Annotated in this window: 53 protein-coding genes (2 of these 53 cut by a window edge); 31 read left to right on the forward strand and 22 right to left on the reverse strand. The window is 42.9% G+C overall.

What is annotated here, in order from left to right:
• The 5 genes from ftsH to DWW86_RS07510 form a co-directional block, all read left to right on the forward strand.
• Nucleotides 1-1843 carry the 3' portion of an ATP-dependent zinc metalloprotease FtsH gene (ftsH, locus tag DWW86_RS07490; protein ID WP_117942735.1) on the forward strand. Its footprint begins 50 nt before the window's first position, so the window shows 1843 of its 1893 coding nt (coding positions 51-1893); the start codon falls outside the window, past its left edge; the stop codon is at nucleotides 1841-1843.
• A complete protein-coding gene (locus DWW86_RS07495) occupies nucleotides 1827-2369 on the forward strand; it encodes an HdeD family acid-resistance protein (RefSeq protein ID WP_117942736.1) in 543 nt (180 codons plus the stop codon). Before ftsH ends, DWW86_RS07495 begins: the two co-directional genes overlap by 17 nt.
• Nucleotides 2370-2448: 79 nt before the next feature.
• A complete protein-coding gene (locus DWW86_RS07500) occupies nucleotides 2449-2718 on the forward strand; it encodes an ATP-binding protein (RefSeq protein WP_286187674.1) in 270 nt (89 codons plus the stop codon).
• A 174-nt stretch (nucleotides 2719-2892) separates the two neighbouring features.
• A complete protein-coding gene (locus DWW86_RS07505) occupies nucleotides 2893-3423 on the forward strand; it encodes a hypothetical protein (RefSeq protein ID WP_117942737.1) in 531 nt (176 codons plus the stop codon).
• Nucleotides 3374-5263 (forward strand): HD domain-containing phosphohydrolase, encoded by a 1890-nt coding sequence (locus tag DWW86_RS07510; protein WP_117942738.1) that lies wholly within the window; start codon nucleotides 3374-3376, stop codon nucleotides 5261-5263. The genes DWW86_RS07505 and DWW86_RS07510 overlap by 50 nt, the downstream gene beginning before the upstream one ends.
• 94 nt (nucleotides 5264-5357) lie before the next feature.
• Here the strand turns inward: DWW86_RS07510 and glgD are convergent, their stop codons facing one another.
• Together glgD and DWW86_RS07520 are read right to left on the reverse strand one after the other, a co-directional pair.
• Entirely contained in the window at nucleotides 5358-6473 is a 1116-nt protein-coding gene (glgD, locus tag DWW86_RS07515; RefSeq protein WP_117942739.1) for a glucose-1-phosphate adenylyltransferase subunit GlgD, read from the reverse strand.
• 1 nt (nucleotide 6474) lies between these two features.
• The gene (locus tag DWW86_RS07520) at nucleotides 6475-7614 is read right to left on the reverse strand and encodes a glucose-1-phosphate adenylyltransferase (RefSeq protein ID WP_015540659.1); all 1140 of its coding nucleotides are present in this window, start codon (nucleotides 7612-7614) and stop codon (nucleotides 6475-6477) included.
• 314 nt (nucleotides 7615-7928) lie between these two features.
• On the opposite strand from DWW86_RS07520, the gene DWW86_RS07525 reads away from it, so the two are divergent.
• Nucleotides 7929-9329 (forward strand): sugar transferase, encoded by a 1401-nt coding sequence (locus tag DWW86_RS07525; RefSeq protein ID WP_117942740.1) that lies wholly within the window; start codon nucleotides 7929-7931, stop codon nucleotides 9327-9329.
• Nucleotides 9330-9392: 63 nt separating this feature from the next.
• Here the strand turns inward: DWW86_RS07525 and DWW86_RS07530 are convergent, their stop codons facing one another.
• The 4 genes from DWW86_RS07530 to DWW86_RS07545 form a co-directional block, all read right to left on the reverse strand.
• Nucleotides 9393-10130, reverse strand: a complete 738-nt coding sequence (locus DWW86_RS07530) for an ABC transporter ATP-binding protein (protein ID WP_072522679.1) — start codon at nucleotides 10128-10130, stop codon at nucleotides 9393-9395.
• Nucleotide 10131: 1 nt separating this feature from the next.
• Complete coding sequence (locus tag DWW86_RS07535; RefSeq protein WP_072522680.1) at nucleotides 10132-10917, reverse strand: ABC transporter permease; 786 nt, start codon at nucleotides 10915-10917, stop codon at nucleotides 10132-10134.
• Between the two features lie 100 nt (nucleotides 10918-11017).
• Nucleotides 11018-12454 carry a hypothetical protein gene (locus DWW86_RS07540; RefSeq protein WP_117942741.1) on the reverse strand — a complete coding sequence of 479 codons (1437 nt, stop codon included), beginning with the start codon at nucleotides 12452-12454 and terminating at the stop codon, nucleotides 11018-11020.
• Complete coding sequence (locus tag DWW86_RS07545) at nucleotides 12451-13518, reverse strand: bifunctional glycosyltransferase family 2/GtrA family protein (protein ID WP_072522682.1); 1068 nt, start codon at nucleotides 13516-13518, stop codon at nucleotides 12451-12453. The genes DWW86_RS07540 and DWW86_RS07545 overlap by 4 nt, the downstream gene beginning before the upstream one ends.
• A gap of 335 nt (nucleotides 13519-13853) precedes the next feature.
• Here DWW86_RS07545 and rpmG point away from each other — a divergent pair, with 335 nt between their 5' ends.
• The 9 genes from rpmG to DWW86_RS07595 all read left to right on the forward strand — a co-directional run bounded on the left by rpmG (nucleotide 13854) and on the right by DWW86_RS07595 (nucleotide 19943).
• Nucleotides 13854-14003: a 50S ribosomal protein L33 gene (gene rpmG / locus DWW86_RS07550; RefSeq protein ID WP_044925727.1), complete on the forward strand. Its 150-nt coding sequence runs from the start codon at nucleotides 13854-13856 to the stop codon at nucleotides 14001-14003.
• 22 nt (nucleotides 14004-14025) lie between these two features.
• Nucleotides 14026-14235 carry a preprotein translocase subunit SecE gene (gene secE, locus DWW86_RS07555; RefSeq protein WP_072522683.1) on the forward strand — a complete coding sequence of 70 codons (210 nt, stop codon included), beginning with the start codon at nucleotides 14026-14028 and terminating at the stop codon, nucleotides 14233-14235.
• 16 nt (nucleotides 14236-14251) lie between these two features.
• Nucleotides 14252-14767 carry a transcription termination/antitermination protein NusG gene (gene nusG, locus DWW86_RS07560; protein ID WP_072522684.1) on the forward strand — a complete coding sequence of 172 codons (516 nt, stop codon included), beginning with the start codon at nucleotides 14252-14254 and terminating at the stop codon, nucleotides 14765-14767.
• A gap of 56 nt (nucleotides 14768-14823) precedes the next feature.
• Nucleotides 14824-15249, forward strand: a complete 426-nt coding sequence (gene rplK / locus DWW86_RS07565) for a 50S ribosomal protein L11 (protein ID WP_072522685.1) — start codon at nucleotides 14824-14826, stop codon at nucleotides 15247-15249.
• A 59-nt stretch (nucleotides 15250-15308) separates the two neighbouring features.
• Complete coding sequence (rplA, locus tag DWW86_RS07570; RefSeq protein WP_015540665.1) at nucleotides 15309-16001, forward strand: 50S ribosomal protein L1; 693 nt, start codon at nucleotides 15309-15311, stop codon at nucleotides 15999-16001.
• Between the two features lie 185 nt (nucleotides 16002-16186).
• A complete protein-coding gene (locus DWW86_RS07575; protein ID WP_117942742.1) occupies nucleotides 16187-17023 on the forward strand; it encodes a transglutaminase domain-containing protein in 837 nt (278 codons plus the stop codon).
• Between the two features lie 45 nt (nucleotides 17024-17068).
• Nucleotides 17069-18103, forward strand: a complete 1035-nt coding sequence (locus DWW86_RS07580; RefSeq protein ID WP_286187675.1) for a D-alanyl-D-alanine carboxypeptidase family protein — start codon at nucleotides 17069-17071, stop codon at nucleotides 18101-18103.
• Nucleotides 18100-18927 carry a transglutaminase domain-containing protein gene (locus DWW86_RS07585; RefSeq protein WP_117942743.1) on the forward strand — a complete coding sequence of 276 codons (828 nt, stop codon included), beginning with the start codon at nucleotides 18100-18102 and terminating at the stop codon, nucleotides 18925-18927. Before DWW86_RS07580 ends, DWW86_RS07585 begins: the two co-directional genes overlap by 4 nt.
• A gap of 179 nt (nucleotides 18928-19106) precedes the next feature.
• Complete coding sequence (locus tag DWW86_RS07595) at nucleotides 19107-19943, forward strand: transglutaminase-like domain-containing protein (RefSeq protein ID WP_117942744.1); 837 nt, start codon at nucleotides 19107-19109, stop codon at nucleotides 19941-19943.
• 56 nt (nucleotides 19944-19999) lie between these two features.
• On the opposite strand, the gene DWW86_RS07600 is transcribed toward DWW86_RS07595, so the two are convergent.
• The gene (locus tag DWW86_RS07600) at nucleotides 20000-20425 is read right to left on the reverse strand and encodes a helix-turn-helix domain-containing protein (RefSeq protein WP_072522688.1); all 426 of its coding nucleotides are present in this window, start codon (nucleotides 20423-20425) and stop codon (nucleotides 20000-20002) included.
• A gap of 197 nt (nucleotides 20426-20622) precedes the next feature.
• Here DWW86_RS07600 and DWW86_RS07605 point away from each other — a divergent pair, with 197 nt between their 5' ends.
• The 5 genes from DWW86_RS07605 to DWW86_RS07625 all read left to right on the forward strand — a co-directional run bounded on the left by DWW86_RS07605 (nucleotide 20623) and on the right by DWW86_RS07625 (nucleotide 28112).
• Nucleotides 20623-21327 (forward strand): serine/threonine protein kinase, encoded by a 705-nt coding sequence (locus tag DWW86_RS07605; protein WP_117942745.1) that lies wholly within the window; start codon nucleotides 20623-20625, stop codon nucleotides 21325-21327.
• 17 nt (nucleotides 21328-21344) lie between these two features.
• The gene (locus DWW86_RS07610; protein ID WP_117942746.1) at nucleotides 21345-22592 is read left to right on the forward strand and encodes a zinc ribbon domain-containing protein; all 1248 of its coding nucleotides are present in this window, start codon (nucleotides 21345-21347) and stop codon (nucleotides 22590-22592) included.
• A 219-nt stretch (nucleotides 22593-22811) separates the two neighbouring features.
• A complete protein-coding gene (locus tag DWW86_RS07615; RefSeq protein ID WP_181985323.1) occupies nucleotides 22812-25538 on the forward strand; it encodes an Ig-like domain-containing protein in 2727 nt (908 codons plus the stop codon).
• Nucleotides 25539-25590: 52 nt separating this feature from the next.
• The gene (locus tag DWW86_RS07620; RefSeq protein ID WP_072522692.1) at nucleotides 25591-25839 is read left to right on the forward strand and encodes a hypothetical protein; all 249 of its coding nucleotides are present in this window, start codon (nucleotides 25591-25593) and stop codon (nucleotides 25837-25839) included.
• A gap of 74 nt (nucleotides 25840-25913) precedes the next feature.
• A complete protein-coding gene (locus DWW86_RS07625) occupies nucleotides 25914-28112 on the forward strand; it encodes a hypothetical protein (RefSeq protein WP_117942748.1) in 2199 nt (732 codons plus the stop codon).
• Between the two features lie 225 nt (nucleotides 28113-28337).
• Here the strand turns inward: DWW86_RS07625 and DWW86_RS07630 are convergent, their stop codons facing one another.
• The 3 genes from DWW86_RS07630 to DWW86_RS07640 are packed head-to-tail and all read right to left on the reverse strand — an operon-like array spanning nucleotide 28338 to nucleotide 29899.
• Complete coding sequence (locus tag DWW86_RS07630) at nucleotides 28338-28880, reverse strand: NADH peroxidase (protein WP_117942749.1); 543 nt, start codon at nucleotides 28878-28880, stop codon at nucleotides 28338-28340.
• 45 nt (nucleotides 28881-28925) lie between these two features.
• The gene (locus DWW86_RS07635) at nucleotides 28926-29321 is read right to left on the reverse strand and encodes a Fur family transcriptional regulator (protein WP_117942750.1); all 396 of its coding nucleotides are present in this window, start codon (nucleotides 29319-29321) and stop codon (nucleotides 28926-28928) included.
• Between the two features lie 35 nt (nucleotides 29322-29356).
• A complete protein-coding gene (locus DWW86_RS07640; protein WP_015540678.1) occupies nucleotides 29357-29899 on the reverse strand; it encodes an NADH peroxidase in 543 nt (180 codons plus the stop codon).
• 269 nt (nucleotides 29900-30168) lie between these two features.
• Here DWW86_RS07640 and DWW86_RS07645 point away from each other — a divergent pair, with 269 nt between their 5' ends.
• Nucleotides 30169-30861 (forward strand): response regulator transcription factor, encoded by a 693-nt coding sequence (locus DWW86_RS07645; RefSeq protein ID WP_117942751.1) that lies wholly within the window; start codon nucleotides 30169-30171, stop codon nucleotides 30859-30861.
• 88 nt (nucleotides 30862-30949) lie between these two features.
• Nucleotides 30950-33526 carry a sensor histidine kinase gene (locus DWW86_RS07650; protein ID WP_117942752.1) on the forward strand — a complete coding sequence of 859 codons (2577 nt, stop codon included), beginning with the start codon at nucleotides 30950-30952 and terminating at the stop codon, nucleotides 33524-33526.
• A 476-nt stretch (nucleotides 33527-34002) separates the two neighbouring features.
• Here DWW86_RS07650 and DWW86_RS07655 read toward each other — a convergent pair whose 3' ends face one another.
• Nucleotides 34003-34215 carry a FeoA family protein gene (locus tag DWW86_RS07655; protein ID WP_072522699.1) on the reverse strand — a complete coding sequence of 71 codons (213 nt, stop codon included), beginning with the start codon at nucleotides 34213-34215 and terminating at the stop codon, nucleotides 34003-34005.
• 276 nt (nucleotides 34216-34491) lie between these two features.
• Between DWW86_RS07655 and DWW86_RS07660 the strand changes: the two genes are divergently transcribed.
• The 7 genes from DWW86_RS07660 to DWW86_RS07690 all read left to right on the forward strand — a co-directional run bounded on the left by DWW86_RS07660 (nucleotide 34492) and on the right by DWW86_RS07690 (nucleotide 43452).
• The gene (locus DWW86_RS07660; protein WP_117942753.1) at nucleotides 34492-37344 is read left to right on the forward strand and encodes a hypothetical protein; all 2853 of its coding nucleotides are present in this window, start codon (nucleotides 34492-34494) and stop codon (nucleotides 37342-37344) included.
• Nucleotides 37345-37964: 620 nt separating this feature from the next.
• Complete coding sequence (gene metG / locus DWW86_RS07665; RefSeq protein WP_117942754.1) at nucleotides 37965-39923, forward strand: methionine--tRNA ligase; 1959 nt, start codon at nucleotides 37965-37967, stop codon at nucleotides 39921-39923.
• A gap of 222 nt (nucleotides 39924-40145) precedes the next feature.
• Nucleotides 40146-40634 carry a cyclic pyranopterin monophosphate synthase MoaC gene (moaC, locus tag DWW86_RS07670; protein ID WP_072522702.1) on the forward strand — a complete coding sequence of 163 codons (489 nt, stop codon included), beginning with the start codon at nucleotides 40146-40148 and terminating at the stop codon, nucleotides 40632-40634.
• Complete coding sequence (gene moaA, locus DWW86_RS07675; protein ID WP_117942755.1) at nucleotides 40631-41611, forward strand: GTP 3',8-cyclase MoaA; 981 nt, start codon at nucleotides 40631-40633, stop codon at nucleotides 41609-41611. The genes moaC and moaA overlap by 4 nt, the downstream gene beginning before the upstream one ends.
• 2 nt (nucleotides 41612-41613) lie before the next feature.
• On the forward strand, nucleotides 41614-42105 hold the full coding sequence (locus tag DWW86_RS07680) for a MogA/MoaB family molybdenum cofactor biosynthesis protein (RefSeq protein WP_072522704.1): 492 nt from the start codon (nucleotides 41614-41616) through the stop codon (nucleotides 42103-42105).
• Nucleotides 42106-42223: 118 nt separating this feature from the next.
• Complete coding sequence (locus tag DWW86_RS07685; protein ID WP_072522705.1) at nucleotides 42224-42664, forward strand: MOSC domain-containing protein; 441 nt, start codon at nucleotides 42224-42226, stop codon at nucleotides 42662-42664.
• Nucleotides 42665-42675: 11 nt separating this feature from the next.
• On the forward strand, nucleotides 42676-43452 hold the full coding sequence (locus DWW86_RS07690; RefSeq protein WP_334292793.1) for a TatD family hydrolase: 777 nt from the start codon (nucleotides 42676-42678) through the stop codon (nucleotides 43450-43452).
• A 311-nt stretch (nucleotides 43453-43763) separates the two neighbouring features.
• On the opposite strand, the gene DWW86_RS07695 is transcribed toward DWW86_RS07690, so the two are convergent.
• Nucleotides 43764-45278, reverse strand: coding sequence for a CapA family protein (locus DWW86_RS07695; protein ID WP_117942756.1), 1515 nt, complete (start codon nucleotides 45276-45278; stop codon nucleotides 43764-43766).
• Between the two features lie 216 nt (nucleotides 45279-45494).
• On the opposite strand from DWW86_RS07695, the gene DWW86_RS07700 reads away from it, so the two are divergent.
• Nucleotides 45495-45947 (forward strand): MarR family winged helix-turn-helix transcriptional regulator, encoded by a 453-nt coding sequence (locus DWW86_RS07700; protein WP_117942757.1) that lies wholly within the window; start codon nucleotides 45495-45497, stop codon nucleotides 45945-45947.
• Here the strand turns inward: DWW86_RS07700 and DWW86_RS07705 are convergent.
• Nucleotides 45944-47779: a DUF885 domain-containing protein gene (locus DWW86_RS07705; RefSeq protein WP_117942758.1), complete on the reverse strand. Its 1836-nt coding sequence runs from the start codon at nucleotides 47777-47779 to the stop codon at nucleotides 45944-45946. The genes DWW86_RS07700 and DWW86_RS07705 overlap by 4 nt on opposite strands.
• Nucleotides 47780-47880: 101 nt before the next feature.
• On the opposite strand from DWW86_RS07705, the gene trxB reads away from it, so the two are divergent.
• On the forward strand, nucleotides 47881-48801 hold the full coding sequence (gene trxB / locus DWW86_RS07710) for a thioredoxin-disulfide reductase (protein WP_117942853.1): 921 nt from the start codon (nucleotides 47881-47883) through the stop codon (nucleotides 48799-48801).
• Nucleotides 48802-49278: 477 nt separating this feature from the next.
• On the opposite strand, the gene DWW86_RS07715 is transcribed toward trxB, so the two are convergent.
• The 9 genes in view from DWW86_RS07715 to DWW86_RS07755 are tightly spaced (at most 58 nt apart) and all read right to left on the reverse strand, a layout consistent with a single transcriptional unit that may run on beyond the window.
• Nucleotides 49279-49902 carry a V-type ATP synthase subunit D gene (locus DWW86_RS07715; RefSeq protein ID WP_117942759.1) on the reverse strand — a complete coding sequence of 208 codons (624 nt, stop codon included), beginning with the start codon at nucleotides 49900-49902 and terminating at the stop codon, nucleotides 49279-49281.
• 14 nt (nucleotides 49903-49916) lie between these two features.
• Complete coding sequence (locus DWW86_RS07720) at nucleotides 49917-51299, reverse strand: V-type ATP synthase subunit B (protein ID WP_072522711.1); 1383 nt, start codon at nucleotides 51297-51299, stop codon at nucleotides 49917-49919.
• A gap of 17 nt (nucleotides 51300-51316) precedes the next feature.
• Nucleotides 51317-53086, reverse strand: a complete 1770-nt coding sequence (locus tag DWW86_RS07725) for a V-type ATP synthase subunit A (protein WP_117942760.1) — start codon at nucleotides 53084-53086, stop codon at nucleotides 51317-51319.
• On the reverse strand, nucleotides 53079-53666 hold the full coding sequence (locus tag DWW86_RS07730; protein WP_072522713.1) for a V-type ATP synthase subunit E: 588 nt from the start codon (nucleotides 53664-53666) through the stop codon (nucleotides 53079-53081). The genes DWW86_RS07725 and DWW86_RS07730 overlap by 8 nt, the downstream gene beginning before the upstream one ends.
• Before the next feature lie 18 nt (nucleotides 53667-53684).
• The gene (locus DWW86_RS07735) at nucleotides 53685-53993 is read right to left on the reverse strand and encodes a V-type ATP synthase subunit F (protein WP_117942761.1); all 309 of its coding nucleotides are present in this window, start codon (nucleotides 53991-53993) and stop codon (nucleotides 53685-53687) included.
• A 12-nt stretch (nucleotides 53994-54005) separates the two neighbouring features.
• Nucleotides 54006-54437 carry an ATP synthase subunit C gene (locus DWW86_RS07740; protein ID WP_015540703.1) on the reverse strand — a complete coding sequence of 144 codons (432 nt, stop codon included), beginning with the start codon at nucleotides 54435-54437 and terminating at the stop codon, nucleotides 54006-54008.
• Nucleotides 54438-54495: 58 nt separating this feature from the next.
• The gene (locus DWW86_RS07745; protein WP_117942762.1) at nucleotides 54496-56442 is read right to left on the reverse strand and encodes a V-type ATP synthase subunit I; all 1947 of its coding nucleotides are present in this window, start codon (nucleotides 56440-56442) and stop codon (nucleotides 54496-54498) included.
• 20 nt (nucleotides 56443-56462) lie between these two features.
• Nucleotides 56463-57506, reverse strand: a complete 1044-nt coding sequence (locus tag DWW86_RS07750; RefSeq protein ID WP_117942763.1) for a V0D/AC39 family V-type ATPase subunit — start codon at nucleotides 57504-57506, stop codon at nucleotides 56463-56465.
• Nucleotides 57507-57521: 15 nt separating this feature from the next.
• Nucleotides 57522-57671, reverse strand: the 3' end of a protein-coding gene (locus tag DWW86_RS07755) for a hypothetical protein (RefSeq protein WP_117942764.1). 162 nt of this gene lie beyond the right edge of the window; only the last 150 of its 312 coding nucleotides appear in the window; its start codon lies beyond the right edge, outside the window — the gene reads right to left on this strand; its stop codon occupies nucleotides 57522-57524.

Consider the following 57671-nt stretch of genomic DNA (forward strand, 5'->3'; position numbering starts at 1 on the left):
CGTGCTTCTTATCATTATTGTTTTTAATGTGCTTGTGACACCGATGCTTACAAAAACAATGGTCAAGGAAGTGGACTATGGAACGTTTATGTCAAAGATCGAGGACAAAAAGATCGATGACGTACAGATTGAGGATAACCAGATCCTTTTTACCGATAAGGATGATGCAAATACGGTTTACAAGACCGGTGTGATGGAAGATCCGACACTGACAGAGCGTCTTTACAAAGCCGGAGCAAAATTTTCAAAAGAAATTGACCAGCAGATGTCTCCGGTTGCAAGCTTTTTGCTGACAGGTGTTCTTCCGCTTGTGATCTTTATTGCACTCGGCCAGTATATGAGCCGCAAGATGATGAATCAGATGGGCGGCAAAAACTCGATGGCATTCGGAATGGGAAAAAGCAACGCAAAGGTTTATGTACAGTCAACAGAAGGAATCCGCTTCAGTGATGTGGCAGGTGAGGAAGAAGCAAAGGAAAACCTGCAGGAGATCGTGGATTATCTGCATAATCCGGAGAAATATACAAAAGTCGGTGCATCTATGCCGAAGGGTGTTTTGCTTGTAGGCCCTCCCGGAACAGGTAAGACCATGCTGGCAAAGGCGGTAGCCGGAGAATCCAATGTGCCGTTTTTCTCCATGTCCGGTTCTGAATTTGTGGAAATGTTTGTCGGCATGGGTGCATCGAAAGTTCGTGACCTCTTTAAACAGGCAAAAGAAAAAGCTCCGTGTATCGTGTTTATTGATGAGATCGATGCCATTGGTAAAAAGCGTGACGGACAGATGGCAGGCGGAAACGATGAGCGCGAACAGACTCTGAACCAGCTCCTTACGGAGATGGATGGTTTCGAGGGCAACAATGGAGTTATCATTCTGGCGGCAACCAACCGTCCGGAATCTCTTGACCCGGCATTGACCCGTCCGGGACGTTTCGACCGCCGTGTACCTGTAGAACTTCCGGATCTTGAAGGCCGTGAAGCAATTCTTAAGGTACATGCAAAGAAAGTACAGCTTTCTGATGATGTAGATTTCCATACGATTGCAAGAATGGCATCCGGTGCGTCTGGTGCGGAACTTGCAAATATCGTGAATGAGGCCGCGCTTCGTGCGGTACGCGACAACCGTGAAGTGGTGACGGAGGCAGATCTTGAGGAGAGCATAGAAGTCGTTATTGCAGGTTATCAGAAAAAAAATGCAATACTTTCTGCACAGGAGAAAAAAGTCGTCTCATACCATGAGATCGGACATGCTCTTGTGGCAGCCATGCAGACACATTCCGCACCGGTTCAGAAGATCACGATCATCCCGAGAACTTCCGGTGCACTTGGCTACACCATGCAGGTAGAGCAGGGCGATAAATATCTTCTCACGAAGAAAGAACTGGAAAATAAGATTGCGACTTTCACCGGTGGACGTGCCGCAGAAGAAGTTGTTTTTGGTGAAGTGACAACAGGTGCTTCCAACGATATCGAACAGGCAACCAAGATTGCACGTTCCATGATCACCCGTTATGGCATGAGCGATGATTTTGATATGGTGGCAATGGAAACAGTGACAAACCAGTATCTCGGAGGAGATGCATCCCTTGCATGCTCAGCGGATACACAGAAAGAAATTGACCGCCAGGTTGTGGAACTCGTTAAGAGAGAGCATGAAAAAGCAAAGAAAATCCTTCTGGATAACCGTCAGAAACTGGATGATCTTGCAAACTATCTTTATGAAAAAGAAACAATCACCGGTGACGAGTTTATGGCAATCCTGAACGGCAATAACGTACAGGCAGAAGCAAAACCTGAAACAGCAATTGAGGCAAAGGAGGCGGATAACAATGAAAAGACAGTCTGATATCGGATGGTTTGAACTGATTATGGGTCTGATTCTGATCATTCTCGGCATTGTGATCATGCGTCAGCCGGTTGGTGTTCTCACATGGATCGTAATCCTGTGTGGGGTGATAGCCGTTATAAGTGGAATCGGAGACATTGTCCTGTATGTGAAGATGGAACGATTTACAGGTTTCGGACCGGTCGTTTCTCTGGTGACCGGAATCCTTGGAATTATGGCAGGATTTATGCTGATCGCACATCCGGGAGCAGGCACATGGGCAATCGCAATGATTCTTCCAATCTGGATCATTGCACACTGTATTTCCAGACTTTCCCATCTTCAGTATATGAAGATGCACTTCGGAATGACTTATTATACAATCTCACTGATTTTGAACATTCTGGGACTGATCGTCGGAATTCTTCTGATCTTCCGTCCGATGATCACGATTTTCTCGATGGGTGTTCTGGTAGGCGCATTCCTGATCATAGAGGGAGCAGAATGTATTGTAGTAGCCTTTACCGGGGGACATTACTACAGATAAAAACAGAAATCATAACAAAAATTAAATACACAGAATCTTCACAGCTGCTTTAAAGTAAAATTAAAGTTCCACCTTTATAGTGTACTTAGCGGATCATTATGACGGTGCAATTCTGGATATTATGATGCCGAAGATGGATGGCATCACGGTACTGAAAAATATCCGTGCGCAGGGAAAACTGGATGTGCTGTTTGAGCGATTCTACCGCCTTGACAGTTCGAGAAACTCCGGTACAGGAGGTTCCGGTATCGGTTTGTCCGTAGCACAGGCAATCGTGCAGGCGCACAAAGGTAAGATTACCGCAGAAAACAAAACAGGAAACGGACTGACGATCACAGTTCTTTTATAATAGAATCTGACTATGTAATACAACCGCCAGATGAAGGAAAAAAGTATCTTTCATTTGGCGGTATTTTTGTTCAGTATGATTGAGATATAGTGCAAAATATTGTAAAACAGATAGAATAAGCGAATGTATACTGTGAAAAAAATCTTATATTTTATACGATCAAGGAGAATGATTTTGACAAAAGAAAGTTATGCAGATAATCGAAAAAAGCGGTTTCTGTTTTATGGCCTGATGATATTATGCGCATTTATTGTCGTAATACTGCAATTTTTCGGACCGGGAAAATACAGTGAGAGGACTTCCAAAAGTCAGATTCTTTATCAGGGTGATTTTGTATGGCAAAAGTCTGACGGCAGCAGCGAGGCAATTCAGGTTCCGGGAAAATATAAAGTGCCAGCCAGAGACACCATGACGATCGTAACGCAACTTCCGGATGATTATACAGAGAGTACACTGATGATCCGTTCATCGCTCCAGTCGATTGTTTTTTATGTGGGAGGAGAACTGCGTGCGGGGTATGATACTTCGCATACACGGCTTGTCGGTAAGAATTCAGCAAGCAGCTATGTGTTCTGTCCGACATCTGCGGCAGATGCAGGCAAGGAAGTTCGTATTGAACTGAGGACAAATACTGACAAATATTCCGGTGTGGTGAATGAAGTTTACTGCGCTTACAGTTGTGATCGTGTTTGTGACGATATTTGAGGACCACAAAAAAGGTTATTTCAAGGGAAGTGGGTATACACTGGTCGGGCTTGTATTTGCCATGCTCTGTGTATTGATTGAGTCACTTTCAACTTATTTTGTAGTTTCGATATCCGGAATATTTATCGGTATTGGAATGACTATACTGCTGATTCTGAATCTGATAAAAACAATTCATGATATTCAGGCAATGGAGCGTGGACGGCAGAAGATAGAAATGGATGAGCGCAGGAATCAGATGGAGGCAATTTCGCTTCAGATGATGCAGACGCTGTCCACGACGATCGAGGCAAAAGACGAATACACCAGAGGACATTCTCATCGTGTGGCAGAATATGCGGTGCTGATTGCTGAAGAACTGGGATGGGACAAAAAAGAAATCAGAAATCTCAGAAATGCAGCACATTTATATGATATCGGAAGAATTGGTATTCCAGATTCAATTTTGAACAAACCGACACGCCTTACGGAAGAGGAATATGCGGTAATTAAAGAACATACGATCATCGGTGCGGAAATACTGAAAAATATCACTCTGATCGATCATGTGAAGGAAGTGGCAAGAAGCCATCATGAAAGATATGACGGAAAGGGATATCCGGATGGTCTTAAAGGAGAAGAAATCCCGCTGTATGCCAGAATCATTGCGATAGCAGACAGCTACGATGCAATGAAATCAAGGAAAATTTACAGGAATCCGCTGGCAGATGAAATAATTTATAATGAAATATTACAGAGCCGCGGAAAGCAGTTTGATCCGGATATTGCGGATGTATTTTTGAAACTGCTGGATGAAAATCGTGTGGCAATCGATGAAGACGGTGATTCGGACACAGAATTTGAGTTTGAGAGATTTATAACCAGTGTTATGAGTACGATGAAAAGACAGGAAGAAAGCGAGGGATTCGATTTCCTGACCGGACTGCCGATGAGAAACCGCGGCGAAAAACTTGCGGCGCAGTTTATGCAGCAGGACAATGGCTATCTGGTATTTCTGGATATGGATAATCTCAAAAAGACCAATGATATTTACGGACACAAGGCAGGTGACCGGGCGCTGAAACTTTTCGGTTCACTGCTTATGGAGCATGCGCAGCATTCAGTAGTCTGCCGATTGGGTGGTGACGAGTTCCTGATGTTTGTGTCGGAGGTTTCGAAGGAAGAAATCATCGATATTGTGACAAGGATCCAGAAGAAATTCGAGCAGTGCAAAGAGGAAGATATGGAGATCCGTTTTGCAGATATTTCAGCCGGAATCTGTGAAGTAAACAAAGGTGATCCGTTTGAGGAATGTTACTCAAAAGCAGATAAGGCGCTGTATTATGTGAAGCAGAATGGAAAGGGAAGTTATTTCTTCTATCAGCAGATGGAAAATGAAGAGTCTGGCAGTGCCGGAACCGGAAAAGACCTGAAAATGATTGCGAAAGCATTGCATGACAGTGGAAAATATTCCGGTGTATTCAATCTCGATTATCGTGGTTTTGCCCGGGTATTCGAATATATGAATCATCTGAGTGCACGGTATAAATACGAATATCATCTTGTAATGGTAACAATGGAAACTCAGCCGGATTCTGCACCGCATATTGAAAGCATCGAAGAGGCATTGGAATGTATGGAACATGTAATCTGCAAAAAGATCCGGAGTGTGGATGTATGCACCCGTTACAGTTCCATGCAGTATCTGATCATTCTTTTTGAAACAGAAGAAAGTAAAATTAAAGATATTATGGAGCGCATTTTTACACAGTATCGTAAAGAGTACAAAGGAACATCACTGCTTCCGAAATATGAATATATTTCAATGATGAAAGAAGAGAAAAAAGAAACTCAGGTGTAGTATATAACAGAAAGATATCAAGAGGGCTGTTCACATAATCACTGTGGCAGCCCTCTTGAAGGTTAGGGAATATTTTTAATAAATGATTCGGTCATTAGAGAATGTCGTCTCTGCGGATATATCCCGGATGTCCTTCCTCTGCAATGATCTCATTGCCGTGAATGACTTTGGCCCATTTGTCCATTACCTGATTTTCAATATGAGCATTCTCGCCAACAACAGTATGAGATAATACAACACTGTTTTTAACGACAGCACCAGGTTTGATCTGGCAGCCACGGCCGATAACAGAGTTCTCTACCGTTCCCTCGATCACGCAGCCGTTGGAAATAACAGAATTTTTGACATCTGCACCCTCCAGATACTGTGTCGGGCAGGAGTCGTTGGTTTTGGTATAAATCGGCCAGTCCGGATTGAAGAGTCCTTCGGCAGTCTTGATATCAATCAGAGAGATATTTGCATTATAGTAACTGTTAAAGTCAGTAACAGATGCAAAATAGCCTCTGTGTGAAACACCACGAACATCCAGCTCACCAAGAGAAGCGGCTACGATCTGTGGAAGGGTGTACATGGATGAAATTTTCTTGCCCTTTTTGATCAGTTCGATGAAGAGTTCTTTCTTCATGATGTAAGTATCCATAAAGATGTTACGTTTCTGGGCGCTTCCACGGTTCTTTTCGATGGATTCGACACCCTTCTGTTTGTTTAGATTCAGAATATCGCAGTTAAGGAAAGCTTCTCTTGCGTTATCAACGGAATGATACAGAAGAGTGATATCAGCATCGGAATCAATATGTGCCTGAAGAAGTTCACTGTAGTTTGCTGCATATACCATATAGGATGGAGCAATGATTACATATGGTTCACGCATACGTTCGATGAATTCAATGTTTTCTGCGAAAGCGGAAATATCGGTATTATATACATCATTCTCAGAACTGTTCTGAGAGAACATCAGCTGGAGCTTGCCGCGCTTGGAGTTGATGTTGTAATGGCGCCCGGTACCCAGATGCTCTACCAGTGAACGTGGTTTGCGCTTTACGTATACCTGAATACGGTCAATACCGCTGTTGCTCATATTTGAAATAGGAAAGTCAATGACACGATATCTTCCAAGGAAAGAAAAAGCACCGATCGGACGATACTGCTGAAGTCCTTCTACTTTGATATGGGTTCCGGAAGATGTGACAATTCCAAATGCTCTTGCCATATTATTCTACCCCCTTTACACGTTTGGACACGAGTTCGATGTTTTCGCTGTCTGCACTGCCGACAACAGCTTCCGGACCGATCTTAATGTTATCGGCAACAAGAGCTCGCTGCACAACGGCACCTGCAGCCACTTCTACACCCGGCATAAGTACACTGTCAATGATCTTTGCGCCTTCGCCGACCTTACATCCGGTGAACAGTACAGAGTGCTTTACTTCACCTTCTACGACGCAGCCCTGAGTGATGAATGCTTTGTCGATTTTTGCGTTTGGTCCTATGTACTGCGGAAGAGTAGGCGTGTCTTCTGTGTAGATTCTCCATGAGGCATCATTCAGATTCAGTTCGTTTCTTGAATCAAGCAGATCCATGTTTGCTTCCCAGAGAGAATCGATGGTTCCGACATCTTTCCAGTAGCCTTTGAATTTGTAGGCAGCAAGTGTCTTGTTGTCATTCAGAAGCTGTGGAATGATATCCTTACCGAAATCGTGGTGAGAATCAGGATCTTTCATATCTGCAAGGAGCATCTTACGGAGAAGCTTCCAGTTAAAGATATAAATACCCATAGAAGCAAGGTTGCTCTTTGGATGTTCAGGTTTTTCTTCGAATTCAACGATGCGTCCAGCCCCGTCCGTATTCATGATACCGAAGCGGCTGGCTTCCTTCATCGGTACTTCAATGACTGCAATGGTAGCATCTGCATTCATTTCTTTGTGGTAATCCAGCATTTTATCATAATCCATTTTATAAATATGGTCACCGGAGAGAACTAACAGATATTCCGGTGAATATTTGTCGATAAAATCGATATTCTGGGAGATCGCATCAGCAGTACCTCTGTACACATCCAGATCGGCATCTGCTTTTTCACGTGGTGGAAGAACGAAAACTCCGCTTTCTCTTGCGTCAAGTCCCCAACGTCCGCCAGCTGCTACGTAACTGTTCAAAAGAACGGATTCGTACTGAGTAAGTACACCGACAATGTCCACACCGCTGTTAGCGCAGTTACTCAATGGGAAATCAACGATGCGGTATTTTCCGCCATATGAAACGGCAGGTTTGGCAACTCTGTTGGTCAGTTCATGAAGACGGCTGCCACGTCCGCCGGCCAGAATCATCGCTAACATGTTGTTTTGTTTCATAGTGAACCCTCACTTTCCTTTTATATTGCTTATAAAGCTATTATACATTTTTAACAAAAACATTTCTACCTTTTTGAACAAAAAAGTGTGATTTGTTGATAGAAAAAAAAAGCGATTGTTAAGTCTGTATTAAATAAAAGAAAAAAGTACGAGAAAAACAGGAAAAAGTGACAAAAAAACGAAAAGTTTCGAGAAAAGATTAGAATATACTGGAAAACAGGGGCATTTGGCTGGACGGAACAGAAGTTTTAGGATATAATAATAAGGTTAATAAGGAAATCGAAAATAACAATTTGACATATGAGAGGATTACAGTGAATAAACGGGAAGATTTTAAAAGGTTTATAGTATTTTGTCTTGCAAGTATTGTTGTTATTGCACAGACGGCTGTATTTGCTTATATCTGGTATGATTACTACAGAGAGTTAATCTTTGAACCATTCTGGCGGAAAGGAAACTGGGTCCTGATCGCAATTTATGCATTGATCAATGTCTTGTTTTCAAGACTTTATGGTGGATTAAAGGTTGGCTATCTGAAGCGTATAGATGTGTTCTATTCTATGACGCTGGCAACGCTCTGTACAAATATTGTGACTTATTTCCAGATTACACTGATCAACAGATGGTTCCTTCGGCCATGGCCGATGGTGGAGATGACGATTGTACAGTTTGTGATCATTCTTCTGTGGATCTGGGGTTCACGATATATATATTCCAAATTGTACCGGGCAAGGAAACTTCTGGTGATTTACGGAGACCGGGATCCGGGTGATCTGATACAGAAGATGAATTCCAGAAGAGACAAATACGATATCAGTGGAAAGATTCATATCAGTGTCGGCGAAAGAGAAATTTACCGTCGGATGAAAGAATATGACGGAGTGATCATATGGGATCTTCCATCGGGAATCCGAAACCAGTATCTGAAACACTGCTTTGCACATTCTATACGATGCTACTTGAGTCCGAAGATCTCGGATGTTATCCTGATGGGAAGTGAAAGAATCCATCTGTTTGATACACCATTGCTGGTAGCCAAAAATATGGGGCTGTCGGTAGAACAGAGAATCATGAAACGCCTGTTGGATATTGTTGTTTCGGGATTGGGAATTATCGTTGCATCACCACTGATGCTGATTATTGCGGCGTGTGTAAAATTGTATGACGGAGGTCCGGTATTCTATTTGCAGGAAAGGCTTACAGAAGGCGGAAAGCCATTTAAAATCTGCAAGTTCCGAAGCATGTGTGTGGATTCAGAGAAAAATGGAGCACGTCTTGCATCAAAGCATGACAGCAGGATCACTCCGGTAGGAAAAGTACTTCGTAATCTCCATCTGGATGAGTTGCCGCAGCTTTTTAATGTATTTAAAGGCGAGATGTCCCTGGTCGGACCGAGACCGGAGAGACAGACGCTGGTACATGAATACTGCAGAGAGATTCCGGAATTTTATTATCGACTGAAAGTAAAGGCGGGTCTTACCGGATACGCACAGGTATACGGCAAGTACAATACAACACCATATGATAAACTGAAGCTGGATTTGTTTTATATCGAAAATTATTCGTTCTTCTTAGATCTGAAACTGCTTCTTATGACAGTGAAGATCTTCTTCCAGAAAGAAGTATCGGAAGGTGTAAATGACAATCAGACAAATGCACTGAAAGATTCAGCAGAAAGTATAGATGTGACAGAAGATAAGTCAACAGAAAAATAAAATAAAAAAGCCCTGCATCGTATTGATGCGGGGCTTTTGACATACATAAATAAATTTGAAAAATCAGTTCTTTTCCATGAAATCTACATACTCTTCAAGAACAGGTTTCGGTTCGCCGATTCTCCGGATCAGACCATCGTGCATCCACATTACGGTATCGCAGAGCTCTTCGAGAGTCTCCAGGCTGTGTGATACAATAATAACTGTACGGTCTTTGTTGGAAATCAGACTCTTCATTTTTGCATAACTTTTTTTCTTGAATTTCTGGTCGCCGACACTTAAGACTTCATCGATCAGCATAATATCAGTCTCCAGGATAGCGGTGATGGAGAATGCCAGTTTGGAGTACATACCACTGGAATAAGTACGTACAGGCATATCGATAAAATCACCGAGTTCTGCAAATTCAACAATTTCTGCTTCTTTTTCTTTTACCTGTTCTTCTGAGAAGCCAAGCAGCATACCGGAAAGAATGATATTTTCACGTCCGGTCATCTCACGCTGAAAGCCAACACCGATAGACAGAAGAGAAATACTGTGTCCATGAAGATCGATTGTACCGCTGTCCGGAGAAAAGATTCCGGCAAGGGCATTTAAGGTAGTGGATTTACCACATCCGTTTTTTCCAATGATTCCGAGGATTTCACCCTCGCGTACATAAAATGAAATGCCTTTTACTGCAACAAAACGATCAGCCTTCTGGCGGTTGAAATGCAGCAGATTTTTTTTGATAGAAGTTTTTTTGAGGTTCTGGTAGCTGATAACCAGGTCTGTAACTTCAATTGCATGTTTTTCTTCCATATTAAATCACCTTTACATAACTGTTTTCGTTCTTGTAAATTTTGCGGACACCCAGAGCACTGATAATAAGCCCGATGACAAACCACAGAAGCAAAAGCTTGCGGTGTGGAGTACTGCCATAGATTACACAGTCACGCGCAGATGTCAACAAGAATGCAATCGGGTTGCATCGACCGATGTAGTAATTGTATGGTGACGGAAGACGATCCATAATGTTCCAGAAAATACCGGTCAGATAGAACAGGAAACGCAATACAATGTTTAATACATTGGAAAGATCCTCTACAAATACACCATAGTGAAGAAGAAAACAACAGCATCCAAAAACCAAAACAACTAATGTCATTAAGATTGGAATAATGTAGATCACATTGTATGTCATTGGCACACGCCATACAATGAGCATGGCAACGATGATCAACAGTGAAATAAGCATTTTGAAGCCGTTTACACCCATCTTAACAAGGATGAGGATAAACTTTGGAATATAAACCTTTGATACAATTGGCTTATTGGCTTTGATTACCTTAACACTCTGAATAAGACTCTTGTTGAAAAAGTCCCAGAGGGTAATACCAATAAAGACGAAAATTGCAAAATACTGTTGTTTAGATTTGAATACGTATCCGAACATGAATACATAGATCAGCATGAAGCAAAGAGGATCAAGTATCCACCACAGCCAGTTCAGATAGGAATTGGCAATTTCGGATTTCAATTGGGCTTTAGAAGAATAAATGGCATATTTCCAGTACTTCTTCATGTCATCCCTGAACCGTTTAAACATAAAATCCGCTCCTATATTCTTTTAATCTTTTTGTAATTTATAGAACCCTCAACAGAGTGAGGGCTTATATCTTCCTTATAATACACTAGGAAATATGGATTTACAAGAGGAAAGTTGTATAAAAAAGTTCCGGGGAGATCATCCCCAGAACCCAAAGTGTCCATATAATATAATGAAGCAGAGCATAGCGGTCATTCGGCGGTGCACCGTCGCCGATAGAAAACCAGAGCGCAATGATCACGCAGAGGAGAAAACCCGGTGCAAGCAGACGGGAAATTCCTGCCGTATGTTTTTTCATGTTTTGAGGTTTGCGTCTGACGAAACGTACAATGCCTGTGAGTATGCTCATCAAAAACAGGAACATGAAAGTGTACAGGTAATAATTGTAATAAATTGTACTAAATGTCTGGCTGTTCTGGGATACACAGTGAAGATTCCAGTCATCAGAAGTATTTACCAGACCATAAATGCTGAGAAAAGCGCTGACAGGAGTAAAGAGCACACAGGTGATATCTTCCAGAATATCGAAGATTACTTTACCTGGCTGATTTTTAAATACAGTGGATGCCATTTCTTTATAGAGTTCTTCTGCCCTGTCTTCGCCGGCTTTTTCACGGAGAAGAGGCGCCATCTGGTACATGACATTGTTGTTATGTCGGTCAAATTCCCGGGCATCATCCTCTGTTATCAGAGATTTGATCTCATCAGAGAAATCGTTGTAATTTTGAGTCATATTGGGCCATACTACCCGGTCCAGAAGGACAAAACCGAATGTGGTCGGGATTCGATTATAAATTCCCGGGTGCTGGGTGGCTTTGTTGACAGCAGTAGCAGCACCGGTAGAAATAATTACTGTAGCAAGGACAAGAGGGATACCTCTGCGGAAAAAAGCTGAGTGACGATTTTTTACAAGCAGTACGATAAAGCTGATCACAAGAAACAGCGTACAGGTGTAAAGTCTGTCTGCTCGAATGGTATATTCTACCAGCATGGATAAAGTGACAAGCAGATAGCTTTTCCAGTCAGCCGCATCTACATTTAAAATATGAATCAGTGCACCGATCATAAGCATCAGCATAGAAGTTGCGATAGAATCAGTAAGAATAGAAAAATTCATAAAAGTGATCATTGGGATGCAGGTAATGTACAGGCCCGTGAATACACTTCCCAGATAAAACAGCTTACTGTTTTGTTTTTTAAAATTTGGAAATAAGAGACAGTCAATCTGTACAGACAGAAAAATCGCAGAAAGTATGCAGAGAAGCGTCTGTCCGATATAGGCAAGTGTCTGGTAGGCAAGCGGGAGATGATTTGCCATTTTTACAGCGATCCGGATGAGTAATGGATACAAAAGCGGACGATACTCATCGACCATGAGGGTCTGGCTGAGGTTAAAATATTCCGTGCTGTCTCCGAAGATCGGGATATTTGCCAGGTTTACCACCATCCATGCGAAGCCAAAACAGATTTGAATGGCCATCAGCAGACCCAGAAGGGTCAGAAACAGACGGCAAATGTTTGAGTTTTTCTTTTTCATAGAGTCTCCTTGTTTTTGAAAATATAATTTTTCTGAATTTTATAATTTACAAAGAAAAGACAGGTGTCGACGACTGCCTTAACCGGAACTTCATCCAATGGAAGCAGGTAACAGATGGCGGTTACCAGACCTGCGGAAACGGCACACTGGATGATGCAAAGCATCAGATAAGAGAAGCCGGATGATACGACAGAACGGTCGCTTTTAAAAACAATTTTTCGATTCATTGCGTAATTATAAGCCCCGGAAATAATTCTGGCAAAAGCTGTAGAGAGCGGAATCCGCACAGATAAAGCAGGGAAGAGCAGTTTGGTTCCGAGCGCAAACAGCAGAATATCCACAACAAAGGAACTTAAGGATACAAAAATATAGCGGAAAAAGGTACCGAGTAACAGGTTAAAGATCTGGATGGAATCTTTGACCGGGTTAAAATGTGTTCCTTTGTTTTCGTCATAATAAACAGTCTGTATTTTGATTTCTTCGAAACCGGATACTTTTCCAGTCTCGATCAGGACCGCAGTTTCATATTGGAAACGGTCTCCCGGTATGGAAAGACTGAGATCGATCAGGGGATTGGGAATCCCGCGCAGACCGGTCTGAGTGTCTGAAACGGAGAGCCCGATCAATACACGGAACCCGAGACTGGTCAGTTTGTTTCCGATGCGGCTTTTGGAAGGAACGTTGCTCTGATCGAAGTCGCGGACACCGAGAATCATCTTGTCTTCTCTTTTTGCAAGGCTTTTGCTTATTTTCAATACATCGTCGACAAGATGCTGCCCGTCGGAATCTGCAGTGATGACACCACAGTATTCATCGTAAGAATAATGATCTTTATAATAGGCAAGACCTGTGCGGAGTGCACGTCCTTTCCCGTAGTTCTCGGGATGGGTGAGAACTGTTACCTGCGGAAGAGAGCCTATTTTTTCAAAAATCTTTTTTTGATGGCTGCCATCATCAACAACCAGAATATCTTTGAAGCCGACCTGGATCAATTCATCAATATAGGACAGAAATATCTCAGGAGGATCCAGAGCCGGAATAAGAATTACACAGTTATTATTCATAATAAATCTCCACAATAGTAATAATTTTCTCTGATTGATTATATCGTAATTATCTGGCTGATTCAAGTATGACAGACAAACAATCATTACCTTATTATAATAGCTTGTATAGACGCAGAATAAGAAGGATATGCACAGAGAGTTGTCTGAACAGGAAAAGCATGGTTGCTGAACAGTAACAAAGCATGAAAATCTGCTGAATTTCTAAGGGAAAATGCTTGACTTATATAGAGGGTATGTGATAAACTAGACAAGCGACATGGAAGTTAGGTCTTTTTTTTATGCCCGAAAAGCAGAAAAGACCCACGCAAATGAAAACACTGGAGGTGGAAGTTGTGCGCGTTAAGATTACATTAGCATGTACGGAGTGCAAGCAGCGTAACTACAATATGACCAAGGAGAAGAAAAATCATCCTGAGCGTCTTGAAACAAAGAAATATTGTAAGTTCTGCCGTACCCATACTCTGCACAAGGAAACGAAGTAATCACGAAATGTGAGGTTAGACTATGCAAGAGAAAGAAAAATCTGCTGGCAAAGGTCAGAAGAGAAATTGGTTTCAGGGACTTCAATCGGAATTCAAAAAGATTGTCTGGGTTGATAATGCTACACTTGTTAAGCAGACCATAGCAGTTACGATCATTACGGTTGTACTTGCAGTGATCATCAGTGTATTTGACTCAGCTATTCTGGAAGGAATAAATCTTTTAGTGAAGTAAGGATAACGGTGATTGTATGTCAGAAGCAAAATGGTATGTTGTTCATACCTATTCAGGGTATGAAAACAAAGTAAAAGCCAACATTGAAAAAACAATCGAAAACAGACACCTGGAAGACCAGATTCTGGAAGTTCGTGTTCCGCTGCAGGAAGTAGTAGAGATGCGAAACGGAGCTGCCAAGCAGGTCCAGAAAAAGATGTTTCCGGGTTATGTGCTTCTCAACATGGTCATGAACGATGATACCTGGTATGTTGTCCGCAACACCAGAGGCGTAACCGGATTCGTAGGACCGGGATCTAAACCGGTACCGTTGACCGAAGAAGAAATGCTTCCATTGGGAATTAAGGCTGAGGACATTCAGGTAGATTTTGCAGAGGGCGACATGGTTGTCGTTACAGGCGGAGCTTGGAAAGACACCGCAGGCGTTATTACTGCGATCAGTACCCAGAAGCAGACGGTTACTATCAATGTTGAATTGTTTGGCCGCGAAACGCCGGTAGAAATAAGTTTCGCAGAAATTAAGAAGGCGTAACACATTCAAGTGGGAGGGAAGAACCCCCGCCAATACCACATAGGAGGTGCCGAAAAATGGCAAAAAAAGTAACAGGCTATATTAAATTACAGATTCCTGCTGGTAAAGCAACTCCAGCACCACCGGTTGGTCCGGCTCTTGGACAGCACGGTGTAAATATTGTACAGTTCACAAAAGAGTTTAATGCAAGAACAGCAGATCAGGGAGATCTTATTATCCCGGTTGTCATCACTGTTTATGCAGACAGAAGTTTCAGCTTCATAACCAAAACTCCGCCGGCAGCAGTTCTTCTTAAGAAGGCCGCTAACATCAAATCAGGTTCCGGCGTACCGAACAAAACAAAGGTTGCAAAAGTAACAAAAGCTCAGATTCAGGAAATCGCTGAACTGAAAATGAAAGACCTGAATGCAGCATCCCTTGAAGCAGCTATGAGCATGATCGCTGGTACTGCAAGAAGCATGGGAATCGAAGTCGTAGACTGAGAAAAAATCAAATGAAGTGGGAGGGAAGTTCCCGCAATTACCACAGGAGGTTATAGGAAATGAAACGAGGAAAGAAATACGTGGAAGCTGCAAAAGCAGTAGACCGCGCAACATTATATGATACCGCTGAGGCTATCAGCCTTGTAAAGAAATCCGCAGTTGCTAAATTTGACGAAACTATCGAAGTTCACATCCGTACAGGCTGCGATGGACGTCACGCAGATCAGCAGATCCGTGGTGCAGTAGTTCTGCCTCATGGAACTGGTAAAAAGGTTCGCGTTCTTGTATTTGCAAAAGATGCAAAAGCAGAAGAAGCAAAAGCAGCTGGCGCTGACTATGTAGGAGCTGAAGACCTCATTCCGAGAATCCAGAATGAAGGATGGCTTGATTTCGACGTTGTTGTTGCTACACCGGATATGATGGGTGTTGTTGGACGTCTTGGTCGTGTACTTGGACCAAAAGGTCTCATGCCAAACCCGAAAGCTGGTACTGTAACTATGGACGTTACAAAAGCGGTTAACGATATCAAAGCAGGTAAGATTGAATACCGTCTTGATAAAACCAATATCATTCATGTTCCGATCGGTAAAGCTTCCTTTACTGAGGAACAGTTAAGCGACAACTTCCAGACGCTGATTGAGGCTATCGTTAAAGCAAGACCGAGTACTCTGAAAGGACAGTACTTAAGAAGTGTTGTTCTGACTCCTACTATGGGACCTGGAGTAAAGGTTAATCCGGCTAAGTTAGCCTAAATAAATGTAGAAAAGACATCCTTTTAAGGGTGTCTTTTTTGTCGTCCACGCAAAAGAAATCATATGTTTAAAAATTAATATAAAATATACTACAGGATTAAGTTTTTATGTGTTAGAATAGGACCAGAAACTTAAGGCAGAAGTCTGGCTGAATCAAATGGAAGAGCTGAATGGAGGTCCATAAAATGAAAGGGAAAGTAAAGGGGAGACTGAACAGGATATTTATTATACTGATGTGTGCAATGCTCGCGGTATGTCCTGTAATGACTGAAACAGTAAGTGCAGCTAATACCTCAAAATCTAACACCACAGCTAAAAAAAGACTGTCAGGATGGGTTACGGTACAGCGTGGACAGGTCAGATACTATAGAGCCGGAACGTATTATAAAGGCTGTAAGAGAATAGGAAATTATTATTACTATTTTGATTCCAGGGGAATTTTACTCAAAAAAGATACTACCGTTCGTGGAGTCACATATTATATAGAAAGTAATGGACGTGTTCTGGGGCGCAAAAAAGGATCTCAATATTATGCTCCAAATGGTAAAAGGCTCAACAGAAATCAGGCAACCGAACTCCGGGCATATCAGAACGCACGAAAAATTGTAAATAAGATTACAAACAGCAAAATGAGCCAGTCACAAAAATTAAAAAAATGTTTTATGTGGATGGTGCGGAACGGATATGGAGAGCGAGGATGGCTTGGCTATGGTGGAGACTGCTGGTATGCAGCGAATGCAAATGAAATTTTTGAGCGCAGAAGAGGCAATTGTGTTCCGTACGCGTGTGCACTGGCCTACATGGCGAAGGTTATAGGTTACAGGAATGTTTATGTGTGTTCAAGAGGAACGAAAGCGGAAAACCTGCATACATGGACAGAAATAAATGGAATTGTATATGATTCCTATTTTGCAAAAAGACGAAACGTAAATAAATATTACGGTATAAGATATAATAAATTTGATTATCAATGTGCCCTCAGACAAAAACTTCCGGAAAAATATTCCTGGTCATCGAACTAAAATAAAGAAAACGTCTGATATATTTTGCGAAAAAGAAGGAACATCATGACGGATAGAAAAAGAAGGCGGACTTCCGACAGAGGTAACAGACGGCGGTCTGCGAAGGTGAAGTCACGAAAACAGAGAAAACAAAATAAAGGCAGAATGATTTTCTGTATTGCGATGGAAATGATCGTGGTACTTATACTTGTATTGGTCGTCGGATGGAATTATGGTATGGGGACGCAGCTGGTTGAATGGATTGAGCAGATGCGTAAGCCGGTTGTTAAAGAACTCGATATCAGTGGTATCAACAGTCCGTATGCGGTACTGATGCAGGTTCGCGGAGGCAGGGTGATCGGAGAAATCAACGGAGATCAGCAGATGTATCCGGCATCCATGACAAAGATCATGACAACAATTGTTGCAATCGAAAACCTCAAAGATCTGGATCCGGAGATTACACTGACAAATGAGATGTTTGAGGGGCTGTATGAGCAGGATGCAACACAGGCCGGATTTCAGCCGGGCGAGACTGTCCGTGCAATAGATCTGCTTTATGGAGTGATGCTTCCTTCCGGTGCAGAATGTTGTATTGCACTTGCAGATACAATTTCAGGATCTGAAGCAGATTTTGTGGCATTAATGAATGAAAAAGCTGCCAAACTTGGTATGAGTGGAACGAATTTCTGCGATACGACCGGACTCCATGATGCAAATCATTACAGTACAGCGAAAGATATTGCAGTACTTTTAAAATATGCACTGAGAAATGATACATTCCGGAAAATCATAGAAAGTCCGTATCATTCCACACCGGCAACCAATATTCATCCGGATGGAATTACATTCTACAGCACAATGTTCAAGAACCTGTCTGATACAGTTGTGACAGATGGACAGATTATGGGCGGCAAAACAGGATATACCGGAGAAGCGGGGCACTGTCTTGCAAGCTTTGCTGAAATTGACGGTACAGAATATATTCTGGTTACGGGTGGAGCCTCCGGAACAGGAATTCCACATATCAACGATGCGCTTACAGTATATAACAGGCTTGGTGCAGCAACACAGGCATTAAATGAGGGGGAAATAAAATGAAAAGAAAATTAGCAGTCTTACTGGCCTGCGCAATGTTTATAATGGCAGCAGCGCCAGCAGAAAGTGCTTTGGCAGCTTCCGGGACAACTTCCACTGTGAAGCAGCAAGTCCGGACAACAGTGAATAAAACAGTAAAAACGCCTCAAAGAGGATGGTATACTTTAAAAAACGGACAGAAAAGATATTTTCGCAATGGTAAGTGTCTTAAAGGATTGCAAAAAATAGCAAATCGCAGGTACTTTTTTGATATCAAAACAGGTGTAATGAAAACGAATAATGTGACATACAGAAGAGTACTTTATTACATAAATGAAAAGGGAATTGTAGAGGGCTGGAAAAGAGGAAGAAATTATTATAACTCTAATGGAAGACGCTTAAGCGGTGACAGGGAACAGCAATTTACGGCATATCAGAATGCAAGAAAAGTTGTATCGAGAATTACCAACAAAAAAATGACGCAGGAGCAGAAACTGAGAGCATGTTTTCGCTGGGTAATGCCATTTCCGCGCGCCGACTGGAGACTCTTTGCACAGGGCGGGAAATCCTGGTATGCAACGTTTGCCAATGATATTTTTGAAAGAAAATCAGGAAACTGTTTATCAAGTGCAGGTGCTTTTGCTTACCTTGCGAAGGCCTGTGGAGTCAGAAATGTTTATATCTGCACAAATGGACCGAGACAATGGGAAGGCTCCCATGGATGGGTGGAAATCAATGGACTTGTATATGATACATACTGGGCGCAGCGAAGAGGCTTCAGAAGATTTTATGCAACTTCATATAAAAAATATTATCATGAGGTTTATATGCGGATAAGGCTTTCCTAATCTGGCTAAAGATGGTATTATAAATGAGTCCGATATTGAAACATGGATTCCGCTGGAATATGACCTGCAGATGACCTATGGAGATGATAATGCTACATTTTCTGAGTACCTTACTAAATTGCAGGATGAAGTACGTAATGACAGTAAACATAAGATAGCTCAAAAAGGAGAGAAATAAAATGAAAAGTAAAGTAACAGGAAGGCTAAAGAAAATATTTATTATACTGATGTGTATGACACTGGCGGTATGTCCAGTAATGACTGAAACAGTAAGTGCAGCCAATGTGAAAACATCAAACACTACAGTTAAGAAGAAACTGTCAGGCTGGGTTAAGGTACAGCGTGGACAGGTCAGATACTATAGATCCGGAAGGTATTTCAAAGGCTGCAGGAGAATCGGAAGAAATTATTATTATTTTAATGCAAACGGAATCCTGATGAAAAAAGATACAACTGTTCGTGGAGTCAGATACTATATAGAAGATAATGGCCGTGTTTTGGGACTCAAAAAAGGATCCCAGTATTATGCTCCAAATGGAAAAAGATTAGGTAAGGATCAGGCGACCGAGCTTCGTGCATATCAGAATGCGCGGAAAATTGTAGCGCAGATTACCAACAACAAAATGACTCAGGAACAAAAGTTAAAAACCTGCTTTTTGTGGGTACGCAGAAATTCATATGGAACCCGCGGAAGCCTTGGCTATGGCGGAGATGTCTGGTATGCAGCAAATGCCAATCAGATTTTTGAACGCAAAATCGGAAACTGTGTTCCATTTGCCTGTGCGATGGCTTACATGGCAAAGGTTATAGGATACAGAAATGTTTATTTATGTTCTGCAGGGACAAGAGAAAATGATTATCACACATGGACAGAAATAAATGGGCGTGTTTATGATGCCTTTGGTGCAAAAAGATGGGGAGTAAATGAATATTATGGTGTAAACTATAACAGATTCAAATTTACCCGTGTTTATAAACAGAAACTTCCGGAAAAAGGCTCCTGGTTGTTAAATTAATATAACAGATAAAAGCGATGGTATCAGATCAGAAACCATCGCTTTTATTTTGCCTGTCAGAACAGGGTCTCTTCATTTTCATCAAAAAGCTTGTCATTGATCTCAAACAGGTTGAGTCCGTGCAGCAATCCATAATATATAATGGCATCTCGTTTTAATTTCGGATAAAGCTGAGCCATTCCGCAGAGTTTCAACAGTTCCTGTGTTTCTTCAACACTTGCTTCCAGCCCATAACACAAACACAGAAGACGATTTCTGGAAGGATTTCGGCGGCCGGCAAAAATCTGGTGCAGGTAGATCTCGCTCATACCGGATTGTTTGGCGAGAGCGGCTTTGGAAATATATTTTTTTTCAAACAGATGATTTAATAATTCAGATACACTTTTATTTACAAATTGTTCCTGATTTTGTGACAGGAACTGCTCTAAGTCCGGTGAATCCATAAGTTCTTGTTGTAAACCATCTGTGTTTTTTTTCTCCATATTTCGCGCCTTTACAATAATTATTTTAATATATTTCTGTATTTTGAAAAATACATGTCAAAATACGTTGTAGTATATATAGTTGCTGAATAATTGTTAATAAGTTATAATATTCTAAATAGTGTATTCAAATAAAAATATACTATAAATGGGTCTGAAAAACAATATGCAGGTCGCATAGTGATAGGGATGAGGATATGGATATTTATGACAGTCTTTTAGATGCAGTTCGTAGTGAATATGATACGATCACGCTGATCAAAAAAAGCGAACGGGGCGAAGTCTCGCTTGTACGACACAGAGACAGCGGCACCCGTTATATTTTCAGGCATTTTTATGGAAGCAGCGAAGTTTACCGGAAGCTTCTTTCCGTTTCGTGTCCGAATCTGCCAAAGATCATGGAAGTCGGGGAAAAAGATGGCAGGACAGTGCTTCTGGAAGAGCATGTGCAGGGAGATACGCTCAGTGAAATTTTGCAGGGAGGACTTGTGTCAACTGCGCAGGCAAAAAAGCTGTGTCGTCAGTTGTGTTCAGCATTATGGGTGCTTCATTCTATGGGGGTGGTGCACCGGGATGTAAAACCGGATAATGTTATGATACGTGGCAAAGAAGCTGTGCTGATTGATTTTGACGCATCCAGAATATACAAAAATGCTAATCAGGAAGATACGCAGATTCTGGGGACGACCGGATTTGCGGCACCGGAGCAGTATGGGCTTTCGCAGTCAGACGGACGTGCGGATATTTATGCGCTTGGTGTCTTACTGAATATTATGCTGACCGGAGAACATCCATCGAGGAAACTGGCGAGTGGACGGATGGGCAGGATCGTACAGCGCTGTACAATGGTGAATCCGGAAAAAAGATACAAAAATATTCTTCATTTAATGGAGGCACTATAAACGATAAGGGGGAAATAATGAGCAAAAAATGTATAAAATGTGGACATGCGCTTCCGGATGATGCGTCATTCTGTCCGCACTGTACTGCAGTTCAGACGGAAAAACAGGAGATAAAAACTCCAAGACGATGGAAGCGGGCAACCCTGACAGTTCTGGGAATATTGATTTTCATAGGAATCATCGGGGTGGCGGTATCAATGTACCACAGACCGAAGGTATATGAAGGTGGCGCACAGATTGATTATGTGGACAAGGATAAAACTTATAAAGTCCTGCTGACCTTTTCGGAGGGTGACGGTGTGACGGGGCATGCACAGGGAGAACGTACAGATACACTGGCGGAAGGTCAGGACAGTGCTCTGCCGTGTCAGCTGTATGTTCTCAATCAGGATACGGGAAAACTGGCATGGGAAGAGTTTTCGAAAGAAGTGGAATCCTGCAGAGTAGATACAAAGCCGGCTGACGGCTCACGGAAAATGGAATATATAGAGCCGATGTATAATGAAAGTTTTCCGGATGCAGCATACACCTCAGATATTTATTTTACATCTGAAAGTGGTACAAACGACATTGTATGGACGGTGAAAATGAAAAATGGTGATACAATTTCCTTAAGCACGCGTCTTACTATTGAAAAACTGCCCGCAGTAACTTATCATGCAGAGGACACACCGATGGAAACTACAGAGGAACTTCAGGAACTTCTGGATTCTATTGATAAAGAAGTATCTTCTGATACACCGGTATATCTGTACCTTCCGGCGGTGACATATGACGGAGATATCACTTTTGGTGATCATACCTGGGGAATTCATGGATGCACCAACGGAGATGCGGAGACCACCTTTACCGGAATAGTCAGTCTGAAAGGGCTCAACGGAAATTATGCCGATATATCAGGAATCCGTTTTGAAGGAAGTTCCGGAACCGGACTGGATGCATACTGCTTTGCAAGTGCTTCAGAGTGTAGTTTTGAAGGCTGGGATATAGCAGTTTACTCACATAGTGGAGGCTGGGTTAATACGACGGACAGCACTTTCACAGATAACAAAATCGGCCTGAAGTTCGATACCACTATGTCGTACGGTAGTTCGCCGAATTATCTGAATAATACATTTACCGGAAATGGAACGGCTGTCTGCATTGACAATCTGCCGGGTAATGAAGTGATTGATTTTGCCGGAAGTACATTTTACGGAAATGATACAGACATTGAAAACAAAGCAGGTCATACGATTGATACGGCAAAGGCGACATTTGAATAAACTAAGAAAGAGCTTAAGGCTTCTGCAATATATTTTGCAGGAGTCTTTTTGCGTTACAGAAAATTGCTTCGTTTTGTGCCGGATAAATATGCGTGAAAGTTCTGAAAAAGATATCCAAAATCATATGCTGTGAGATAATGGGTTTTCATTGGAACTTATGCTACACTCAATCTATATGTCTTATATGGAATGTATAGGAAAAAGAAACGGGGGATTTACATGAGAAAAAAGAAGATTGCAATGTTTCTGGCTATGGCGCTTACTCTTACGCAGAGTGTGGGAATGACTGTGCCGGTGGCAGCAGAAGAACTGGAAATTGATGCCGGTCAGGAGGAAGTATTTCAGGATGACAGTGATGCAGAGACAACAGTAGATGAAGAAACTGCTTCCGGGGAAGAAGTAAGCATTCAGGAAGAAGCAGACGAGACACAGGATGAGACTGTGCCGGTAACAGAGGAAGAGATTTCAGAGTACACAGATGGTATAGAAGTATTTGGCGATTCTTCGGAAGGACTGAGTACATTCAGTGCTGATGCAACAGAAAAACAATATGTGATTGGCACAATGTTTCAGGGTGATGGTGGAACCCAATCCGTGCTTCCAAATGATACAATCAGAATCCATATATATCTTTCTGAATCTGCAGATGGTGAGAACTGGGAGGAGACCTCGGATGCTTACACGCTGGAACTCCCGCCGGTGGATACAGAGTATAAGGATATGGCAGACTATGAAATAGACGGAAAAGAGATCATAGTGAATGCTCATAATAAGACAGGACCGGTTGATTTTCCTGTAAATGTTTTGATAGATGGAAAAGTGGTATGCACAGAAAGGCTTCACTTTGATATTAACAGGTATGTTATTTTTCCGGAAAACGTTCCGGAAGAAATCAGTAATCTTGCAGAAGGACAGCAGTTGGATATTGCTAAAGATCTGAAACCATCACTTGTCTATTATGATGAGAATGATAAGCAGGAAACAGTACAGGACTGCAAAATCGTGCTTGATGGGTATGATGAAGAAGGTGGATGGAGCTGTGAGGATGAAGAAGCGGAGCTTCCTGTTCTGACCAGAACAACCGGAGATTCTACATGGATCAGGCTGGTTGCCAGGATAAAAGATGACACTGGTGAATGGAAGGAAGTTGCTGGCCGCAACTATTCTTTCGAGGAGCTGCCAGGCAATAACGGCGACGGTGATGATGGCGACAACGGTGGTGATGGCGATCATAATGATGACAGTGAATCAAGAAGTCCGTACGAGTTGAGTATCCATTATGTGGACACAACAGGCAATGGTGCAATGTTGCCAAACAGTAAGCTGACAATCGAAACGGATCTGCGGGATAAGACCGGTGGTCTGAATCCTGTGACAGATTACAGACTGGAAATTGTGGAACAGCCAGAAGTGGCGAAGGTTACTGTTGCAGCAGATGGCAAAACTCTTCTGGCAGAGTCTGGCGATGCTACAGGAGACGCCTACTGTTATGTTTCTGTACAGGTACCGGATCAGAATGGAGATTATAAAGAAGCATTCCGCAAAGATATATGGTTTGAAGTCAGTGAGTTTGTACTGACGCCGTCAATCCTGGATGATGGATCTGGGAATATGATCAATCCGGCGGTTGGTGAGACAGTTAATGTTGCCAGATTTGGGGTAAAACTTGTCCGGTATATCAATGGACAGGGAGAACCAGTTGATGTAGACAGTGATGATATCAGAATTGTAGTTGCTTCATGGTGGGATGATGAAACTGGTGAAGAACGTGATTATGACAGATGGACATGGGATCTGAAAGATGTTGAAGGACAGGAACTCCCGTTTATGACCAGAAAGACAGGGGATTCTACCTGGATTGCCCTGACTGCTCTGTGGAGAAATGAAGATGGTGACTGGGAGCAGATCGCCAGAAAGAATTATTATATTGATCCAACTGACAGGCAGCACAGCCATACATGGAATGCAGGAATTGTTCTGGAAGAGGCTACATGTAAAACCGCAGGAAGTAAGTTTTATAAATGTACCGGATGCGATGCCACAAAAACAGAAAAGATTCCGGCGAAATCTCATACAATAGTAAAAGATAATGCAATCAAAGCGACTGTATTTAAAGCAGGAAAAACGGAGGGAAAACACTGTAAAGTCTGTGGTACTGTGATTACGAAACAGAAAACTATAGCAAAACTGACTCCAAAGATTTCTTTGACTGCTTCTTCACTGAAAATGCAGACAGGTCAGTCTGCAACTGCGTTCAGAGCAGGTGGGTTTGCGGCCGGAGATTATGTGACAAAAGTGACTTCCACTAACACAAACATTGTGAAAGTATCATCTGTAAAGCGCAATGGAACCTTCAAACTGACGGCAGGCAGGAGAACAGGAAATGCTACCGTGACAGTTATTCTTGCAAGCAAAAAGAAAGCTGCCTTCAGAGTGACTGTACAGAGAGAAACAGTAAGAACTGAGAGAGTGGCGGTAACGGTCAGAAATCTGACAATGACTAAAGCAACACCAGTGAAACTGTCGCCTTCAGTTGTCGTTACTCCGGTAACCAGCAGAGAAAGAGTTACATATTCATCTTCAAACAGAAATATTGTTACAGTCAGCTCACAGGGTGTGGTCAGAGCAATCAGACCGGGAACAGCAAGGATCACTGTAAGATCCGGAAGTAAACGGGCAGTTGTGACCGTGAAAGTTAATGCAATAAGAACAACGAAACTTTCAGGAATACCGGCATCGAAGACGGTTTCCCGAGGAAAGACTTTCCAGATCAGAGCCGTGGCAACACCAAAGAATACTGATGAAAGAATTATTTACGCATCATCCAACGGAAAAATTGCAACAGTAACATCCGGCGGTGTGGTAAAGGGACTGCGTAAAGGAACAGCAACGATCACTGTTAAGAGTGGTTCAAAGAAAATGACCTGCAAGGTAACTGTGAAGTAAAATGACTAAAATCTAAATAACATGAAATAGAAACAGAAAGGAGATAAATAAAATGGAAAGCTGGCTTTGGGGATGGTTTATAGGAATTATTGTGGCGCTGATTATTCAGTATTTTATTGCCAGAGAATTTCAGAGGATTGCAGAATTGAAAGGCCATTATGAGAAAAGATATTTTTGGATAACATTTTTCTTATGGATTGTAGGAATGCTTCTGGTAATTGCACTGCCGGATCTGAAGAATCGCGAGCTGCTTCAGACAGGACACAGTGGAAGTAGCGATGATTCGCTCCCGGAAATCTGATACGATGACAAAGTATCGATAAGAATGCAAAAAATATGAGATTATTCAATTATCATGAAACATGAGGTGGAAAAATGGGAGAGACATACGCAAGATTATATTCTCTGCCGGAAAGATTGTATACTATGGGAGCTCCTGTTGTAGTTGCAGCCGGAGCTTTACTTAAAGACAATCGAAATGGCAATATAATCGTACAGTTGAAGATTCAGAATATCTGCAGTAAAACAATAAAGGCAGTAACTGTTAAGATTACATCTATAGATACGGTAGGAAGAACTCTGGGCGAAGAAACAGAATATCAGTATCTGGATCTGAATGTAAAAAGAAATGAATTTTGGGGTCAGCAGGTTCCGATAATTGTTCCAAATGAACAGACTCGTTCATATTCTGTTAAAGTGACGGAGGTTGCATTTGATGATAATACTGTATGGGTGGGAAATGAAATATGGGAGCCACTGGAAAAACCGGATCCGATAGAGAAAAAAATCGCAAATGGAGAGCTGGCCAGGCAGTACAGGATAAAGTATGGGAAAAACAGCAAGTACCTGTTGAAACAGGATAGGGATTTATGGTTCTGTACCTGTGGAGCGATCAATCATGAGAGTGAACTCAGTTGCTGTAGCTGTCATATAGATCGCAAAAAACTTGAAGAACTTGATGTGGATGCTCTGAAGAAGGAATGCGATGCGCGACTGGAAGATGAGCGAAAAGAGAGAGAACGTAAACAGGCAGAAGCAGCGGTTGAAGCGAAAAAGAAACAGAAGAAGATAAAGATGATCGTGGTCGGTGTGGCAGCAGCAGTAGCTGTGGCAGCAGTGGGAGTGGTCATTAAGGATAATCTGAATAAGAAGAAGCTTTATAATCAGGGGCTGGCTCTTTTGGAAGATGGAAAATACGATGATTCTATTGCACTTCTTGAGAGCCTGAACGGATACAAAGACAGTAAAGAACAGATTATCTATGCGGAATATCAGAAAGCTGTCAAATATGAAAAATCAGGCGAATATGAAGAAGCACTTGCCTTATATGAAGAACTGGGAGATTATGAGGATAGTAAAGAAAAATATAAGGAAGTGCAATATAAGTTACATCCGGCTAAAAAGCTTTGTGAGTATGTTCGGGAAAATGGAACTTCAAGTGATTTTGAGATGAGAGGAAATAGTCATAAATACACAGGCGTGTCCATGGATATACTGGTAGATCAGTCTGGTTCGGATCTGTCTGCTGATGACAAAATATACATCACAGATTCAGATGATGACCAGTTCTGGGTTGAGAGCGTTCTGACAAAAGAAGGATTGTATATAGATATCATTCTTCATTTTGTATATAATGCAAATGGAGAAGGGACAATGGAATATACATACTATTTTGAACAGTATAATATTTGGAAGACCGCTGATGAACAGTATGATGGAAGGGGAACGATATCAGGCCAGACATCAATCGCATCTTACCAGAAAGAGGCGATGTTGACAGTCGATAATGAAAAAATGGAAGTGCTCACTGATCCCAAAAATGAAATATGGCAGACTGTTACTTTAACTGAAGGAAGCAGTGCGGAAAGTATAACATCAACTGTGGCAGCAACTTTTAATTCTTTTCAGTATTATCTGGAAAATAATACCGATATTACGATGAAAGATCTGGGATTTAATCTGAAGGAAGAAAATCCGGGAGAAGAAGATCAGGACACGGAGCAAGATACAGTACAGGAAGAGGCAGAGCAGGAAGATACAGTACAGGAAGAGGGCACAATAAAATCCAAAGATGATTTTATTGAGGCATATGTTGATCATACAGATGCGGATAATGATTATAAAAGTGGATATGACTACTGCATGAAGCATATGGACGAATTTAAGGATCTGACGGAAGAGGAACTGTCTGCTGTTTTTCCCTGCAGATTTCGATATTATAAGGTGAATCTGGCAGTGGGTGGAACAACCGGTGCCGGTGATCTCTATGAATATGACGCAGAAGGCAACACCAGACATCTTGGAAGCTACGCGGCAGATGACAGTTATCGCACACGTGAAGATATAAATCCAAACTGGCCGGAGATTGATGGAACCTGGAGAATTGAAGATGGGAAACTGATCAGAACAATTACATCCGGGAATCAGGAAAAAATATATACTGTTAAATCTCTGGAGCATGATGGGTACTATTTATTATGCTTTGAAAATAAATCGGGGGATGTAAGACCGGTCATGATGATTGTTTTATATGATGAGAATAATATGCCATTATATGATTTTAAAGAAAACTAGTACATTGTTGAGAGTATGAAACGATGTACTAGACTACAGGAAAATAAACAAGAGTCTGCTATGGTCTTGTTTTAGGACTGATTATGTTCAGGTCATCCGTTTTTTAGCGTCTGAATGATTACAGTTGCACTTACTTTGAGATAAGTCATCTAATTTAGGAAAGGCTCCACCGAGTTCAAGTATGCGAACCCGGGGAGCCTTATTATATTCTGTGTACTTTGTAGATTAGCCGAAGTATCTCTTAAGAAGACCTGCAAATGCTTTGCCGTGACGGGCTTCATCTTTTGCCATTTCATGAACAGTGTCATGGATTGCATCAAGGTCAGCTGCTTTTGCACGTTTTGCAAGATCGAATTTACCTGCAGTAGCACCGTTCTCAGCTTCTACACGCATTTCAAGGTTTTTCTTTGTGCTGTCAGTAACAACTTCGCCGAGAAGTTCAGCAAATTTTGCAGCATGCTCAGCTTCTTCATAAGCAGCTTTCTCATAGTAAAGACCGATTTCCGGATAGCCTTCTCTGTGAGCAACTCTTGCCATAGCGAGGTACATACCAACTTCGGAGCATTCACCCTGGAAGTTTGCTCTGAGGTCTGCAACGATGTCTTCGCTGACACCCTGAGCAACACCAACAACATGTTCAGCAGCCCATGTCATTTCTGCATCCTGTTTTGTAAATTTGGAAGCAGGAGCTTTACATACCGGACAAGTTTCCGGAGCAGCGTCACCTTCGTAAACATAACCACATACATTACATACCCATTTAGCCATAATTTTAATCTCCTTTATTTTCGATAAATTCTATTATTTCCTTTATTATACTTCTGTATTCTTCAGACAGTCTTCACAGAGCCCGAAAAAACGTATATCACACGAAGAAATCTTACCACCGAAGTGCCTGACCGCCTTTGGGGCAAGATCGTTCACGTCCTCTGTCTCCAGATCCAGAACCCGCTTGCATTCGGTACACATGAAATGGCAATGCGGGGTGACGCAGCCGTCAAAATGATCGGCGCCGCCAAAACTGGATAATTTCTGGATTTCTCCAAGATCGGATAACAGGGAAAGGTTGCGATATACGGTTCCCAGACTGATGTTGGGATATATTTTCTTTACGTTTTCATATACCACATCTGCAGTGGGGTGATCCTTACGTGTCATGAGAAATTCCTTGATGGATTCTCGCTGACGGCTGTATTTCAATGTAGCCATATATCGTTTCCTTTCTGTAATAATTTCCTTGTTTCTTAGCCGAAATATCTCTTTAATAATCCGGCGAATGCTTTGCCGTGTCTTGCTTCGTCTTTAGCCATCTCATGTACAGTGTCATGGATTGCATCAAGATCAGCTGCTTTTGCACGTTTTGCAAGGTCAAATTTACCTGCAGTAGCACCGTTCTCGGCTTCTACACGCATCTCAAGGTTTTTCTTAGTGCTGTCGGTAACAACTTCACCGAGAAGTTCAGCGAATTTTGCAGCATGCTCAGCTTCTTCGTAAGCAGCTTTCTCATAGTAGAGGCCGATTTCCGGATAGCCCTCTCTGTGAGCAACTCTTGCCATTGCAAGGTACATGCCAACTTCGGAGCATTCACCCTGGAAGTTTGCTCTGAGGTCTTCGATAATGTCTTCGCTGACACCCTGAGCAACACCAACAACGTGCTCGGCAGCCCATGTCATCTCAGCATCCTGTTTTGTAAATTTGGAAGCAGGAGCTTTACATACCGGACAGACTTCCGGAGCTGCATCGCCTTCATAAACATAACCACATACATTACATACCCATTTTGCCATAATCTTGATCTCCTTTTCTTTTTAAGTTAGTCTTATTTAATAATAGTAATTGTTACTAATTTCTTGCTGTGACTATAATTTAGCATAATGAGATTGTTTTGTCAATAAGAATTTTAACAAATGTTTTTCTTTTTTTCAGATATAAATAAAGGTCGTTTTCTGATACAATGGATAAGGTTAAAAAGATAAGAGAATCTTAAGATTTTACCCCACAGATATTAATTCTTAACAGCTATAGTAAGACCATAACAAACAGGAGGCAGGGGACAATGGCAGAGATACTGGTATGCGATGATGACAGGGACATCGTAGAGGCAATAGAAATCTATCTGACGCAGGAGGGACATCACATTCTGAAGGCATATGACGGTGAGCAGGCAATCCGGGTGCTTAAGAACAATCCGGTAGATCTTCTGATCATCGATGTAATGATGCCGAAGCTGGATGGTATTCGGGCGACATTGAAGATTCGCGAAAAAAATGCGCTTCCGATCATTATTTTATCGGCAAAATCAGAGGATGCGGACAAAATCCTCGGGTTAAATGTAGGAGCAGATGATTATGTGACGAAACCGTTTAATCCGCTGGAACTGGTGGCACGAGTGAAATCCCAGCTTCGCAGATACACCCAGCTTGGGGCAGCAGCAGAAAAAAGAGGCAACATTTATGAGACCGGCGGGCTGATGATCGATGATGACCGAAAAGAGGTCACAGTTGATGGAGAAATCGTAAAGCTGACACCGATCGAATACCGAATACTTCTTTTGCTGGTAAAAAATCAGGGACGCGTTTTTTCTACTAATCAGATTTATGAAAGCATCTGGGAGGAAGAAGCAATTGCAGCGGATAACACAGTTGCGGTTCACATCCGTCATATCAGAGAAAAAATTGAAATCAATCCGAAGGAGCCGCGCTATCTGAAAGTAGTGTGGGGACTTGGGTATAAAGTGGAAAAGATCTGAAATTCGTCCTTTCGTTGTGGAAAATATCCTGCATAACTTCTCTACCTGTTACCAAGACTGTTTTATTATAGAAAGGAATGGGGTATAAATGAAAAAAAGATGGTATAAAAAGAGTGGCATAAAGGGACTTCTTGTGCTGCTGACGATATTTTTTGTGACGGTTTCCTGCGTGGGAGCCGGAGCATTCGTAGTGATCATGAATAAAGGGGTCCGGCCTCTGGACAGCAAAAGCTACGTGGATTCGCAGAGTTTCAGAGACAGTGTTTATAATCTTTCGCATACGATTGTCAATGCGATCAGTAACAGATATATTCTGGATCAGGTATCGGATGATGAGCTGGTCGATCTTGCTGAACTGAACCAGGGGACGGAGCTGACACACAAAAATACGTCCGGGCTTGCATACAGAGCGAAGGATTTGTATGACTGGGCAAAAAAATCATCCTGGGATCAAAGTGCAAATGTTCTGATCTGCCGTCAGCCGGACGGTAATGATTACTACATGTATTATAATGACTTTGCAGACAAGATCATCACAGGGGAACTGAAGTTTGTCTTTGGAAGCGAGGAAGGACAGGAAGAATATACAAAAGATATATTGTCCATGCTTTCGGGTAAGGAATATATCTATTATGGATACACTGATAACAGTATAGGAATCCGTAATGACGGAGTGGAATACGTTGCAGATGCAGAGGGCAATGTTGTTTACACAGACATATATAATTATGAGTCCAGCGGAAATAATGATGCTCCATTGAAGGAAGAATATAAGCCGGATGGAGCGGACGGCATTCTTGATGTTGTAAATAACAGTAAAGAATGGAAAGGGAACATCAGCAGAGCATATCAGTATTTATATGAGGCACTGGTAGAATACAGTGACGCATCATATGGTGAGAAAATCCTGAAAACATATACGCAGGGTGCGACAAATATCAACTATATGTATGTAGATACAAAGTCCGATAAAGTGTACAGTAATATAAATGGGGTCACTTCGGCAAATTATGAAAAAATGCTGGATAAGCTGACATCTGGTGCTGATCCTTTCATGCTCATTTCACCGGAGATGCAGGACTGTATACTTGGTTTTACTAATGTTTCGGATTGGACAGTATCTTACTGGCAGAGTATGGTTGAGAATACAGGACTTGCCGGAGAAAATTATCTTTACTTTGTTTCTGTAGATAAAGATTTTCCTGTGCTGGACAGAATCAAGCAGGAAAAACTGGCTTATGAGAAGTTTGAACCATGGCTGGTGCCGATCATGGTTGTTTCTGTGGCTGCATTTATTTTGGCACTCGTAGGAATTGTGATTCTGACAGTTGCAGCAGGACGAAACAACGAAGATGAAAAAGTACATCTGAATTTTTTGGATCGATGCTATACAGAGATTGCGGCAGGCATGATCGTTGCAATCTGGTTAATGGGAATTTCCGTGCTGGTTCAGGCAATGGATTCTGAAGAAGTGCGGATGATCTGGAAAACCATTGATTTTGGAATGATCGGCATTTGGACAGGAGGCTGGTTCCTGACGGGCTGGCTCAGTCTGGTGCGCAGGATCAAAGCGAGATCACTGTGGAGAGATTCACTTCTCAGACATGTGTTGCGGATGATTAAAAAAATTTTCAAAGCTATCGGAAATCTGGTGGTTTTTATGAGTAAAAATACCATCAGCAGAATAAAGATAGCTGCCGGGTTTGGATGTTTTGTATTTGCACAGATGCTGCTTGTTATGCTGGGATTTGGAGATGGTGCCATGCTTCCCCTGTTGCTTTTGCTTGTATTGGATGTGGCAGTACTTTACTGGCTGCTGAAAAAGGCATGGGGGCGAGAACAGATTATTGGTGGACTGAAAAAAATCACAGACGGTGAGCTGCAATATAAAATTCCAACGGAAAAACTCTCCGGTGAGCAGGAAATGGTGGCGGATTATATTAACCATATCGGGGAGGGACTGGACGCAGCCGTAGAAAACAGCCTCAAGAACGAGCGGATGAAGACAGAACTGATTACGAATGTTTCTCATGATATAAAGACACCGTTGACTTCGATCATCAACTATATAGATCTTCTCAAACGGGAAAATCCGGAAGATCCCAAGATCAGGGGGTATCTGGAAGTTCTGGAAAATAAGGCACAGAGACTGAAGGTTCTTACAGAAGATGTCGTAGAGGCATCCAAGGCAAGCACCGGAAATATCACACTGGAAATGACAGAACTGAATTTTGTGGAATTGATTAACCAGGTAATCGGAGAATTTGAAGAAAAATTTGAAGAAAGAAATCTGCAGATGGTCGTTCATTTTGACGAGGAAGAGGCAATCATCTGTGCCGATGGACGAAGACTCTGGAGGGTTCTGGAGAATGTCTTTGGAAACACAGCTAAATATGCCATGGAAAACACGAGAGTTTATGTAGATGTAAGTGTGAATCGTCCGAATGTACAGCTCTCCCTCAAGAATATTTCCGCGCAGCCGCTGAATATTACGGCAGACGAACTGACAGAGCGTTTTATCCGCGGGGATGTTTCCAGAAATACTGAAGGAAGTGGCCTGGGATTGTCTATCGCGAAAGACCTTGTGCAGCTGCAGGGTGGGACATTTAATCTGTATCTCGACGGGGATCTGTTTAAAGTAACGATAGAATTTAAGATGAAATAAGGGAATAAAACTGCCGATTGTATAGAAATATATGATTGGCAGTTTTTTATATTATAATATATTATATGTCTGTGATATGTGAAATAACCATTCAGACAGGCTTCGTCGTCCGGAAGTACTAAAGATATTCCTGACTGTTAAAAACGCTTATAAAAATCGCAAACTCGTTTCACTCAAACAGTACGATTTTTATTCGCAACACAGTCAGATCATATCTAAGTACTTCTCAGACTCCTGCAGAAAGTCTGGATGGTTATTTCAATATACAGACATTTTTATTTTCTTATATCGGAGATGCAAAAGATAGATATAGTATATTTTTTATACTTCACGATGATTTTATTTCACGGGGCAGGTGATAGCCCTGTTTCATATCAGAGAAGTATGAGACTTTCTATTCATAATGATTCAAAACGGGGAGAATTGTAAAAAATTTACACAGAACTTTTTACGATTATCCCTGTATCCTCATTCCCCTACACCTGAATCCGGTCCGCTACTTCATTCCCAACCGCCAGCCGCCGGTCATTCCGCCCGATGATCAGCCAATCCTGGCACTTCTGAATAACCTGAATCGTGCTGCCTTCTTTAATATCCATGTTTCTCATCGTTTCCAGAATCTCCGGAACACCAAACATCCATTTGATCGTACAGGTATCGCCTGCATTTGTCTGTGATAAAGCCTGCATAAAAGTCCCTCCTTTAGGAAAGATAGAAAAGAGTTAACGTCAGATAATTTACACTTTAATTATTGAATTAATCATACAACTCGGAATATATGTTCGTCAATTGGAACATTAGCTAGTCAAATCTCATATTGGATAGCATCCGCTGACAGTAGATAGTGTGCACTAAGAGACCGATTGTATACATAATGAAGCGATAATGCAATTGACAGAATTTCTAAGAAATGTTATTCTTTAACAAGGTTTTAAATAACTAACTAAAGTAAGAGGGGGAGAACTGTGAAGAGACAGATTGCATTTTTAGTTTCGGCAATGATGACTGTAAATTTATTTACAGCGGTGCCGGCTTTTGCGACAGATGATTTTTCTGATGCAGAGGTGGTAGTTGAGGAAGACAGCAATGAAGATGCTGAAGAAATGGAAATTCAGGATTCAACAGAGGAAGATTTTGAGGATGAAGGTGCAGTAACGGAAGATAGCGCTGCATCAGAAAGCGAAGTAGACAGTGTGACAGATGTGGATCTGTTTTCAGACGCGGATTCCGAAGATGCAGTTGCAGAATCCAAACAGTTAAAAGATGCACCGACTGCAGAAGCAAAACTGGAGTCAGGCTTTGGGAGCGATTATCAGAAACTTCTTTTTTCTGACGGTGCATATGCAGGAGGAATCAGCCAGATCCTTGTAAATGGAAATGTATGGGAAAAAGTATCTTCAAAATACAGTTTGTTTAGAAGAAATGCATATTATATGGATAGTTCAGATGCTTCGGCAGTCTTTGACGGCAGTGGAGACGGCATGCTGACTATCGGAGATATTATTACGATAAAAAATCCGTCATACCAGGATCTGCTTCTTTGTGTGAAGGGGAGTGGAAGTGATTTCGCAGTGGAGCCTTATGATCCAAGCAGTGGAAATGATAAAGAAGGTCCATCTGATGGACAGAACACATTATATGTGAGATTAAACGGATATTTTGACAGTGCACTTACCGGTCAGCAGAAATATGATGCGATCAGTGGAGCATCTACTTCGGTTTCTACGAATAAAAACAGCAATGTTATTGTTGAAGCGGCAGTGGTTCCGGACGGAACAACGCCGGGAAAAAATGACTGGAAACCTTTACATGAAGCAGTAACGGTAAATACAAAAAAGACAAGCGTAAATATTGACACGGAATCCTGTGGAATGTCAGGTGTATACTCGATTTATGACAGCTCCCTGTCACTGAGCGGTGTTCCCGATCAACCGGGTTCTTATCCGGTAAGTGTAACAGTAACAGATCAGAATGGCAGAACCGCAACCAGTAATGAGCTTGCATTTAAGGTTTATTCACGTACAGAAAAACTGAGTGACTGCCTGAAACTTGAAAATGCACAGCAGACTGCAGATGGCAAATACATGTATGATATGGAACCATGGGCAATTGCTGCTTTTGGCGGTACAAATGAGACAGTAACTGTACCGGCACAGATCAAAGCATGGTATGGCTCTCATACAAGTGGAACATATGGTGAGCTGGGATATTCTGTATCCGAATCAGAAAGCCCGACACAGACATTGATTGTTCCGTCAGGCTGTGATCTGACACTTGTAAATATGAAAATTTTCAGCAGTGTACGAATTATTGTACAGAAAGGCGGAAGACTTTGCCTGCGTGATTCTTCTGTCCACGGACTGATCGAAGCAATGGATGGAGGAAGAATCTCTGTAAATTATGACAACTACGGTGGAAGCTTTTTGACAGGTGCTTCTGTTAATGGACAGTTGATCCTGAATGGCGGGGCAATTCTGGAGAACTCGCTGATTTATTCCAATACAAATTTTCTGGCGAATGGATCAGAGGTACGTCATAATACAGCGCCTGTAGTGCTTGCTAAGGGAAATGTGGCTTTGGAGGGTGAGGTTTACATCAGAGGCGATGAGGCCGCTACCGGCAAAGACCCGAACACCCAGAAAAGTTATAGTGGACAGCCTGCAATGAAAATATCCGGAGGTACACTCACAATCTCGGACAATGGTGTCCTTGGTGTATTTGGCGGGGGAAGAAATGCCACGACATCCGTAGGTGGTGCAGCACTGATTCTGGATCAGGGAACAGTTAAGGGTAATGGAAAGCTGATCGCAGTTGGTGGAAATGGTTCTTTTGACGATGGCGGCAATGGTGTCAGCGGAACCGGATCAATCGAAACATCCAGTGCATGGCTGGAAGGCGGCTCTGCAATCATGTCGAAAGAAGATTCCGTTGCCGGAAAGGCATATGTTTCTTCTGTTAATATAGCTGATCGCACGATAGTGAAATCGGTTGATGGAAGAAAAATTTCCAATAACTTTGAAAATGCAACGGAAAGACAGTGGAAAGATATTACTACAAAACCGAATCTGGCATTATATGAAATAACAGAGCCGGATGAGAAACCGGAGCCAAGTGTAAAACCGGAGCCAAGTGTAAAACCGGAGCCAAGTGAGAAACCAGAACCGAGTGAGAAACCGGAGCCAAGTGAGAAACCGGAACCAAGCGAGAAACCGAAGCCAAGTGTAAAACCAGAATCGGGCAAAAAGCCTGAAACGATAAAGATACCTGCAAAAGTAAATAGTGCGAAGGCTACGTCTGCCGGATATAACCAGATCAGAATTACATGGAAGAAAGCTGCAAATGCAAGTGGATATATCATTGAAAGAAAAAAAGGATCAAAATGGCAGATAATCGCAAATGTAAAAGCGTCTGCAGTTTCTTACACACAGCGCAATTCCAAGAAGTATCCAATTCAGACAGGATGTGGATATGCATATCGAATCAGAGCGTATCGAGTGGTTAACGGGAAATATGTTTACGGAGAATATTCCGGAGCATTCAGTGGCAAAGCATTACCGGCAGCACCGACGTTAAGAGTAGCAAGAAAATCTTCCGGTATTCAGTTAAGCTGGAGAAAAGTTCCGGGTGCATCCGGATATGTAGTATACCGCTACATCGGAGGAAAATGGAGCAGAATTGCCTCTACAGACAAAATAACGCTCATAGACAGAAAAGTATCAAAAGGCCGCAGCTATAGTTATCTTGTACGAGCATATCGTATGGTAAATGGAAAAAGGGTATACGGAAGCTGGTCTGGACTGAAAAGAATAAAAAGATAAAAGCGGAAAGAATATATTCTGCTGATGAAAGCTCTCTTTATCGAAAATCCGATAGAGAGGGCTTTTTCCAAATTCCAGGTTTACAAATATTTGCAAATATGCTACTATTTTTAAAGAGCGGAAATATGATATGTTCCGCAGAATATAAGCAAACTCACAGAACAAGAGAGTACATTTGCTGACCACATTACAGAGAATTCCCCGATGGAAGAATTGCTATGCTATGAGCAGAAGAATAGCGCAGAATGAAAAAGAATCGTTCCATTCCGGTGGCTGAGAGGGAAGTGCAGGTGCAGATGGAAGATGGCTTGGGAGAGGTGCAGTCGAGATGAGATTTACATTCAGACTGCAACAGGACCGCCTGTTATAGCGGAAGGGTATCAGGACAGTGACAGAACGATCGGATTGGATCGGGAAGTCAGGATGGAATCGTACCCGATAAGGTTTCTGACTGCGAGGCAGGAACGAACAGAAGTGGTAACACGGGCAGGACTCGTCTTCTCAATATGAAGGGAAGATGGTCTTTTTTTTACGTTATAGGAAATTACTTCGTAATGTTCCAATAATGTAAAAACGTTTCGCGAGGATATTTAAGAATATTAATCAGGAGGAACTATAAAATGGACAAGCAGAAGTATTATATTACAACAGCGATTGCTTATACATCCGGTAAGCCGCACATTGGTAACACCTACGAGATCGTACTGGCAGACGCAATTGCACGTTACAAGAGACAGGAAGGATATGACGTATTTTTCCAGACAGGAACTGACGAGCATGGTCAGAAGATCGAGCTCAAAGCAGAAGAAGCAGGGATCACACCAAAGGAATTTGTAGATAATGTATCCGGTGAGATCAAGAGAATGTGGGATCTGATGAACACTTCCTATGACAAATTCATCCGTACCACAGATGCTGATCACGAAAAACAGGTTCAGAAAATTTTCAAGAAAATGTACGCAAAAGGAGATATCTACAAAGGACATTACGAAGGAATGTACTGTACACCATGTGAATCTTTCTTTACAGAATCACAGCTTGTAGATGGCAAATGTCCGGACTGCGGACGTCCGTGTGTGCCTGCAAAAGAAGAAGCATACTTCTTCAAAATGAGCAAATATGCAGATCGTCTGATCGACTATATCAACACACATCCGGATTTCATTCAGCCGGAATCACGTAAAAACGAGATGATGAACAACTTCCTTCTTCCGGGACTTCAGGATCTCTGTGTATCCAGAACATCCTTCAAATGGGGAATTCCGGTAGACTTCGATCCGAAACATGTTGTTTATGTATGGCTGGATGCTCTGACAAACTATATTACAGGAATCGGATATGACTGCGACGGCGAAAGCTCCGAACAGTTCAACAAACTGTGGCCGGCAGACCTTCATCTGATCGGTAAAGACATCATTCGTTTCCATACTATTTACTGGCCGATCTTCCTGATGTCACTTGACCTGCCGCTTCCGAAACAGGTATTCGGACATCCGTGGCTGCTTCAGGGCGATGGTAAGATGAGTAAATCAAAAGGAAATGTTATCTATGCAGATGAACTCGTAGATTTCTTCGGGGTAGATGCTGTACGTTATTTCGTACTTCATGAAATGCCATTCGAAAACGATGGTGTTATCACATGGGAACTGATGGTAGAAAGACTGAATTCCGAACTTGCAAATACACTCGGAAATCTTGTAAACCGTACCATCTCCATGTCCAACAAATACTTTGGCGGTGTTGTTGAAAACAAAGGTGTTGTGGAGCCGGTTGACGAAGATCTCAAAGCATTTGCACTGGCAGTTCCGGGCAAAGTTGCAGAAAAAATGGACAAACTGCGTGTTGCAGATGCTATGACAGAAGTCTTCACGCTGTTCAAACGTCTCAACAAATATATCGATGAGACTATGCCATGGGCTCTTGCAAAAGACGAAGCAAAGAAAGACCGTCTTGCAACTGTTCTTTACAATCTGGTTGAAGGAATTACAATGGGTGCAACTCTTCTGGAATCTTTCATGCCGGAGACAACAGAGCGTATCCTTGCTCAGTTAAATGCAGACAAACGTACACTTGAAGACCTTAAGACATTTGGACTGTATCCGTCAGGAAACAAAGTTACAGAAAAACCGGAAATCCTGTTTGCACGTCTTGACCTCAAAGAAGTACTTGCAAAAGTAGAAGAACTTCATCCGAAAAAAGAAGAACCGGTTGAAGAAGCAAAAGAAGAAAACGTGATTGATATTGAAGCAAAACCGGAGATCACATTTGATGATTTTGGCAAACTCCAGTTCCAGGTGGGTGAGATCATTGCCTGTGAAGAAGTCAAAAAATCCCGTAAACTTCTCTGCTCTCAGGTGAAGATCGGCAGTCAGGTACGTCAGATTGTATCTGGCATCAAAGCTCACTACAGTGCAGAAGAAATGGTCGGTAAGAAAGTTATGGTTGTTACAAACCTGAAACCTGCCAAACTTGCAGGAATCCTCAGCGAGGGAATGATCCTCTGCGCCGAAGATGCAGATGGAAATCTGTCCCTGATGGTGCCGGAAAAAGAAATGCCGGCAGGTGCTGAAATCTGCTAAATGTATGATAGAGTTTGACAGTTACTGCAAATGAAACTGCAATCCCCTGTGTATCGTGACGGCGAGCACGGGGGATTTTTGTAACCCAAAGCTTTTGCATTGTACTTGCAGAGACATATGTTTTACGGGTATACTGTATGTGATTGATATGATAAATGACAGTCAGACACAGGATATGACTGTGGTGAAAATAATCAGCAGATATTTCAGGAGGGAAAAGCCATGGCGAACGGACTTACACATTTTGATAAAGAAGGAAATGCAGTGATGGTGGATGTTTCCGGTAAAAGTATCACTTATCGGACAGCATTGGCTACAGGTTATATTTCTGTAGGCCCCGAGATCATGACATGCGTTACAGAAGGAAATGTCAAAAAAGGTGACGTTCTCGGTGTGGCACGGGTGGCAGGCATCATGGGTGTCAAAAAAACCTCCGAACTGATTCCGATGTGTCATCCTCTTCCGATACAGAAATGTTCGATTGATTATGAACTGGATCATGAAAAGAACCGCATTCATGTATTCTGTACCGTTAAGACAGAGGGAAAAACCGGCGTGGAAATGGAGGCTCTGACAGGAGTTCAGGTGACACTTCTGACTATCTATGACATGTGTAAAGCAATTGATAAGCATATGGTAATGTCAGAAATACATCTGGTAGAAAAAACAGGAGGAAAAAGCGGAGATTTTCGTTTTGAAGATGAAACATGATAGACCGTTGTGGAAGAAATATTGACTATCTGAGGATTTCCGTGACAGACCGCTGTAACTTACGCTGCATTTATTGTATGCCGGAGGAAGGCATACGGCTGACCGGGCGCGAAAATATTCTGCAGGAACCGGAAATCATTCGAGTATGTCGGGTGATGGCAGAGCTTGGAATCAAAAAGATCAAAATCACCGGTGGAGAACCACTGGTACGGCCCCGGATGCCGGGCCTGATCCATCAGATAAAAGCAATTCCGGGTATCGAAAAAGTGACACTGACTACGAATGGAATCCTTTTGAAAAAACAGATGAAGGAACTGGCAGAGGCAGGACTTGACAGTCTGAACATCAGTCTGGATACACTTGACAGGGATGGTTTCCAGAAAATCACACGCAGAGATTTTCTTGATGATACTCTTGCCGGTATTAAAGAAGCAATGAAATATCCGAACGTGCAGTTAAAGATCAACTGTGTGCCTTTGGGAATAGAGGAGCAGAATCTGTGTGAGATTGCGGAATTTGCCTGCAAATATCCCGTACATGTCCGTTTTATAGAGATGATGCCGATTGGCTATGGAAGTTCTTTTACAGGAATGTCACAGGAAAAGATCGTGTCACTTCTGGAAGAAAGATTTGGCAGATTAGTTCCGTATGAGGGAGAACCTCTTGGAAATGGACCGTGTAAGTATTATATTGTGAAAGGATTTCAGGGAAAAATCGGTTTTATCAGCGCGATCAGCCACAAATTTTGCAGTGAGTGTAACCGTATCCGCCTGACTTCACAGGGATATCTGAAAACATGTCTGCAATATACAGCGGGGCGTGATTTGAGAGAAGTGTTGAGAAATGGCGGAACAGATGAAGAATTAAAAGAAATCATAAAAGAGGCATTGTCCGAAAAACCGGACGGACACCATTTCAGAGAAAAAGCAAAAGAAGATGATACAGAGAGTTTGTGTATGGCACAGATAGGAGGATAATGATGAAACGCGCAGCAATTATAACAGCAAGTGATTCTGGATACAGAGGTGAGCGGGAAGATTTAAGCGGTCCTGCAATCAAAGAAATTCTGGAAAGAGAAGGATATGAAGTGATTTCTATGGATATCCTTCCGGACGATCAGGTAATGCTTGCAGGAAAATTGCAGGAAATAGCAGATTCAGAAAAAGCGGAGCTGATCCTGACGACAGGCGGAACCGGATTTTCTGAGAGAGATGTCACACCGGAGGCAACGGAAGAAGTAATCGAACGTAAGGTTCCGGGAATACCGGAGGCGATCCGCGCATACAGCATGACGATTACAAAACGTGCGATGCTGAGCCGTGCGACAGCAGGAATCCGTGGAAAGACACTGATTGTGAATCTTCCGGGCAGCCCGAAGGCAGTACGGGAAAGTCTGGAATATATCATAGATGCACTGGCGCACGGGCTTGAAATCCTGAGTGGTGAAGCACGTGACTGTGCACGCAAGTAGAAATATGAATAGCCTTCGGCAGGATCCGGTAATGTGAGGAGAAGTACTCCATATCAGGTATGCTGCGTATTTACAGTGGAAATTGCCGGGGCATTTCTGAAGCAAGGAGAATTGGACTATGGGTAAAGTAATCGCAGTCTGCATCAGTGAAAAAAAGGGAACACAGAAACATCCGGTGCAGGAAGCAGAATTTATAGAAGACTGGGGTATCAAAGATGATGCACATGCCGGCAAATGGCACCGTCAGGTCAGCCTTTTGGCTTATGACAAGATTGAGGCATTCCGTGCACGTGGTGCAGAGGTAGAGGATGGAGCATTCGGAGAAAATCTTGTCGTGCAGGGATTTGACTTTTCTTCACTTCCGATCGGAACAAGATTTCGATGCAACGATGTTGTGCTGGAAATGACACAGATTGGGAAAGAATGCCATCATGGATGTGCGATTTTCCAGAAAATGGGTGATTGCATTATGCCGCGGGAAGGCGTTTTTACAAAAGTACTTCACGGAGGAATCATCCGTGAGGGCGATGAATTTGTGATCGAGGAGTGTAAAGACTGATGGAAACACCTGTGATTTTTGAGACACATGCACATTATGATGATGAGGCTTTTGCACAAGACAGAGAGAATTTGCTTGCATCGATGCAGGAACATGGAATTGGGTATATTGTGAATGCATGTGCGTCGATCGAGAGCCTGAAAGATACAGAAGAATTAATGGAACAGTATCCGTTTGTTTATGGCGCGTTCGGTATTCATCCGGATGATGCGGAAAAAATGACGGAGGAAACTCTGGAAGAAATACGTCAGCTGTCCCGTCTGCCAAAAGCTGTGGCAATCGGAGAGATTGGGCTGGATTATTACTGGCATAAAGAAGAACATGAACATGAAATCCAGAAGAAAATGTTTCTGGCACAGATGGAGATTGCGCGCGAAGAAAAGCTTCCATTTATGGTCCACAGCAGAGATGCGGCAAAAGATACACTGGATTTGGTGAAGGATTGCATGAAAGGCGGTATGTACGGCGGCATTATCCATTGTTTTTCTTATGGAAAAGAAATGGCAAGAGAATATCTGGACATGGGACTGTATCTGGGAATCGGTGGTGTTGTCACATTTAAAAATGCGAAGAAACTGAAAGAAGTGGTTGCGTATGCACCGCTTGAACAGCTTGTACTTGAGACAGACAGTCCATATCTGAGCCCGGAACCAAACCGCGGAAAGCGTAACAGTTCACTGAATCTGCCGTATGTGGCAGAGGCAATTGCACAAATTAAAGGGTGCAGCGAGGAAGAAGTGATTGCAGTAACCGAAGAAAATGCAAAGAAATTATTGTTACGGAAATAACATTCACAGTATCAATTACAGTTATATTAAAACTCCGTCCATATATCCGGTCACGGACAAATCAGGAATTCAGAAGTACTAACAAGAAAAAATCCTACTAAAAACGCCCCGAAGAATGATGAACTCGCTTCGCTCAGACAGCATCATTTTTCGGGGCAACGTATTATTTTTTCTTTAAGTACTTCTACAAATTCCTTCAAGCGTCCGAGACCGGATATATGGACGGAGTTTTTTATAAGCTGTAGGTTGATGACTGTGGATGGTAGGTTTCGCGCCGTGTGGGGTGGAAAGCGACTGGTGTAGTACGGACGTTATTCCTCGGATGAGTCATCGTAATAATCTGAGTCATCGTAATAATCAGAGCTGTCGTCATAGTCCGAACTGTCATCAGAGTAATCTGACTCATCACTGTAGTCCGACTCATCAGAGCTGTCTGAGCTTTCATCAGAACCTCCGTCAGAGCTGTCACTCTGTGCATCTGATGCGCTGACAGACCAGATATCATCTACATATTCACCATTAGAGTCAACCATATCACCGTCTGAATTAAAAGTAACATCAAGAAGATCCGTGTTGGTGGATGGTTTTACATTCAGGGACATGATCTCTTTGAAACGCGCCTGCAGGTTTGCAAGGGTAAAGGAATCGTCTCCGAGTACTGTACGCAATTCATGCTGTGCGGCAAGCTCTTCTGTGTAATCAGACAACATATACGGACTGAATACACCGGCTTCTTTATTGTAATGCATGACCATAGGCTTAACTTCTGCATCTTTGATCTCTATAGAGGTCTTGCCGTCCTGTACCGTCTTCTGGATCGTAAAGCAGCCCATTCCCTCTAAAAGTGCATCGAAGGACTCCTGTGTGGAAACAAAGTTTCCGAGAGAATAGAAGATCAGCATACTGTGCCCCTCTTTGTCTGACATACGTCCATATGGCTGGAGTATATGCGGGTGGCCACCGATTACGACATCTACACCCTGCTGCATCAGGAAAGTTGCCCATTCTTTTTCGTATTCGGTAGGCATGGTTTCCATTTCTTTGCCCCAGTGAGCAACAAAGATCAGCACATCACTGTCTGCTTTTGCTTTTTCAATCATGGATGCAACTTTGTCTTTCTCGAAAATATCGATCATGTAATCTTTGCCGTCTCCGGCACCGGAATTGTTCGTTCCGTATGTATAATCCAGAAACGCAACTTTAATGCCGTTTACTTCGAGAGTTTTGACTGTATTGGCATCTTCTTCGGAATCATGGATACCGAGAACCGGAACATCCGGGTAACTGGTCTTCCAGAAATTCAGTGTCTGTGCCATGTAATCATAGCCATAATCATCAATGTGGTTGGTTGCAGATTCGATGACATCAAATCCGGCATTGATTAGTGCGTCACCGACTTCCGTAGGTGTTGCGAAGGATGGATAACCGCAGACTGCATCATGCTCTGTGGTGAGAACAGTTTCCTGATCGACCATGGCAATGTCTGCTGCCTGAATCTCGTCTTTGACATTTTCATAGATTGCATCATAGTTCCATGTACCGGAATCAGATTCACCTGACTGGATCAGACTGTCATGGTACAGGTTGTCACCGACAGCGATTACAGTAGCTGTGGAAATCTCCGGTGCTTTGGCAGCTTTTTCTGCTTCCAGTTTCTTCTGCTCGGCTTCTTTGGCAGCCTGATCTGCCGGCTTCTGGATGATCTGATAATCAAGTTGATGGAAAACAAAGACCAGAAGAATCATTACAACGATGGAACAGATCAGACCAATACGCGAGTTGATCTGATCTTTCAGATTAAGTGGGATGTTTTTGTTTTTTTTCATAATAAATTCCTTTGTGTATTTGCGAAGACCGTTTGCATATGATTTTACATACAAAAAGGTCCATGTTGTGTTCAATTCATTATTATAGCAAATAGATTCCGCTAAAGAAAGAATTAAGTTAAAAAAATAAACTGAAAAATGTTTTGTGATTCAAACAAACATCGGGTATAATAAAAAATATGAGCAGGCGAGGGGCAGGAAGCGGAGGAAAGCAAGATGAATTCGTATGAAACAGTAAACAATATTCTGGTAAAAATGTTTAAAGATATTCTGGATATTGAAGAACGTGCGCTGATCACATCAGAATACAAAGATATATCCGTAAATGATATGCATATTATGGAAGCAATCGGTATTCAGGAGCCCAAAAACATGTCTACCGTTGCAAAAGCGGTTTCTGTTACGACAGGTACTTTGACGATCGCGATCAACCATCTGGTCAAGAAGGGATATGTAGAGCGAACGAGAAGTGAAGAGGATCGGCGTGTCGTGTTGGTTTCTCTGTCAGAGAAAGGAGAGAAGGCATTTCTTCATCACAAGATTTTTCATGAAAAAATGGTGATGGCAGTTCTGGATGATCTCAATCCGAAGGAGACAAAGGATCTTACTAGAGCATTGCTGAAACTGCAGAACTTTTTTGACAGTTATAGCGACAAAGAAAAAGATTAAAAAATATTATAGACAGTCATAAAATGGGAGGTGCGCACAGGCACCTCCTTATATTTCTTTTGCAGCCGTTCATTCATATATTTCTGAAGCACCGGGAATTGAACCGGTCCGATCTCAAGCAGATTCTGGTGAAAAGCTTTCAGATTAAAATCATCACCCAGAGTATCTTTCCATTCTTTTTTCAGATCAAGGAAATTAAGACATCCCCAGCAATATTTCTGGTAATTAGCAGGAGTTTCTACGATGTACTGAAAAATTTCAGATACAACGTGGGCATCTGTGATCCCGAAAAACTGAAGGAGACGGGCTGCCTGTGTTTCGTCCCATCCATAATAATGTATGCCGATATCAAGAAGTGAATAGAGGCACAGATTGATTCGGCGGTTCAGCGCAATCAGCCTTGTATAATCGGTGGCAGCAGGATCATCGAGATCACGGGCAGCATACTGATAACCGTAAGATTCAATATAGGTGGCCCACCCTTCCACATAACCGGAAGAGGTGATCAGCGTCCGGATATCAGCAGGAGAGGTCTTGAGGAAATAGATGGTCTGATAAAGGTGTCCCGGAAATCCTTCATGCGAAAGCGTGGCAAAAAGTTCCAGATTTGAAGTCTGATCAGCAGGATTTATGTAAATGATATTTGGTGATCCGGTGTCAAGCGGCGGTGTCAGATAGAAGGCCGGACTCAAATAATTTTCCATGGATTTGTGTACGTAGCGTGTTTCAAATTCTGTCTCCGGCAGCTCGGGAAAATCATCGGCTATCCGGTCATGCAGAGTTCCAAGCATCTGTGCAGGTTTGCTTTTCGGAAGATCCAGAGAGCTTTTCATCTTTCGAAGGAGAGAAGGCTGTTCTTTCAGCATCTGCTGAACCAGTTTCATATCCGCACTGATTTGTTCGGTGAGTCGGTTCTGCATATCTTTGACGGCCGTCCAGGAGCCCACCTGACTGCGGAGCAGATACAGATAATACTCTTTTCCTTTCTGCATATGTGCAAGTCCCTGGCTGGGACGACCGGAACCTCGCTGGGTGAGAAGCCCCTGGATCAGCTTCTGGTAAGCCGGGATTACTGTATTCAGAAGGATTTCTTTGTGTCGGGAATTTAAAGTTTTCTGTTCCGCCTCGGAAATTGTACCAAGCGCTTTTAATTTGTCGGCAAAAACTTCCAGCATGTAGTTGGAATCCGGTTCTTTTATAAAAGCCTGACACTGATTGACGATGCGCTTTAGTGTTGCATCACTCATAAAATAACCGGCATCTGCTTTTTGACGCTCAAAATCCAGAATACTCTCAAAATAAGCGGGTACGGAAGTGAGGAGATTGAGGTAATCTGCAATGTCCTGTTCCTGATAAAATGTATATTCTGCAAGCAGGACAGGAAGCTGTGCCTGTATGCCAAGACTGGGGCTTAAGTATTCTTCCAGAAGATAAAAGCCGGTGGAACGCTGCTGGGTTTTATAATACAAAAGGAGCATATCAAGAGTGATCTGATTTGCCTCAGAGAGCTTAGATGGATCAAATGCCTGGAGCTTTTTTATAATTTCCTCATACCGGGCAATACTATTGTCATCTGGAGCGGAAACTGTGCCAAGCGTTGGAGCGGGCCGTGTGATCTGCTGTTTTTCCGGATAGGCAATGGAATAGTGGAGATTCAGCATATTTCCGGAGACTTCTTCACGAAACAGACGATCCGTGTAAGCCTGAAAGGAGCGGTCAGCAGGGCTTCCGCCGGCATTGAGATGACCGAAAACTGATCCAATGAGAAAAACCACACACAAAGCACAGATGATCAGAATGCTGGAAGGATTTTTGCGAAAAGATATATGCATAAAAAACCTCGGTGAGAGATGCTTTTTACTATTTTATTGGAAAAAAAGGGATTGTATGCTAAACTTAAATGGCAGCAACAGAGAAAGAGAGGCAGAATATCATGGAAAATATATATGATCTGGCGATTCTGGGAGCAGGTCCGGCAGGAATCTGCGCAGCTATTTATGCGACAAGAGCAAAACTGAATACAATCTGGCTGGATAAGAAATTTGTGCAGGGCGGTCAGATTGTGGACACATATGAAGTAGATAATTATCCGGGACTGCCGGGAATCACCGGTCTGGATCTCGGGGAAGCAATGGCAGGTCATGCAGCAAAACTGGGCATGAAACCGCAGCGGGAGACAGTTCGTTCTATCGAGGCAGAGCAGGGAATCAAAGTCATCCGCACGAAAAAAAATGAATACCGTGCCAGAGCAGTGATCATTGCCTGCGGGGCAACACACCGCCACCTTGGAATCCCGGGTGAAGAAGAACTGAGTGGCATGGGTGTTTCTTATTGTGCGACCTGTGATGCAGCATTTTTTCAGGACAGGACGGTTGTCGTGGTCGGTGGCGGAAACGTGGCGGTGGAGGATGCAATTCTTCTTTCACGTACCTGTAAAAAGGTCTATCTGGTACACAGAAGAGATGAGCTTCGTGCGGAGAAAATCCTTCAGGAGAGTTTCTTTGCATGCAAAAACGTGGAGATCATCTGGGACAGCATTCCATTATCCATTGAGGGAACAGATAAAGTGGAAGCACTGAAGATCCAGAACAAAAAAACACAGGAAGAAAGTTTCATTGAAACAGATGGTGTGTTTATTGCAGTCGGAATCGTTCCGGGAACAGAGAAATTCAAAGATCTGGTGAAACTGGACGAAGCAGGATATATTGTGGCAGGAGAGGATGGAATCACCAGTGAACCGGGAATCTTTGCAGCAGGTGATATACGTACCAAAAATCTCCGCCAGGTCGTAACTGCAGTCGCAGACGGGGCGAACGCGGTGGCTTCGGTACAAAGATACCTTCTTGATAAATAGTTTGAGTAGTCAGGCAGTAAAGAGCTATAGTTTCTGCAATTTAACGGAACTGTAGCTCTTTTGTTTTGAAAAAATGTCGAATAAAAACGAACAAATAGCAAATTGCACAAAGCTTGTCGAATAATGGGGGAAAATGTGGATAACGCGAAAAATGGTGTAAAAGTTATCCACATCCTAAAAAGGTTGAAAAATCGTTATATTTGAGTTATGCACAAAGTTATCCACATTATCCACAAAGAATCAATGTGGAATAAGTGATTTACATAAATAAATAAAAAACAAATGTTTTGGTTAATAATGATGAAATTAACAAATTCGAAAAAAAGATAGAAAAATCTATTGACTTTTTCATAGTGAAAATATTGCTGAATTTTGCTTTCAAAAGAAAAATTTTAAACTTTCAAACTTTAATTATCAGACAATAATAGTAATTAAAAAGTCCATCCGCGTAATTGCAGATGGACTTTTGTAAGTTGCTTAAGAAGTCTGTTTCATTCGTTTAATAACTTTCAGACGTGTGAATTCTTCTCGCTCTTTTTCCTCAAGAGCATTCTGGATATCCTTTGTCAGTGCCTCGTATTTCGGAATCGTGATGTTCTTTAATGCGTTGGCACGTTTCTGAGTCTTCTTGATGTTGGCTGCAAGACGGATCGCTGCGTTTTCGATGCCTGCGAGCTGGATGGAAAGCTCTTTTACCTTTTCGAAGGCGGCTTTTGCTTCATCCAGAGAAGCCTTTGTGCTGTAGTAGGCATAAGTCGGGGTGTTGGTAAGCTGCTCTTCATATTCGACGAGTGGAATTTCCGTACCCATAACGCTTCGTGTCTTGATCCGAATGGAATCCTCGAGAGGAACGGTGTAGGAAACCTGCTGTACAAAGGCAATACCCATTTCCATGTTGGCTTTCTGAAGGGCTGCATAGGCGGCACGGAAAGTCATATCGATCTGTGACTGGATATCCTTTGCCTGATCGATCAGCTCCATCATTTCGCGGATCAGGATATTCCTTTTTTTATCCATCAGCTCAAATCCCTGACGGGAGAGCGCAAGAGAATTCTTGGCAAGAATTAAATTTCCCTTGGTGGGGAAGGTATTTGGATCCATAAAGCCACCTCCCCTTAACGTACGGTTTCTTTATAGTACTTGTTCAGGATCTTTGTATCAATTCGGTCAAGTTCATCCTTCGGAAGAAGTCCGAGGAGTTCCCAGCCTTTGTCAAGTGTTTCTGTGATGCTGCGGTTTTCGGTTTCGGACTGTCCGACAAACTCTGCCTCGAAAGCTTTACCAAAAACAAGATAACGCTTGTCAATCGGGGAAAGTTCATCTTCACCGATAACGGAAGCAAGTGCTCTTGCATCGCCTACTTTTGCGTAGCAGGAGAAGAGCTGGTTGGCGACATCCTGATGGTCTTCGCGTGTGAATCCTTCACCGATACCATCCTTCATCAGTCGTGACAGAGAAGGAAGAACATTGATCGGCGGGTAGATTGCCTGTCCGTGAAGCTGACGGTCAAGAACGATCTGGCCTTCGGTGATGTAACCGGTAAGGTCAGGAATCGGATGCGTGATGTCATCATTTGGCATGGTCAGGATCGGAATCTGTGTAACTGATCCGGTACCTCCCTGCACGATTCCAGCACGTTCATACAGTGTTGCAAGTTCACTGTAGAGATAACCCGGATAACCTTTACGGGAAGGAATCTCACCTTTTGAGGAGGAAACTTCACGCATTGCCTCGCAGAAGGAGGTGATGTCGGTCAAAATAACAAGGATATGCATGCCTTTTTCAAATGCCAGATATTCAGCTGCGGTAAGTGCAATCTTCGGAGTCAGAAGTCGTTCAACGACCGGGTCGTTTGCCAGATTCAAAAACATAACAACGTGGTCGGAAGCACCACTTTCTTCAAATGTACGGCGAAAAAATTCTGCGACATCGTATTTGACACCCATGGCAGCAAATACGATCGCGAAGTTTTCATCGGAGTCACTGCCGAGAGAAGCCTGCTGTACGATCTGTGCAGCCAGTTTGTCGTGCGGAAGACCGTTTCCTGAGAAGATAGGAAGCTTCTGTCCACGGATCAGGGTGGTCAGACCGTCGATTGCAGAAATACCTGTATTGATATAGTTTCGCGGATATTCACGTTTGACCGGATTCAGCGGAAGACCATTGATATTGAGGCTTACTTCCGGGGTGATCTCGCCCAGTCCGTCGATCGGCTGGCCGATACCGTTGAAGGTTCGTCCGAGGATTTCCGGAGAGAGTCCGATCTCCATAGGATGACCGGTCAGACGTGTGTGGGTATTGCCGAGGGACATATTATCTGTTCCCTCGAATACCTGAATAACTGCTTTGTCTTCATAAATTTCAATGATACGACCGATCTTCTGGGTTCCGTCGTCCATGCGGAATTCTACGATTTCTTCGTAGGAAGCATTTTTGACACCTTCCAGAACTACGAGAGGGCCGTTTATTTCACTTAATCCTAAATATTCGATTGCCATAAATCTCGTTCCCCCTGTCAGCCGTTTTTCTCTAATACGTTGTTATAAAATTCATCGATGTCTTTCTGATACTGATCAAATCGGTCAAGCTGATCATTCGGAACATCATATTTGATGGAAATGATACGTTCGAAGATGTTGTCTTCTTTCAGTACGGAAACCGGCATGCCGCGGTTGATGAGGGCTTTTGATTTCTCATACAGATACAGGATGATCTCCATCATCTTGAATTGTTTTTCCATTGGGACACAGGTGTCTTCCTGATGGAAGGCATTCTGCTGAAGGAATCCGAGTCGGATGACACGGGCAATCTCCAGCGTCAGTTTCTGATCATCCGGAAGAACGTCACTTCCGATCAGTTTTACGATCTCCATCAGAGAGCTTTCCTGATTGAGGATCGCCATGATCTGATTTCGGTCTGCTACAAATTTCGGTGATACGTGATCGCGGTACCATGGGGTCAGATCTTCGAGGTATTCACTGTAACTGGTCAGCCAGTGGATAGCCGGGAAGTGTCTTGCATAGGCAAGAGATTTATCAAGTCCCCAGAAGCAGCGGACAAAACGTTTGGTGTTCTGAGTAACTGGTTCGGAGAAGTCACCACCCTGTGGGGAAACGGCACCGATGATAGATACGGAACCTTCTGTACCATTGAGGTTCTGCATCATGCCGGCACGCTCATAAAATGCGGAAAGCTTCGATGCAAGGTAAGCCGGGAAACCTTCCTCGGCAGGCATTTCTTCCAGACGTCCGGAGAGCTCACGGAGAGCTTCTGCCCAACGAGAGGTGGAGTCTGCCATGATTGCTACGTCATAACCCATGTCACGGTAGTATTCTGCAAGTGTGACACCGGTATAAATGGATGCTTCACGTGCTGCAACAGGCATGTTGGATGTGTTGGCAATCAGCGTGGTACGGTCCATCATAAGGTTACCGGATTTCGGGTCGATCAGTTTACTGAAATCTTCGAGAACCTGGGTCATTTCGTTTCCACGTTCTCCGCAGCCGATGTAAATGATGATATCTGCATCAGACCATTTTGCAATCTGATGCTGTGTCATGGTTTTTCCTGTACCGAAACCGCCCGGAACGGCAGCTGTACCGCCCTTTGCAATCGGGAACAGGGTATCAAGGATACGCTGGCCGGTGACAAGCGGAACGCTTGCCGGATAACGTACATGAGTAGGTCTCGGAATACGGATCGGCCATTTCTGTGCGAGCGCGAGATCTCTGGTACTTCCGTCGCGAAGCTCAATGGTTACAATCGGCTCCAGAATGGTGTAATCTCCATCAGGAGCAGCTTTAATTACGGTACCTTCGGCAATATTCGGCGGTACCATGGATTTGTGGAGAATAGAAGCGGTTTCCTGTGTTTCGGCAATGACCGTGCCCGGACCTACGACATCTCCTTCTTTTACAGTAATATGTGTGTGCCATTTTTTCTCTGTATCAAGAGAATCTACACTGACACCACGGGAAATATATTTTCCGGAAGTTTTTGCAATCTCTTCCAGAGGACGCTGGATACCATCAAAAATATTGTGGATGATACCCGGTCCGAGAAGTACGGAAATAGCATCGCCGGTACCGATAACGGTTTCGCCCGGACGAAGCCCTGTTGTTTCTTCGAATACCTGAATGGTAGTCATGCCTTTTTTCAGACCGATGACTTCGCCGACAAGATGATCTTTACCAACATAGACCATTTCGGAAATCTTGAATCCGGAGTCACCCTTCAGATAGATAACAGGACCGTTGATGCCATAAATAATACCTGTTTTATTCATGGGTCATTCCTCCGTCAAATTTGAATTCTTTGCGCATGGCATCGAGATTGGCTGCAAATGAATTGTCAATCAGGATATTTTTGTGCGGGATCTCTGCACGGATACCGCCGATGAAATCTTCTCCGGAGACCTGAAGTGAAATGCCGGTCTTCTGAATAAGCGCATCCAGACGTTCCCTGTCAGTGCTGGAAAGAAAAATATGAATCTCATCATTTTCGGCAAAATCCTGTGCTTCTTTGATTTTCTGGCAAAGATATGTTTCATATTCGGAAGTTGACATAAAGTCTCTGATTTTGGTACTTACTTCGCCAAAAAGAGCTTCTTTCAGTTCTTCCTGCTTTTTGGACCAGTCTCTTTTGAGAGTGATCTGTTCGGCGGAAAGAGCTTTGTTGACTTCACGACGGACATGCTCTGTTTCGGCTTTTACTTCTGCTTCTGCATTCTGGCGGCTGAGCTGTCTGTGCTCTTCAAGCTTTTCGGAAAGCAGCTTTTTATGTTCCTGAATCGCCTGCGCTGCATCTTCACGGGCTTCTTCAAGGGAAACCTCATAAAAATGCTGCAGCTTTTCGTCAATTGTCATGATAGTGTTACCTCCTGCCTACAATTTCAGTCCGATTGCTTCATTAACATATGAAGTGATAAAATCCGGTTTACGGCCGGTTCCGTGTCTGTCAGGAATTTCAATGATCAGGGGCGTTTTGTGATGCAGACGGACTTCATCGATGATTTCGGGAAATTCTCTGCCGAATTTTTCGGTCAGAAGGATGATTCCGATCTCTTTATCGGAGATTGCCTGTTCGAGGGCATCTTTCAGTTCGTTGCGTTCGTGAATGACAACACCCTCCACACCTGCCAGACGCATGCCTGTGTAGGTATCAATGTTATCACTGATCAAATACATTTTCATAGGGAGCGCTCCTTAAAGCTTACCAAGGATCATAAAGGAAATGATCAGACCGTAAAGTGCGATACCTTCTGCCATAGCTACGAAGATAATGGATTTACCAAACAGGGATCCGTCTTCGCTCAGTGCGCCAAGAGCTGCACTTGCGGAGCTTGCAACGGCGATACCGGAACCAAGACCGGAGATACCTGTAACAAGAGCTGCACCGAGATAACCAAGACCTGTAGCAAGTCCGTCAGCAGAAGAGCCGGCAGCCTGTACGCTTGCAGTACCTGCGAAGCTGACTACGGTTGCGACAAGAAGTACACCGAAGAACATAAAACAGTTGGCAATCAGAGATTTTTTGTAACGTTTTTTGCTCTTTTCACCGAGGAAAAAGTAACCAAAAGGTACGATAATGCTGAGAATCATTGCAATTGCAGTTGTAATCTGAATAATCATGTTCATGATAATATCCTCCTGATATAAAAATGTAGGTTTATTGGGTGGGCTTTGCCCGTATATTTTATTTCTGCACGCTTTTACGTAACGTTTTCATAAATGGCTGGAATTCACGGCCGTTGCCTGCATAGAAACGGCTGAAGATCTCATAGTACTCCAGACGGAGGACCTGAATACCAACGATCAGTCCTTCCATTGCACATACGAAGATGTTGCCGAGTACGACAACAATCCAGTTTGGGCTGCCTCCGTTGGTAGCACCGGCAAGCATAAGTACGACTTCCATCATTGCTGCGTGGCTTACGGCAAATGCACCGATACGCAGGAAAGAAAGTGTATTGGAAAGGTAGCTGAGCAGCACTTCAAATAATTCGAAGAAGCTTTGTACGAAGAACATACCTTTCTGCTCCGGGAAAATCTCTGATTTCTTTTCAACGAGGTTTGTAAGAGGCTCCTTGAGGAACATGAGCAGGAGCGGTACACCAAACATCACGACAAGAACAGCAGTTGCCGGAAGTTTTTTGCCGGAAATAAAGAGTCCGACAGTCAGTACGATCGAACCATAGAAAACAAGTCCGGCTACGGCGTTGCTGTCAAACCAGGCCTTTTCGGTATCTTTGTTTCGGAGGGAATTGATGATATTAAATATCATACAGATCAGAATGATAAACATTCCGAAACCGATGGCGATAACAAAAACTGCATTCAGTCTTCCGACCAGTGGCACGTCCATCATCTGGTTCATAGGTTTCAGCCATATGGCTTTCAGGACATCCTCGAAACCGAAGAAGCTGCCGTACATGAAACCGAAAAATACGGAAAATACACCGGCACAGCTGATGATTCCTGCAAGGTCCATATGTTTGGTTTTGTAAAGAAACAGACCGCCGAGGAAAAGGATCAGTCCCTGGCCGACGTCACCGAACATAGCTCCGAAAATAAAGGAATATGTGATGGCAACAAACCATGTAGGATCCATTTCGTTGTAGGCAGGAAGTCCATACATTTTTACATACATTTCAAAAGGTTTGAAAAGCTTTGGATTCTTAAGCTTTGTAGGTGGCTTTTTCTTTGCGGGAGCCTGCTGGTCTTCCATGAGGCAGAAGATTTTTTCATCGTTCTGAATATCCTTCTGGAAAGCAAGTGCATCCTTTTCGGTCATCCAGCCGCACAGAATATAGAAGGTGTTGGTGTCACCATGTGTGCAGGCGGCCAGTTTACGGATGTCAAAGCTTCTGGAGCAGGCTTCAAGAGCGGCTTTTGCGGAAATGATCGTAGAGCAGTTGTCCTCGAGAAATTTCTGGTAGGCTGCTTTGTTGGCATTGAGGCCTGCGTGGATCTCACGATGTCTGCGGTCCAGCTTTTCGAAAGCTTCTGTGGCGGTTCCATGATATTCATCAGGAATAAAAATTCGCTCAAAATGCATGGATGAATATACGGCATGTACTTTGTGAGCCTGATGCTCCGGTACAAAATAAACACCGTAGATATATAATTCATCTTCTCCGCATTTGATAAAAAGAGTATCCAGATTGTCGTAGATGTATTTCTCGAATTTCTGGAGGTACTGCTTTTCGATACGTCCGAAACGATAGTGGATATATTTGAAGTTCAGGATCTGTGATACGTCAAAATCCAGATTTCTGAATGGACGGATAATTTTCAGAGAGTCGACCATTTCAGCGTGTTCTGACTGGAGACGGGATTTCTCGGCATCCAGCTCCTGCGCTTTGTTCCGGAGATTCTGAACAGTTTTAAGGGCTGTTTCTACGGTCATATCGCTGATGACTGCCTTTTCAGGTGTTTCCAGCTGTTCGTAGAAACTGTCGATCACATTCAGATGATCTTTGTAAGGATTAATCTCCAGAAACGGCGACAGATTCGCGACTTCAGTGAGCTCTGCAAGGGCGTTTTCCAGATGAATCTCATATCTGGAAAGGTAGGTTTCCGTCATTCTGTCAATATCCGCTTTTGGCCCGGTGATGCTTAAAAATTTCATTTTCTCAATCATGATTTTATCCTCCGGGATGGTTAATTGTTACGAATATACTGCATTGCCTCGTCCGGTGCCACACCATAACGGATACATTCGATGGCGATGGTCAGACGATTTACTTCATGCTCCTTATGATACATGTAGGAATAAAGCATCGCGACAGAATAAGGATCGCGTCGGGCTTCTTTTTCCAGGGTGCTGCGGAGCATGTAATTATAAAATTCTTCGAGATTGTGTGCGGAAAGATGTTCGTATTTTTTTCCGTAATAAGTCTTGCGGAAAAGTTGCTGTGATTCTTCGTAGGTTGCAGCTTCAACGATCGCACGGATCTCTTCTTTTTTCAGTTTATAGTTCATCGGAATCAGCAGAGCATAAATATCTGCCGGCGCCATGCTGAAGTAGCGCTTTGAACGAAAGATAAACTGAAGGTTCAGCATATCGAATTTTTCACCGTAGGCATTTGTGATCTGTTCGAGATCTTTGCCCGAAAAAAGTTTCCTGCGGACTTTCCATATCAGTGAAAAATAATATAGATCCAGAGCCATTCCGTAATCAAAAAGGAGTGCGGTATCGTGGTTCTGTATCTGAGAGAGTGGACTGTAAAATTCGTTTCCTTTAAGGGCATTGATGAATTCGTCCATCGTTTTGCATGCTGTAAGTGCATCCAGATCGAGGTTGGAATGCCGACGGAAGAACTCCCGGTAAGGAGAAAGGTCGACAGGGTCTGTATCGCGGTGGTCAAACAAGTTAGTCATGAGCTCTTTGAGAACACGGATTTCATATCGTCTGGAATACAGATCAAGGAATTTTCGCTGTTCGGAGCTTGCAAACTGATAGATCTTTGAAAAATCATCGAAAATAGATGCTTTCAGTAATTTTTCAATCTGACCGCGGTGCAGGGAATTTTCATCAAGTGATGCCCATGTTTTGGAATACTCCGGTGTTCGCTTGAGCCATGCGGCGGCATGTGATGTGCTTGTAAACTGAAGCATTTCCTGAATCTGGTCTTCGGTGATCAGCTTACTTTGCATGGCGCGGATTTTTGTGGAGATTCCGCTGTAGGAAAGGAGTTTTCCCATGTCAGATCACTCCTTTCATCGTTTTAGAAGTTGTTGGAATAGGTCTTCCGAAAGCTGCTGGTGATTTTTTTTGTAATAGACATCCAGATCGGCAAGGTGCTGCTCTGTTTGCTGGCGCAGAGCGGTCAGCTCCTGATCCTTGCGAGATTCCAGACTGTCCCGAAG

Origin of the sequence: Ruminococcus sp. AF17-22AC (genome assembly GCF_003460065.1) — a bacterium.
Classification (GTDB): Bacteria; Bacillota; Clostridia; order Lachnospirales; family Lachnospiraceae; genus Blautia_A.

What these genes read in the sequence shown, in the direction of transcription:
- DWW86_RS07595 (WP_117942744.1), top strand. Translation starts at nt 19,107, where the DNA reads ATGAAAAGTAAAGTAACAGGAAGGCTAAAGAAAATATTTATTATACTG.
- DWW86_RS07530 (WP_072522679.1), bottom strand. Translation starts at nt 10,130, where the DNA reads ATGGAAGAAAAACATGCAATTGAAGTTACAGACCTGGTTATCAGCTAC.
- DWW86_RS07630 (WP_117942749.1), bottom strand. Translation starts at nt 28,880, where the DNA reads ATGGCTAAATGGGTATGTAATGTATGTGGTTATGTTTACGAAGGTGAC.
- DWW86_RS07625 (WP_117942748.1), top strand. Translation starts at nt 25,914, where the DNA reads ATGGGAGAGACATACGCAAGATTATATTCTCTGCCGGAAAGATTGTAT.
- DWW86_RS07620 (WP_072522692.1), top strand. Translation starts at nt 25,591, where the DNA reads ATGGAAAGCTGGCTTTGGGGATGGTTTATAGGAATTATTGTGGCGCTG.
- DWW86_RS07605 (WP_117942745.1), top strand. Translation starts at nt 20,623, where the DNA reads ATGGATATTTATGACAGTCTTTTAGATGCAGTTCGTAGTGAATATGAT.
- DWW86_RS07650 (WP_117942752.1), top strand. Translation starts at nt 30,950, where the DNA reads ATGAAAAAAAGATGGTATAAAAAGAGTGGCATAAAGGGACTTCTTGTG.
- DWW86_RS07580 (WP_286187675.1), top strand. Translation starts at nt 17,069, where the DNA reads ATGACGGATAGAAAAAGAAGGCGGACTTCCGACAGAGGTAACAGACGG.
- moaC (WP_072522702.1), top strand. Translation starts at nt 40,146, where the DNA reads ATGGCGAACGGACTTACACATTTTGATAAAGAAGGAAATGCAGTGATG.
- DWW86_RS07600 (WP_072522688.1), bottom strand. Translation starts at nt 20,425, where the DNA reads ATGGAGAAAAAAAACACAGATGGTTTACAACAAGAACTTATGGATTCA.
- DWW86_RS07615 (WP_181985323.1), top strand. Translation starts at nt 22,812, where the DNA reads ATGAGAAAAAAGAAGATTGCAATGTTTCTGGCTATGGCGCTTACTCTT.
- DWW86_RS07610 (WP_117942746.1), top strand. Translation starts at nt 21,345, where the DNA reads ATGAGCAAAAAATGTATAAAATGTGGACATGCGCTTCCGGATGATGCG.
- DWW86_RS07640 (WP_015540678.1), bottom strand. Translation starts at nt 29,899, where the DNA reads ATGGCAAAATGGGTATGTAATGTATGTGGTTATGTTTATGAAGGCGAT.
- DWW86_RS07700 (WP_117942757.1), top strand. Translation starts at nt 45,495, where the DNA reads ATGAATTCGTATGAAACAGTAAACAATATTCTGGTAAAAATGTTTAAA.
- DWW86_RS07750 (WP_117942763.1), bottom strand. Translation starts at nt 57,506, where the DNA reads ATGGGAAAACTCCTTTCCTACAGCGGAATCTCCACAAAAATCCGCGCC.
- DWW86_RS07730 (WP_072522713.1), bottom strand. Translation starts at nt 53,666, where the DNA reads ATGACAATTGACGAAAAGCTGCAGCATTTTTATGAGGTTTCCCTTGAA.
- DWW86_RS07720 (WP_072522711.1), bottom strand. Translation starts at nt 51,299, where the DNA reads ATGGCAATCGAATATTTAGGATTAAGTGAAATAAACGGCCCTCTCGTA.
- secE (WP_072522683.1), top strand. Translation starts at nt 14,026, where the DNA reads ATGCAAGAGAAAGAAAAATCTGCTGGCAAAGGTCAGAAGAGAAATTGG.
- DWW86_RS07510 (WP_117942738.1), top strand. Translation starts at nt 3,374, where the DNA reads ATGAAGTTTACTGCGCTTACAGTTGTGATCGTGTTTGTGACGATATTT.
- DWW86_RS07685 (WP_072522705.1), top strand. Translation starts at nt 42,224, where the DNA reads ATGGGTAAAGTAATCGCAGTCTGCATCAGTGAAAAAAAGGGAACACAG.
- rplA (WP_015540665.1), top strand. Translation starts at nt 15,309, where the DNA reads ATGAAACGAGGAAAGAAATACGTGGAAGCTGCAAAAGCAGTAGACCGC.
- DWW86_RS07495 (WP_117942736.1), top strand. Translation starts at nt 1,827, where the DNA reads ATGAAAAGACAGTCTGATATCGGATGGTTTGAACTGATTATGGGTCTG.
- DWW86_RS07535 (WP_072522680.1), bottom strand. Translation starts at nt 10,917, where the DNA reads ATGTTTAAACGGTTCAGGGATGACATGAAGAAGTACTGGAAATATGCC.
- glgD (WP_117942739.1), bottom strand. Translation starts at nt 6,473, where the DNA reads ATGGCAAGAGCATTTGGAATTGTCACATCTTCCGGAACCCATATCAAA.
- rplK (WP_072522685.1), top strand. Translation starts at nt 14,824, where the DNA reads ATGGCAAAAAAAGTAACAGGCTATATTAAATTACAGATTCCTGCTGGT.
- DWW86_RS07695 (WP_117942756.1), bottom strand. Translation starts at nt 45,278, where the DNA reads ATGAAAAAAAACAAAAACATCCCACTTAATCTGAAAGATCAGATCAAC.
- DWW86_RS07575 (WP_117942742.1), top strand. Translation starts at nt 16,187, where the DNA reads ATGAAAGGGAAAGTAAAGGGGAGACTGAACAGGATATTTATTATACTG.
- DWW86_RS07745 (WP_117942762.1), bottom strand. Translation starts at nt 56,442, where the DNA reads ATGATTGAGAAAATGAAATTTTTAAGCATCACCGGGCCAAAAGCGGAT.
- DWW86_RS07655 (WP_072522699.1), bottom strand. Translation starts at nt 34,215, where the DNA reads ATGCAGGCTTTATCACAGACAAATGCAGGCGATACCTGTACGATCAAA.
- DWW86_RS07680 (WP_072522704.1), top strand. Translation starts at nt 41,614, where the DNA reads ATGAAACGCGCAGCAATTATAACAGCAAGTGATTCTGGATACAGAGGT.
- DWW86_RS07735 (WP_117942761.1), bottom strand. Translation starts at nt 53,993, where the DNA reads ATGAAAATGTATTTGATCAGTGATAACATTGATACCTACACAGGCATG.
- moaA (WP_117942755.1), top strand. Translation starts at nt 40,631, where the DNA reads ATGATAGACCGTTGTGGAAGAAATATTGACTATCTGAGGATTTCCGTG.
- trxB (WP_117942853.1), top strand. Translation starts at nt 47,881, where the DNA reads ATGGAAAATATATATGATCTGGCGATTCTGGGAGCAGGTCCGGCAGGA.
- DWW86_RS07585 (WP_117942743.1), top strand. Translation starts at nt 18,100, where the DNA reads ATGAAAAGAAAATTAGCAGTCTTACTGGCCTGCGCAATGTTTATAATG.
- DWW86_RS07705 (WP_117942758.1), bottom strand. Translation starts at nt 47,779, where the DNA reads ATGCATATATCTTTTCGCAAAAATCCTTCCAGCATTCTGATCATCTGT.
- DWW86_RS07635 (WP_117942750.1), bottom strand. Translation starts at nt 29,321, where the DNA reads ATGGCTACATTGAAATACAGCCGTCAGCGAGAATCCATCAAGGAATTT.
- DWW86_RS07545 (WP_072522682.1), bottom strand. Translation starts at nt 13,518, where the DNA reads ATGAATAATAACTGTGTAATTCTTATTCCGGCTCTGGATCCTCCTGAG.
- DWW86_RS07645 (WP_117942751.1), top strand. Translation starts at nt 30,169, where the DNA reads ATGGCAGAGATACTGGTATGCGATGATGACAGGGACATCGTAGAGGCA.
- nusG (WP_072522684.1), top strand. Translation starts at nt 14,252, where the DNA reads ATGTCAGAAGCAAAATGGTATGTTGTTCATACCTATTCAGGGTATGAA.
- DWW86_RS07740 (WP_015540703.1), bottom strand. Translation starts at nt 54,437, where the DNA reads ATGAACATGATTATTCAGATTACAACTGCAATTGCAATGATTCTCAGC.
- DWW86_RS07520 (WP_015540659.1), bottom strand. Translation starts at nt 7,614, where the DNA reads ATGAAACAAAACAACATGTTAGCGATGATTCTGGCCGGCGGACGTGGC.
- DWW86_RS07540 (WP_117942741.1), bottom strand. Translation starts at nt 12,454, where the DNA reads ATGAAAAAGAAAAACTCAAACATTTGCCGTCTGTTTCTGACCCTTCTG.
- DWW86_RS07725 (WP_117942760.1), bottom strand. Translation starts at nt 53,086, where the DNA reads ATGAATAAAACAGGTATTATTTATGGCATCAACGGTCCTGTTATCTAT.
- metG (WP_117942754.1), top strand. Translation starts at nt 37,965, where the DNA reads ATGGACAAGCAGAAGTATTATATTACAACAGCGATTGCTTATACATCC.
- DWW86_RS07715 (WP_117942759.1), bottom strand. Translation starts at nt 49,902, where the DNA reads ATGGATCCAAATACCTTCCCCACCAAGGGAAATTTAATTCTTGCCAAG.